Genomic DNA, 55,711 nt, shown 5'->3' on the forward strand with positions numbered 1-55,711 from the left:
CCCGCAGCGCCGACGATGGCGGCCATGACGGCGTCGACCTCCGGATGCGCAGCCAGGTCGCACAAGGCCTGCGGACCGACCAGCACTTCGGTGCTGCATCGGGCCTCGCGCAGCCGCGCCTGGAGCACGCTGGCCTGGCTCGCATCGGCCACCGCGGCAAATCGAGGCCGCCAGCGCATGCATTGCGCGAACAGATCGTCGATGCGGCTGTGGGCCGTGAGCGCGAAGACCTCGTAGCGCTCGGGATGCCGCCCCAACACGTCGAGCGTGCTCACGCCGACGGAGCCGGTGGAGCCGAGGATGCACACGCGTTGGATCACGAACGGCCCTTGCAGGAGGAATCAGAGGGAGCTGAGCGCAAGCGCCAGCGGGAATGTGGGCAGCAGCGCGTCGATCCGGTCGAGCACGCCGCCGTGGCCGGGCAGCAGGTTGCTGCTGTCCTTGGCGCCGGCGGCCCGCTTGGCCAGCGACTCGACGAGGTCACCCACCACGCTCATCGCGGAAAGGAAGATGGCGATCAGCACGAGGCCCGCCACGCCGTGCTGTTCATGCAAGCGGGTGTAGAGACTGGCCGAATCGATGGCATTGGTGCGGTCGATGGCCATCCACACGAAGGCCAGCACGATCACGCCGGCCATGCCGGTCCACACGCCTTCCCAGCTCTTGCCGGGACTGATGGCGGGGGCCAGCTTGCGCTTGCCGAAGGTCTTGCCGCCGAAGTAGGCAAAGATGTCGGCCGCCCACACCAGGCAGAAGATGGAGAGGATGAAGTTGATGCCGGTGGACTTGGCGTTCGCCAGCGCGAGCCAGGCGGTCCACAAAGCCAAGAGGCCCAGCGCCAGCCGCAAGGGCCGCGACAGGCTGGGCCAGCCGGCCGGGCCGACCTTCATCGCCCAGGCGCCGCCCAGCACCCAGACCAGCGTGGCGGCCCACCAAACGAACGTGGGGGCAGTGGCCGCCCAGCCGGCCCACAGGGCGCCGGCACAGGCCGCGGCCAGCAGGCCACCGGCTGAGTAGGCGGGCGTGCCCTGCAGGCCATTGAGCCGTGCCCATTCCCAGCCGGCCGCGCCGATCATGGCCAGCGTGAGCACCGCGAAGGGCCACGCCACCGGTGCGAACAAGGCGGGGAGCAACACGGCAAGCAGCAGGACGGCGGTGATGACGCGTTGCTTCAGCATGCTCAGGCGCTTTGCAGTGAGGCCGCGGGCGCGTCCTTGACGCCACCGAAGCGCCTGTCGCGCCGGGCGAAGGACGCGAGCGCCGCGTCGAGTTCCGCCTCGCCGAAGTCCGGCCAGAGGCAGTCGGTGAAGACGAATTCCGAGTAGGCGGCCTGCCACAACAGGAAGTTGCTGACACGCAGTTCGCCGCCGGTGCGTATGAAGAGGTCCGGGTCCGGTGCGTGGGCCAGCGACATGAAGCTCGCCAGCTTGGTCTCGTCCAGCTCCTCGGGCTTGACGCCGGCTTGCATGGCAGCGCGTGCCGCCTGCACGATGTCCCAGCGGCCGCCGTAGTTGAAACACACCGACAGCGTGATGCGGGTGTTGTCCTTGGTCAGCGATTCGGCCTGCTCCCAGGCCTGCCGCAGCTTGTCTGACACCTGGTTGCGGTCACCGACGATCACGATGCGGACGCCCTTGTCGGCCAGCTTGGTGAGGTACTTGGCGACGGCCACGAGCACCAGGCCCATCAGGCCAGTCACCTCCTCGGTCGGGCGCTTCCAGTTCTCGCTGGAGAAAGCGTAGACAGTGAGGTAGTCGATGCCGCGGTCGGCGCAGGCCAGCACCGTCTTGACGAGTGAGTCGACACCGGCCTTGTGGCCGAAGAAGCGCGGCATGAAGCGCTTCTTGGCCCAGCGGCCGTTGCCATCCATCACGATGGCCACGTGTCGCGGAATGTCGGCCCGTGTTTCCACGAGGTTCGGGTTACTGCTCTTCAAGGACAGTGACATGGCCTCAGACGGCCATGATCTCCGCTTCCTTGCCCGCGATCAGGCGATCGATCTCCGCAATGGTGCGGTCGGTGATCTTCTGCACCTCGTCCAGCGAGCGGCGCTCGTCGTCCTCGCCGATTTCCTTGTCCTTGAGCAGCTTCTTGGCATGCTCGTTGGCGTCCCGGCGCACGTTGCGCACGGCCACCTTGGCGTCTTCGCCCTCGTGGCGCACGACCTTGGTGAGCTCCTTGCGGCGCTCCTCGGTCAGCGGCGGCATCGGCACGCGCAGCAGGTCGCCCTGCGCCGACGGGTTCAGGCCCAGGTCCGACTCGCGGATGGCCTTCTCGATCTTGGCGCCCATGCCCTTTTCCCAGGGCTGCACGCTGATCGTGCGGGCATCCAGCAGCGACACGTTGGCCACCTGGCTGATGGGCACCATCGAGCCGTAATACTCGACATGCACCTGGTCGAGGATGCCGGGGTGGGCGCGGCCCGTGCGGACCTTCTGCAACTCACCCTTGAGCGATTCAATGGAGCGGGCCATCTTGGCCTCTGCCGTCTTCTTGATCTCTGCGATGCTCATGATTGGGTCCTTCGCTTCAAACGTGCACCAGCGTGCCTTCGTCTTCGCCCATCACCACGCGCTTGAGCGCGCCGGCCTTGAAGATGCTGAACACCTTGATCGGCAGCTTCTGGTCGCGGCACAGCGCAAAGGCGGTGGCGTCGAGGACTTGCAGGTTCTTCGTGATGGCTTCGTCGAAACTGATCTGCGTGTAGCGGGTGGCCTCGGGGTCCTTCTTCGGGTCGGCGGTGTAGACACCATCGACCTTCGTGGCCTTGAGCACGATCTGCGCGCCGATCTCGGCACCGCGCAGTGCAGCGGCCGTGTCGGTGGTGAAGAAGGGGTTGCCGGTGCCGGCCGCGAAGATGACGACCTTGCCTTCTTCGAGGTACTGCAGCGCCTTGGGCCGCACGTAGGGCTCGACCACCTGCTCGATGCTGATGGCCGACATGACGCGGGCGGTCATGCCTTCCTGGCGCATGGTGTCGGCCAGGGCCAGGGAGTTCATCACCGTGGCCAGCATGCCCATGTAGTCGGCGGTGGCGCGGTCCATGCCGACCGAGCCGCCGGCCACGCCGCGGAAGATGTTCCCGCCGCCGATGACCACCGCCACTTCGCACCCGAGCTGAACCACTTCCTGGATTTCGCGCACCATGCGCACGATGGTCGCGCGGTTGATGCCGTAGGCGTCGTCGCCCATCAGCGCTTCGCCGGAGAGTTTGAGCAGGATGCGCTTGTAGGCGGGCATGCGGTGTGTTCCCTTTTTTGTGTGGCCGGTCTTGGGGTCTTCGGGGATTAGCGGAGTCTAAACGCCCAGGGGGCCCATGGCCCCCCGGAATCTGCCTGAGAGCGTGTTACGCGCCCTTGGCAGCAGCCACTTGCGCGGCCACTTCGGCAGCGAAGTCGTCGACCTTCTTCTCGATGCCTTCGCCCACGACGTAGAGCGTGAAGCCCTTCACCGTGGAGCCGGCAGCCTTGAGCATCTGCTCGACGGTCTGCTTGTCGTTCTTGACGAAGGCCTGGTTGAACAGGCTGACTTCCTTCAGGTACTTCTGCACCGAGCCTTCGATGCGCTTGGTCACGATTTCGGCGGACTGCGCAGGCTTGCCGGCGGCTTCGGCGGCCTTGGCGTCTTCGGCAGCCTTGCCGGCGGCCACGGCGCGTTCCTTCTCGATCAGCTCGGCGGGCACGTCGGCCGACGACAGGGCCACGGGCTTCATGGCGGCGATGTGCATGGCCACGTCCTTGGCCGCGGTGTCGTCACCGTCGAACTCGACGACCACGCCGATGCGCGTGCCGTGCAGGTAGCTGGCGAGCTTGCCGCCGTTGGCATAGCGCTTGAAGCGGCGGAAGGACATGTTCTCGCCGATCTTGCCGATCAGGCCCTTGCGCACGTCTTCCAGCGTCGGGCCGAAGCCGTCTTGGGAGTACGGGAGGGCCGACAGGGCGGCGACGTCAGCGGGGTTGTTCTTGGCGACCAGCTCGGCCGCGGCCTTGGCCAGGGCGAGGAAAGAGTCGTTCTTGGTGACGAAGTCGGTCTCGCAGTTGACTTCGAGCAGCGCGCCGGTCGAGCCTTCGACGAAGGCGGCGACCACGCCTTCGGCGGTCACGCGCGAAGCGGCCTTGCCAGCCTTGCTGCCCAGCTTGACGCGCAGCAGCTCTTCGGCCTTGTCCATGTTGCCCTCAGCCTCGGTGAGGGCCTTCTTGCACTCCATCATCGGCGCATCGGTCTTGGCGCGCAGCTCGGCGACCATGCTTGCGGTGATTGCAGCCATCGTGTTTCTCCGTTCTTTCAGCAAAGCGTCCGAGCGATTGGAGCCTCGGACGCCAATTCAGTTCGCGTTGAAAAAAAGGGGCTGATCTCAGCCCCTTTCTTGTCTCACATCAGGTGTGAGCGAGGGGCGCGGGTCAGGCGTTTTCGCTGACTTCCACGAACTCGTCGCCTTCACCGGCAGCGGCTTGCACGACCTCGTTGGTCGCGTTGGCCTTGCCTTCGAGGATGGCGTCGGCCACGGCGCGGGCGTACAGCGCCACGGCCTTGGACGAGTCGTCGTTGCCCGGGATGACGTAGTCGATGCCGTCGGGTGAGTGGTTGGAGTCGACCACGCCGACCACCGGGATGCCCAGCTTGTTGGCTTCGGCGATGGCGATCTTGTGGTAGCCCACGTCGATCACGAACAGCGCATCAGGCAGCGCGTTCATGTCTTGAATGCCGCCGATGTCCTTCTCGAGCTTGTCGAGCTCGCGCTGGAACATGAGGGCTTCCTTCTTGATGCGGATTTCGGTGCCGGACTCGACCTGGGCCTTCATGTCCTTCAGGCGCTTGATGGAGCCCTTGACGGTCTTGAAGTTGGTGAGCATGCCGCCCAGCCAGCGCTGGTCGACGAAGGGCATGCCGGCGCGCAGGGCTTCCTGCGTGATGACCTCGCGCGCCTGGCGCTTGGTGCCGATCATGAGGATGGTGCCGCGCTTGGAAGCAAGCTGGCGCAGGAACTTCATCGCGTCGTTGAAGAGCGGCTGCGTCTTCTCGAGGTTGATGATGTGGATCTTGTTGCGATGGCCGTAGATGTACGGGGCCATCTTGGGATTCCAGAAGCGCGTTTGGTGGCCGAAATGCACACCGGCTTCCAGCATTTCACGCATGCTGACAGTCATGAGAACTCCAAAGGTTGTGTCTAGAATCCGGCTCGAATCGCTTGCGCCTTGATTCACTCCTTACGGTTGAATCTCAGCACCGCAACACCTTGAGATAGCCGGGTTCGCGATTTGTCTACCCTGACGCAAGCGGCCTTGAAGTTGATTTCAGGCGCCCTATCCGGATAAACCCGACGAGTATAGCACGCCCATGACCCCTGACCTCATTGCCGCCCGCGGAGAAATCGCAGCTCACCGCACGACGGCATCGCGTCTGGTCGACACTTGCCTCGAAGCCGCCTCGGGCGAAGCCTGCCGACACGCCTTCATCGGCCGATTCGACGCCATGGCCCGTGCCGCGGCAACGGCGGTCGATGCCCAGCATGCCGCCGGCGCCCCGCTCCCGCCCCTGGCCGGACTGGCCGTCAGCGTGAAGGCCTTGTTCGACGTGCAGGGGCAGGTCACGACCGCCGCCTCCATCGCCTTGGCCGACCGCCACGCGGCAACTTGCGACAGCCCGGCCGTGGCCCGCCTGCGAGCGGCCGGCGCCGCGCTCGTGGGCCACACCAACATGACCGAGTTCGCCTTCTCCGGCGTGGGCATCAACCCCCACCACGGCACGCCGGCCAATCCGGCCACCCACGCCCTCGACGGCCTGGCCCGCATCCCCGGCGGGTCCACCTCGGGCGGGGCAGTGTCGGTCGCCACGGGCGCAGCCTGGGCGGCCCTGGGTTCGGACACCGGCGGGTCGATCCGCATTCCTGCCGCCTTGCAGGGGCTGGTGGGCTTCAAGAACACGGCGCGTCTGGTGCCCACCGAGGGCGCGATCCCGCTGTCGACCACGCTGGACACGGCCTGCGCCATCACCCGCACGGTGCGCGACGCCATCGCCTTGCACGAGGTGCTGGCCCAGCGCGTGGTGCAGCGCTCCGGTCATGCCCTGGGCGCCATGCGCTTCGGGTTGCCGACCACGCTGATGCTCGACTCGCTGGAGCCGCAGGTTGCCGCCGCCTTCGAGCGCGCCACCGCCACCTTGCGCCATGCCGGCGCCCACATCGAGGACATCGCCCTGCCCGAGCTGGGCGACCTCGCCGCCATCAACGCCACCGGCGGCTTCTCGGCGGCCGAGAGCTGGACCTGGCACCGCTCGCTGCTGGCCACGCACGAGGCGCAGTACGACCATCGCGTCGCCCAGCGCATCCGCCGCGGCGAACGCATGAGCGCCGCCGACTACATCGACCTCCTCCACGCCCGACGCGACTGGATCGAACAAATGCAGATTGCCATGCGCGGCTTCGACGCACTGCTGAGCCCCACGGTGCCCCTGGTGGCCCCGCTCATCGCCGACCTGCAAGCCAGCGACGACGCCTTCTTCGACGCGAACGGCAAGCTGCTGCGCAACCCGTCGGTGGTGAACATGCTCGACGGCTGCGCGCTGTCGCTGCCCTGCCACCGTGCCGGCGAAATGCCCGTGGGCCTCATGGTGTGGGGTCCGGCACTGTCCGACGACACCGTGCTGGACGCGTCGCTGGCCATCGAATCGGCCCTGGCCGCCATGCGGAGCTGACCGCCAGAATGCGCATCGCCGTCATCGGCGCCGGCATCGTCGGCGTCACCACTGCATTCGAACTGGCCAGCGATGGCCACGAGGTCGTCGTCTACGAGCGCCAGGGCAGCGTGGCTGGCGCCACGAGCTTTGCCATCACCGGGTTGATGTCGCCCGGCATCGTCGCGCCCTGGGCCGCGCCGGGCATGCCGATGCGCCTGTTCCGCTCGCTGGTGGGCAAGCACTCGGGCGTTCGGCTGAGTCCGAGCGTCAATCCGGCGGTCTGGTCCTGGCTGTCCCAGTGGCGAAGGGCCAGCAGCCGCGAGGTGCACTTCGCACGCCGGGCCGCCATGCAGCGGCTGGCACTGGTCAGCCAGCATCGGTTCCACGACATCGGCAGCAAGCTCAAGCTCGACTACGAGCACACCCGCGGCGCCATGACCTTGCTGCGCACGGCGCAGGACGTGGACCGGATGCAGCCGGCCATCGCGCTGATGGCCGAGCTGGGCGTCAGGCATGAAGTGATCGACCGCGAGACCTGCATGGCCGTCGAGCCCGGGCTCAACCCCGAGGCGCCACTGGCGGGTGCCATCTACTTCCGCGACGACCAGGTGGCCAACTGCCGGCAGTATGCGCACTTGCTGCGCACGGCAGCACAGCAGCTGGGCGCGAAGTTCCGCTTCCACACCGAGGTGGAACGCATCGTGCCCGGCGCGCAGCCGCAACTCGTGCTGCGCACCAAGGCCTCGCCCGATTCCGAGCCGCCCAGCATCCTGGTGGATGGCAGTCGCCATGGCTTCGCCGTCACCCAGCCCTTGCAGGTGCAGGCCGACCACGACAGCGCCGACGCGGTGGTGGTGTGCGCGGCGATGGGTGCGTCATCGCTGCTCGCGCCGCATGGGCTGAAATTGCCGGTGCTGCCGGTGCATGGCTACTCGGTCACCGCACCGATGCGCAACTTCGAGGCACATCCGCGCCATGGGCCGCAGTCGGGCATCTTCGATGCGAAGCACCAGGTGGCGATCACGCGGCTGGGCTCGCGCATCCGCGTGGCGGGCTGCCATGAGATCGCCGGGCACCGCACGCGCCACGACAAGGCGGCCATCGTCACGCTCTACCGGGTCCTGGAGGACTGGTTCCCGGGCGTCGCCCGCATCTCCCACGCGCAAGCCTGGCGCGGTGCGCGGCCCATGCTGCCCGATGGGCCACCGGTGCTGGGTGCCAGCGGCATCCCCGGGGTGTGGCTGAACCTGGGCCACGGCGACCATGGCTGGGCGCTGGCCTGTGGCAGCGCCAGGGTCGTGTCGGATTTGCTGGCGTCGCGCAAGCCGGACGTGGACACTGCGGACTTCGGCGTTCACCGCCTCCACCAGTAGCCCACTGCTTCCATGCAACGCGTCCTGCCACCGACACACGATCTGCCGCTGTTCGGACCGCAGGCGACGCGCCGGATCGAGCAGGCTGCGATGGCCGCCCTGCCGCCGCACGCCCTGATGCGCCGCGCCGGCCTGGCGGTGGCGCGATGGGCCCTCGCCATTGCGCCGCATGCCGGTCGCATCTGGGTCGCCGCGGGCCCAGGAAACAACGGCGGCGACGGGTTCGAGGCCGCGCTGCATCTGGCGGGTTGGGGCAAGCACGTCAGCGTGACTTTCCATGGCGACGAGGCCCGCCTTCCCGATGACGCGAAAGATGCGTTTGCAAGGGCCAAGGACAACGGGATCGACATTCGGCCGTCGGGCGATGTTCCAGCGGACGCCGAGCTCATCATCGATGCCTTGCTCGGCATCGGGGCCAACCGGCCGCCGTCCGAAGCCATTGCCCGCTGCATCGCGACCATCAACGAGGCGGCTTGCCCGGTGCTGGCCGTGGATGCCCCCTCCGGACTCGACGTCGCCACCGGCCAGCCCCTGGGCGCCAGCGCCGTGCGTGCGAGCCACACGATCAGCCTCCTGACACTCAAGCCCGGCTTGTTCACGGCGCATGGGCGTGACCATGTCGGCGAGGTGTGGTTCGATGATCTGGCGGTGGCTGCGGGCAACGAGGCACCCGATGCATGGCTCACGGGCAGCGACATCACGCACGCGCAGCCCCGTGACCACGCCGCCCACAAAGGCAGCTTCGGCGACGTGGCCGTGATTGGCGGAGCACCCTCGATGTCGGGTGCGGCACTGCTGGCGGGCCGTTCAGCGCTGGCTGCAGGCGCAGGCCGCGTCTACGTCAGCCTGCTGGATGACGCAGCGCCAGGCATGGACCCGGTGCGGCCCGAACTCATGTTCCGCCAGCACTGGTGGCAAAGCCCGGACGCCACGCTCGCGCAAACCACCGTGGTCTGCGGATGCGGCGGCGGCGATGCCGTGCGCGCCGCATTGCCGCGCGTGCTGAGCGCCAGTGCACGGCTGGTGCTCGACGCCGATGCGCTCAACGCCATCGCGCAGGACGCCTCCTTGCAGGCACTGCTCGCCGCCCGCGCCGCACGCGCGCATCCCACCGTTCTGACGCCGCATCCGCTCGAAGCGGCACGGCTGCTGGGCATCAGCACCACTGAAGTCCAGGCTGACCGGCTGGGCGTGGCGCGCCGGCTGGCCGAGCGCTTCCACTGCGTTGCACTGCTCAAGGGCTCGGGCACGGTCATCGCATCAGCCATCGGGCCGGCGCGCATCAATCCCACGGGGAATGCCTCGCTCGCCACCGCGGGCACGGGCGACGTGCTGGCAGGATGGCTTGGCGGCCTGTGGTCGCAGGACGCGCAAGGCGATCCATCGCAGGTCGCCGCCGTCGCGGCATGGCAGCATGGCCAGGCCGCCGATCTTCACCGCAGCGGGCCGCTGCTGGCGAGCGACCTGATCCACGCACTTGCAAAGGCCCGCTAGAGCAGCGGGCCGACAAGCCTCAGCGGCGACGCACTGGCTTGGCTGACGACTTCCTCGCTGCAGCCTTGGCTGCCTTCACCGGATTCGCAGCCCCACCCTTGCCTTTGGACTTGCCTTTCGCAACGGCCTTCACCGCGCGATCGGCCTCCTTCACGGCCGCGAGCTCTTCCACGGCCGACTGCTGGCGCCCGATCATCCGGTCACGCCGCGCGCGGATGAGCGCTGCGTCCTCTTCGTTGTCGCGCACCATGCGGAAGTCGATCTTGCGGCCGTCCAGGTCCACACGGCTGACCTGCACGCGCACACGTGCCCCCACCGTGTAGCGAACGCCGGTGCGCTCGCCGCGAAGCTCCTGCTTCACCTCGTCGAAGCGGTAGTACTCGCCACCCAGCTCGGTGATGTGCACGAGGCCCTCGACGTACAGCGCATCGAGCGTGACGAAGAGGCCGAAGCTCGTCACCGCAGTGACGGTGCCGGCGTACTCCTCGCCCAGGTGCTCGCGCATGAACTTGCACTTGAGCCAGGCCTCGACATCGCGCGAAGCTTCGTCGGCACGACGCTCGTTCGCACTGCAATGCGCGCCCGCGGCTTCCCACACTTCACCCTCGCTCAACTCGGACCTGGCCGGCTTCGCGCCCTTGCGCACCTTGGGCACGTCGAGGATCTCGCCGGTGCTCAGGTGATAGCGCTTGCTGTGCAGCAAGGCCTTGATGACCCGGTGTACCAAGAGGTCCGGGTAGCGCCGGATGGGGCTCGTGAAGTGTGTGTAGGCCTCGTAGGCCAGGCCGAAGTGGCCGCTGTTGATCGCGGTGTAGATCGCCTGCTGCATCGAGCGAAGCAGCATCGTGTGGATCTGCATCGCATCGGGACGCTCCTTGGTCGCGGCCGCTATCGACTGGAACTCGCCCGGGGTCGGGTCGTCGCTCACCGACAGGCCGATGCCCAGCGACTTCAGGTAGTTCTGCAGCAGCGACTTCTTCTCGGGCGTCGGCCCTTCGTGCACGCGGTACAGCGCCGGATGCTTGTGCAAGGCGATGAAGTCCGCCGAGCACACGTTGGCCGCGAGCATGCATTCCTCGATCAGCTTGTGCGCTTCGGTGCGCACGCGTGGCACGATCTTCTCGATGCGCCCGTTCTCGTCGCAGACGATCTGCGTCTCGGTGGTCTCGAAGTCGATGGCGCCGCGCTTGACGCGCGACTTGAGCAGCGCGCGGTAGACCTCGTTGAGGTTGAGCAGGTCGGGCACGAGGTCCTTGCGGCGCGCCGCCTCGGGTCCGCGCGTGTTCGCGAGGATGGCCGCCACCTCGGTGTAGGTGAAGCGTGCATGCGAGCAGATCACCGCCGGGTAGAACTGGTAGGCGTGCAGGTCGCCGGTGGCGGTGATGAGCATGTCGCACACCATCGCCAGGCGATCTTCGTTCGGGTTGAGCGAACACAGCCCGTTGGAGAGCTTCTCGGGCAGCATCGGAATGACGCGGCGCGGGAAGTACACCGACGTGGCGCGTTCGTACGCGTCTTCGTCGATGGGCTCGCCGGGCTTCACATAGTGGCTCACGTCGGCAATCGCCACGATGAGCCGGAAGCCCTTGCCGCGGCCCACCTTCGCGGGCTCGCAATACACCGCATCGTCGAAGTCGCGTGCGTCTTCGCCGTCGATGGTGACCAGCGCCACGTCGGTAAGGTCGATGCGCTGCTTGCGGTCCGCGGGGCGGATCTTGTCGGGCAGCGCTGCAGACTGCGCGAGTGTCTCCGGCGTGAAGCGATGCGGCACTTCGTACTTGCGCACCGCGATCTCGATCTCCATGCCGGGGTCGTCGATCTCGCCGAGCACTTCGGTCACGCGGCCCATGGGCTGCGAATACAACGACGGCGCCTCGGTGAGCTCGATGGCCACCACCTGCCCCGCCGTCGCGTTCGCGATGGCGTTCTTCGGCACCATGATGTCCTGCCCGTAGCGCTTGTCTTCAGGCGCGACGAGCCAGATGCCGCTCTCATGCAGCAGCCGCCCGATGATGGGCGCCTTGCGTCGTTCGAGGATCTCGAGGATGCGTCCCTCGGGCCGGCCCTTGCGGTCGTAGCGGATGATCCGCGCCTTCACGCGATCGCGATGAAGCACGGCGCGCATCTCTTGCTGCGACAGGTACAGATCGGGTTGACGGTCGTCACGGATGAGGAATCCATGACCATCACGGTGGCCTTGCACCGTGCCTTCCACTTCACTCATCAGCTCGGCGCCGACGGAATTTGCGGGATTGGGGTTTACGTTTGTTTTTTTGATGATAGAATCTCAGACTTTCCTGAAATGCCCAGGTGGCGGAATTGGTAGACGCACTAGTTTCAGGTACTAGCGGGTAACACCGTGGGGGTTCGAGTCCCTTCCTGGGCACCAATAACAAGAAGATGAAGAAGGCCGCAGTATGCGGCCTTTTTTGTTGGCCTTGCTAATTCGCAGCACGAGCAGCCACGATCGCGTTTGGGGCAAACCACGTCGCCCCACCGTGTCGAAGTCTTCTTCAGATCTCGTACTTCTTCGCAAGACCTTCGGGACGCAGCGCGTCGTACTCCTCGAAGGGCTGATGAATCCACGGACTCGTGGGCAGCAGCTCGACGAAGTAGTCCGGCGTGTAGCTGGACACACCCTTGGTCCAGATCACCGCGGAGCGCAGTTCGCTGATGGAGGGCATGCCGCGCAGGCGGTCCACCACCGCACGCAGGGTCACGCCTGAATCGGCCAGGTCATCCACCAGCAGCACGCGGCCCGCAAGTTCGCCCTTGGGCAGCGTGATGTACTTGGCCATGTCCAACCGGCCCTGGATGGTGCCAGCCTCGGCGCGGTACGAGCTCGTGGACATGATGCCCAGCGGCTTGTCGAACACGCGCGAGAGGATGTCGCCCGGGCGCATGCCACCGCGCGCCAGGCACAGGATCTGGTCGAACTCCCAGCCTGATGCATGCACCTTCAGCGCCAGGCGCTCGGTGAGCATGTGGTATTCGTCCCAAGAGACGTACAGGTGCTTGCCGTCGTCGGTCAGCATCGAAACAACTCCTTCAATTCATTGGCATCTTCGCCGCGATGCGGCAATGGCGCGCTCAGGCCTTGTACGGATGGCGCAACAGGATGGTGTGGTCGCGATCGGGACCGGTGGACACCATGTCGATCGGTGCGCCGATGTACTCCTGCACCCGCTCCAGGTACTTGCGTGCATTCAGCGGCAGCTTGTCCCACTCGGTGATGCCCGCCGTGCTGTCCGTCCAGCCCGGGAAAGTGTCGTAGATCGGTTGGCACGCCACGATGTCGTCGGCATCCAGCGGGAGGATGTCCACGCGCTTGCCGTTGAGCTCGTAGCCCACGCAGACCTTGATTTCCTTCAGGCCGTCGAGCACGTCCAGCTTGGTGATGCACAGGCCCGAGATGCCGTTGATGATGATTGAGCGCTTGAGCGCCGCGGCATCCAGCCAGCCGCATCGGCGGGCACGGCCGGTCACGGTGCCGCGCTCCTGGCCCACCGTCGACAGGTGGTGGCCCACGGTACCGGTTGCGTTGATGTCCAGCTCCGTCGGGAAGGGACCGCTGCCCACGCGTGTGGTGTAGGCCTTGGTGATGCCGAGGATGTAGTGCAGCAGGTCCGGCCCCACGCCGGCACCGGCGGCCGCATTGCCGGCCACGCAGTTGCTGGAGGTGACGTACGGATAAGTGCCGTGGTCGATGTCCAGCAGCGTGCCCTGCGCGCCTTCGAACAGGATGTTGGCACCCGCACGATTCGCCTCGTGGATGATGTAGCCCACGTCGGCCATCATCGGCTTGAGCTGCTCGGCCACCTTCATCGCGTGGTCGAAGATGGGCTGGAATTCCAGCGCCTTCGAATGCAGGTAGCCGGAAAGCGCGAAGTTGTGCAGCTCCAGCAGTTCATGCAGCTTCTTGGCGAAGCGGTCGGGGTGCTTGAGGTCCTGCACGCGCAGTGCGCGGCGTGCCACCTTGTCTTCATACGCCGGGCCGATGCCCTTGCCCGTGGTGCCGATCTTGCCCGCGCCGCTGGTCTCGCGCAGCGCCTCGCGTGCCTTGTCCACCTCCACGTGGAAAGGCAGGATCAGCGGGCAGGACTCGCTGATGAACAGGCGCGAACGAACCTCCAGGCCGATGCCCTCCAGCCGCTCGATCTCCGACAGCAGGTGCGTCGGGTCCACCACCACGCCGTTGCCGATGTAGCAGGCCACGCCGTCGCGCATGATGCCCGAGGGGATGAGCTGCAAGGCTGTCTTCACGCCCTTGATGACCAGCGTATGGCCGGCGTTGTGGCCGCCCTGGAAGCGCACCACGCCCTGGGCGTGGTCGGTCAGCCAGTCGACGACCTTGCCCTTGCCTTCATCGCCCCACTGGGTGCCGACGACGACCACGTTGTGGCCGGCGTTCTTCGCCTTCGTTGCTTGCATGTCTTGAACGTCCGAGTCTGAATTGGATTCGAAAGGCGTGGCCGCGTCAGAGCGCGCGCACCACCCATTGGTCGCCCGAGCCGACGAGTTCGCGGTCGCAGTCGAACTCCTGGCCCTCGTGCTCGTGGCCGGGCAGGATGCAGACGACCGTCTCGCCTTGTTCGCGCAGCTGGCGCACTGCCGATCGCAGCGCGTCCGATTCGCCCCAGGGCGCGCGGATGGCGGCCGCCAGGCGTCGAGCCGGCACCAATGCTGCCAGCTCCTTGAGGTCGAGGCTGAAGCCCACGGCCGGGCGGTTGCGGCCAAAGGCAGCACCGACCTCGTCATAGCGGCCGCCGCGGGCAATCGCATCGCTGTAGCCATCGGTGTAGATGGCAAACCGCGCGCCCGTGTAGTAGGCATAGCCGCCGAGATCGGCCAGGTCGAAGCCCACGCGCACCTCAGGGTGGGCTTGCTTCACACGGGCAGCCAGCGAGCGCAGGTCGGCCAGGGCTTCGCGCACGAGAGGCAAGCCAGGCAGATCACGCTCGGCGATGTCCAGCACCTCCATGCCACCGTACAGGCGCAGCAAGGCAGCCAGGCCCTTGCGAGCGGGTTCGGGCAGGTCTGCCGTCAACTCTGCCAGACCAGGTGCATCCTTGCCCGCCAGCGCGGCCAGGATGGCCACTCTGCGGGTTTCGTCCACCTGCAGCCCATCGAGCAGGCCGCGCAGGATGCGTGCGTCGCCCAGGTCCAGCGTCACCTTGGTGATGCCGGCGCTGCGCAGGCAGTCGAGTGCCATGTCCTGGATTTCGAGATCGGCTTCCAGGCCGGTATGGCCATAGGTCTCGGCGCCGAACTGCAGCGGCTCGCGCGTCGCATACAGGCCCGCAGGCCGCGTGAGCAGCACCGGCCCGCAATAGCAAAGCCGCGTCAGCCCTTCGCGATTGAGCAGGTGCGCATCGATGCGCGCCACCTGCGAGGTGGTGTCAGCCCGCACGCCCAGGGTGCGGCCGCTCAGTTGATCGACCAGCTTGAATGTCTTGAGATCCAGTTCGCGCCCGGTACCCGACAGCAGCGACTCCAGGTGCTCCAGGAGCGGCGGCATCACCAGTTCGAAACCGTAGCCGCGTGCCACGTCGAGAAGGCCTCGGCGCAATTCTTCGATGTGTCTGGCCTGCGCGGGCAGGACATCGGCAATGTGCTCGGGCAGGAGCCAAGCAGACGACATGGGAAATACCGGGCGGTTAAAACCGGCATTGTACCGGGGTCGAGCCCGGGTTCAATTCCAGAAAACGTAGAGTGTTGCCAGGCCCGCTAGCATGCTTGACAGGCCGATGAACCTCAACTGCGAGTCGCTCAGCCGCGTGGCGCGCTCGAACAAGGCGCGCCACAGGCGAGGACTGAAGAACGGCAGCAATCCTTCGATGACCAGCATCAGCGCGAAGGCACCGATGAGCAGGTCGAAGGCCGAATTCACTTCTTGGTCGCGGCAGCAGGTGATGCAGCCGGCGCGGCACCACCGCTTGCGGAGCCTCGCATGGCCTTGAAGAAGTCGGAGTTCGGATCGATCACCATCACGTCGCCCTTGCTGCGGAAGGTGGCACGGTAGGCACCCAGGCTGCGGTAGAAGGCGGCGAACTGCGGGTCCTTGCCGAAGGATTCGGCGAACAGCGCCGATGCCTTGGCATCGCCCTCGCCCTGCACCTTCTGCGCGTCGCGGTAGGCCTCGGCCACGATCACCTCGCGCTGGCGATCGGCGTCGGCGCGGATCTTTTCCTTCTCCGCTTCACCGGTGGAACGCATCTCGTTGGCCACGCGCTTGCGCTCGGACTCCATGCGGCGATAGATGGCATCGGTGATGTTGGCGGAGAAGTCCACGCGCTTGATGCGCACGTCGACGATCTCGATGCCGAAGTCCGCCACGTCGCCGGTGAGGCGGTTGCGCACGTCCTGCATCACCTTGTCGCGCTCGGTGGCCAGCATGGCGCGCACCGTGCGCTTGGTGACTTCCTCGTTGAAGGCCGCCTGCACGATGGGGCTCAGGCGGTTCTCCAGGTTGCGGATGTCGGCCGTGTTGTTGCGAATGAACTTCTTCGGGTCGGTGATGCGCCACTTGATGAGCCAGTCGATCACCAGGCTCTTCTTCTCGGCGGTGAAGATGGGGCGCGTCTCGGTGGGGCTGTCCAGCGTCTGCACGCGGCGGTCGAGCATGACCACGTTCTGCAGCGGCGGCGGCAGCTTGGCCTTCAGCCCCGGCTGGGTGATGACTTCCTTGATCTCACCCAGCGAGTAGATGACCGCGTAGTGCTTCTGGTCGACGATGAACAGCGTCGAGAACAGGATCATCAGCACGACCAGCGTGCCGGCGACGTAGAAACCAATTCGATTCATTGTGTATTCCCCCTCTGCCCTGCTCAGCGGCCTTCGCGGTCGCGGCCGCGCTGGTTGTCGCGTGAACGAACGTCCACCGTGCTCGACTGGGTCGATGCGTTCTCGGCTGGCTGGGGTGCTGGCACCACGTTGACAGACGCGCTGGACTGCTGCAGCAGCTTGTCCAGCGGCAGGTACAGCAGGTTCGAGTTGTTGCGGCTGTCCACCATCACCTTGGTGACGTTGGAGTAGACCTGCTGCATGGTGTCGATGTACATGCGGTCTCGCGTCACGACAGGCGCCTTGCGGTATTCCTCCAGCACCTTGCTGAAGCGCTCGGCATCGCCTTCGGCCTGTGCGACCACGCGGGCCTTGTAGGCCTCGGCTTCCTGGCGCAGCCGTGCAGCCGTGCCCTGGGCCTTGGGGATCACGTCATTGGCGTAGGCCTGGCCTTCGTTCTTCAGGCGCTCGCGGTCTGCGCCGGCCTTGAAGGCGTCGTCGAAGGCCGCCTGCACCTGCTCGGGTGCCTGCACGTTCTGCACGTTCACGTTGGCGATGACGATCCCGGTGTTCAGGCGGTCGAGCTGCTGCTGGATGGACTTCACCAGCGCCGCGGCGATGGCATCACGCTGCTCGTACAGCACCTGGTCCATGGCGTTCTTGCCGACGATCTCGCGGATCGCCGACTCGGCAGCCAGGGTCACCGCGTCTTCCGGATCCTTGTTCTCGAACAGGAAGGCGCGCGCGTCCTTGAGGCGGTACTGCACCGTGAAGCGGATGTCCACGATGTTCTCGTCCTGGGTCAGCATGGACGAATCACGCAGCCCGGTGGCCGCCACCAGGGTGTTGCGGCCGATGTCCTTGGAACGCAGCTGCGTCACCGGCACCGTTTCGTGCGCCTGGATGGGGTACGGCATGCGCCACTGCCAGCCGGCGTTCACGGTGTTGCTGTAGCGGCCGAAGGTGGTGATCACCGCCTGTTGGCCTTCCTGCACGATGAACAGTCCACTGCCCAGCCAGATCATCGCGACGATGCCGCCGATCAGGCCCACGCCGATGCCGGCGCTCTTCATGTCGGGCTGGAAGTTGTTGTTGTCGCCACCGCCACCGGAGCCATTGCCGCGTTGGCTGCCCTTGCCGCCGAACAGGTTGCCCAGTTTGCGGTTGAAGTCACGCCACAGCTCGTCGAGGTCCGGCGGGCCGTCGCCGCGGCCACCATTGGACAGGTCGACATCGGCATTTCGGCGGCCGGTGAGGCGTGCGAAGGCGGCGCTCGCGAATGAACGTCTCATGGTCATGGGTGAGAGTGTTGTGTTCCGGTCGGAAGCAGGCCGTCATCGCCTGCATCGTCATCAGTAGAGGGCGTCGAAGACGGATTCAAGTCCAGGCGCTCGGCCAATGTACCGTCGACGGCCTGGGAGATCACTTGCTTGAGCGAATCCAGGCCCTGGCCCTGGAGCGCACTCACGAACACGCGCGGGACGCGGACGCCACCGTCGAGTTCGAGCACATCGACGGTCGCGCGCGGGCGCTGGTTGTCTTCGAGCTTGTCGTACTTGTTGTAGACCAGCACCTGCTGGATGCCGGCCGCGCCGATGTCGCCCAGCACGCGCTGCACCTCGGCCATCTGCTCGGCGAGCAGCGGCGATGCGGCATCCACCACGTGCAGCAGCAGGTCGGCATCGGCGGCCTCCTGCAGCGTGGCTTCAAAGGCCTCGACCAGCTTGTGAGGCAGGTCGCGGATGAAGCCCACGGTGTCGGACAGCGATACCGAACGGCCCACGTCTTCGAGGTAGAACTGCCGCGTGGTCGTGTCCAGCGTCGCGAAGAGCTGGTCGGCCGCGTAGGTGCGGGCCTTCACCAGGGCATTGAACAGCGTGGACTTGCCCGCGTTCGTGTAGCCCACCAGCGAGACACGGAAGGTCTGGTTGCGCTCGCGCGAGCGGCGTTGCGTGCTGCGCTGACGCTTGACCTTCACCAGCCGTTCCTTCACGGCCTTGATGCGCTCGCCGATCATGCGGCGGTCGAGCTCAATCTGGGCTTCGCCCGGACCGCCTCGGTTGCCAATGCCGCCGCGCTGGCGCTCCAGGTGGCTCCAGCGACGCACGAGGCGCGTGGAGAGGTACTGCAACTGCGCCAGCTCGACCTGCAGCTTGCCCTCGTGGCTTTGAGCACGGGCAGCGAAGATTTCGAGGATGAGCATGGTGCGGTCGGCGACCGCCACGCCCAGGTGCCGCTCGAGGTTGCGCTGCTGCGCAGGCGACAAGGCCTGGTCGAACAGCACCGCCTCGGCCTGGTGGCCGAGCACCAGGGCCTTGATTTCATCCGCCTTGCCCGAGCCCACAAAAAGCGCGGGATCAGGCGCCTTGCGCTTGGCGATCACGCGGGCAACCGGCAGGTCTCCCGCGGATTCGCACAGCAAGGCGAGCTCGTCCAGCGTCGGGTCGAAGTGGCCGGACCCGGCCACGTCCACGCCGACGAGGATGGCACGCGGAGGACCCGCACCCTGAGTGGTCGTTGCAGCGCTCAAGGTCGAGGATGCCCGCAACCCGCAGGGATCACGGGGTTCAGGCCTGTTCCTGGTTGTCGGCCGCGTGGAAGTTCACCGCCCGGCCTGGAACCACGGTGGAGATGGCATGCTTGTAGACCATCTGTGTGACCGTGTTTCGAAGGAGCACCACATACTGATCAAAAGACTCGATGTGGCCCTGCAGCTTGATGCCGTTCACGAGGTAGATCGAGACCGGCACATGCTCTTTGCGCAGCAGGTTCAGAAAGGGGTCTTGTAGAAGTTGGCCCTTATTGCTCACGATATTGCTCCGTGTTCAAAAGTTATAAGAGTGATCACGTTAACACAGGGTTCCTCGCGGCCGAACCCCATGGCCGAAAAAGTCTCAACCGCTCTTTTCGTCGAAGGGATTCTTGCCCGACCTCATTTCGATGCGCAAGGGCGTACCTACCAGCTTGAAATGCTCGCGGAAACGGCCTTCGAGGAATCGTTTGTAAGAGTCGGTCACGTGTTCCAGCGAATTTCCATGCACGACGATGACGGGCGGGTTCATCCCACCTTGGTGCGCGTAACGCAGCTTGGGGCGGAACATCCCGGCGCGCTTGGGCGCCTGGTGCTCCACCGCCTCGTGCAGCAGACGGGTCAGAACAGGTGTCGACATCTTCTTGGTGGCCGAGGCATGGGCATCGGCGATCGCCTTCCACACCGGGCCCAGGCCCTGGCGCTTGATGGCTGAGATGTTGAGGATGGGGGCGAACTTCAGGAACGCAAGGCGCTGCTCGATGGAGCGCTGCAGCTGCTGCTTCTGGTAGTCGTCCACCGCATCCCACTTGTTCACGGCGATCACCACGGCCCGGCCGCTGTCCAGGATGTAGCCGGCGATGTGCGCATCCTGGTCGCTCACGCCCTGGGTGGCATCCAGCAGCAGCAGCACCACGTTGGCGTCGGCAATGGCCTGCAAGGTCTTGACCACCGAGAACTTCTCGATGGCCTGGAAAACCCGGCCCTTGCGGCGCAGGCCGGCCGTGTCGATGAGCTGGAATTTCTGCCCGTTGCGCTCGAAGGGCACGCTGATGGCGTCGCGGGTGGTGCCCGGCATGTCAAAGGCGACCAGCCGCTCTTCACCCAGCCAGGTGTTGATGAGCGTGCTCTTGCCCACGTTCGGCCGCCCGGCCACCGCCAGGCGGATGGGCGCGCCCTCCTCCGGGACCTCCTCTTCCTCGCCGAAGTCGAAGTCCTCCAGCGCGGCCTCGGTCAGGCTGCGGATGCCCTGGCCATGCGCCGACGAGATGGGATGCGGTTCGCCCATGCCCAGCTCGTAGAACTCGGCCAGGTGCGGGGATTCCTGCATGCCCTCGGCCTTGTTGATGGCCAGGAGCACCTTCTTGCCCACCGTGCGCAGGTAGTTGGCGATGTCGTGGTCCTGCGCCGACAGGCCGGCGCGCACGTCCACGACGAAGATGACCACGTCCGCCTCGGCCACGGCCTGGCGGGTCTGCTTGGCCATCTCCTTGACGATGCCGGTGGAGCTGTCGGGCTCGAAGCCACCGGTGTCGATCACGATGAACTCGCGGTCGCCCAGGTGGCCGTCGCCGTAGTGGCGGTCGCGCGTGAGGCCGGCGAAGTCGGCCACGATGGCGTCGCGGCTCTTGGTGAGGCGGTTGAAGAGCGTCGACTTGCCGACGTTGGGACGCCCGACGATGGCGATGACAGGTTTCATCGTGAGCGTTTCAGATTCAAGACTTATTCCGGACGGATGGCCCACAGGCCACCGTTGCGGGTCACCACGAGCACCGTGCCGGACACCATGACGGGTGCGGTCACGATGGCGCTGCCGTCGGTATTCACGCGCAGCAGCGTCTCGCCCTTGTCGCGCGACAGGAAATGCACCACGCCCTCGCTGTCGCCGAACACGACCGCCTTGGGCGTCACCAGCGGCGCGCCCAGGCCGCGGTACAGCAGCTTCTCGGACTGCCAGGCCACTTCGCCACTGGGCGCCTTCCACACGGTGATGCGGTCCGAGGCATCCGCGGCGTAGACGAACTGGTCATCGATGGCCACGCCATCGGTGCCGCCGACCGGCTTGGTCCACACGAGCGAGCCGCGCTCGGCGTTCACGCAGCCCACGGCCGCCTGGAACGAGCGCACGCAGACCACGTCGCCCTGGCGGGCCAGCGGTGCGACGAGGTCGGCCAAGCGCTCGACCTCATTGGTACCGCGAGGCGCGCCGACCACCACTTCCCAGCGCACGTCGCCGTTGCGCGGATCGAAGCCGGCGAGCTTGGGACCCTGCCCGGCCAGCAGCGTGTCCTTGAAGGCTGCGATCACGCCACCTTGCGCAAGGGTGAGCGGATCGCTCGGGCGCTGCACCGACCACAGCTTGGTGCCGTCCTGGGCGTCGAAGGCGTGCACGGTGCGGTCGCCGCCGAGCACGAAGACACGCTCGCCGGCCACCAGCGGCGCGGTGGTCACGCGCATGTTCAGCGTCGCGCGCCACAGCACGCGACCGGCTTCCAGGGTGACGAGTTCGCCGTCGCGCGTGACGACCGCGGCATAACGGCCATCGCTGCCCACGCCGGCACCCAGCTTGGCGCCGACGCTGCCTTTCCAGAGTTCGCGGCCGGTGTCAGCCTCCAGCGCCAGCACCGTGCCGTCATTGCCGGCCACGGTGAACACGCCCGGACTCACCGCCACGGACAGCGGGAACTGGACGCCATCGATCTTCGAATTCCAGGCCACGCGGCCACCCAGCGTCGGCGTGAACGACTCCAGCGGCGTGGGCTTGGGTTTCTCCGGGCCGCTGGCACAGCCAGCGGCGAGCACCAGCACCGTGGCGCCGAATGCGGCAAGCAACAGGCGACGGGCGGCCATCACTTGCTGCCCTCCGCGGCGGACGCCGCCTTCTCGGGTTCGGGCGCGGCACCCAGTGCCGTCAGCTTGGCTTCGACGAGGCCGCGGTATTGCACCTTCGGGTCCATGTCCTTCCAGGCCTTCTGGTAGGCGGCCTTGGCGTCGTCCTTCTTGCCCTGGGCCATCAGGATGTCGCCGCGGCGGTCGTTGACGATGGGCTCGAAGTCCTTGCCTGTGGCGCCGTCGAGCTGCTTGAGCGCATCGTCGAACTTCTTCTGGTCCAGCAGGATGCCGGCCAGGCGCACGCGTGCGAGGGTCTTGTATTCATCCTCAGGCGCATGGTCGATCACCCAGGTCAGCGTCGCGCGGGCGTTGTCGAACTGGCCCTTGTCGAACTGAACCTTGGCCAGGGCCATGCCGGCCTGCTCGGCGAAGGCGGTGCCGGGGTAGCGGTCCTTGAGGGTGGCGAAGACCGTGGCGGCACGATCGGCGTCGCCGGCCTGCGCGGCCTTGTCCAGCTCGTCGAACATCGCCCCGGCCTTGCCGGCCTGGCCCGCCTGGTAGTTGTTCCAGTAGGTCCAGCCTGAGAAGGCACCGAGCACGATGATCAGCGTCCAGGTGATCAGGTTGCCGTATTGCTTCCAGAAATTCTTGAGCTGGTCGAGCTGCTCTTGTTCTTCGAGGTCGAGATGGCTGGCCATGACTGAGGCTTTCTTGTGGAAGGCGCGATTATGCGTTGAGGAGATCGGCGGCCCAGCCGGCGGCACCGGACAGCGGCAGGCTGCGCTGCGGCGCATCGGCATTGCGCAGGTCTTTCAGCGAGACCTCGCCGCGGGCCACTTCGTCTTCGCCGAAGATGAGCGCGAAGCGGGCGCCGCTGTCGTCGGCGCGCTTGAACTGGGTCTTCATCTTGCCGCCGCCGGCGTGCATGAGCACTGAGACGCCGGCCGCGCGCAGCTTTTCGAGCACCACCATGGCCTGCGGCGCGGCAGCGGCGGAGGTGACGATCGCATAGGCCACGGGCGCAGCGCTGGGCACCGGCAGGCCGATTTCCTGGATCAGCAGCAGCAGCCGCTCGATGCCCAGGCCGAAGCCCACCGCAGGCGCCGACTTGCCGCCCAGTTGTTCGATGAGCCCGTCATAGCGCCCGCCGCCGCAGACGGTGCCTTGCGAGCCGAGCTGGTCGGTCACCCACTCGAACACCGTGAGGTTGTAGTAGTCCATGCCGCGCACCAGGCGCGTGTTGATGCGGTATTCGAGGCCGGCCGCATCGAGGATGGCGCGCACGCCGTTGAAGTGCGCGAGCGACGCTTCGCCGAGGAAGTCCATCAGCTTGGGCGCGGCCTCCACCAGTGCCTGCATGGTCGGGTTCTTGGTATCCAGGATGCGCAGCGGGTTGCTGTGCAGGCGGCGCCGGGAGTCTTCGTCCAGCGCGTCCTGGTGCTGCTCGAAATACGCCACCAGCGCGTCGCGGTGCGCACGGCGCTCGCCGGGCTGCCCCAGGCTGTTGAGTTCGAGGCGGACGTGCTTGCCTTCGACCAGGCCCAGCTCGCGCAGGAGGGATCGAACAAGAAGAATGATCTCGCCGTCCACGTCAGGCCCGGCAAAACCGAGAGCTTCGACATCCAACTGGTGGAACTGGCGGTAGCGCCCCTTTTGCTGCTTCTCATGCCGGAACATCGGGCCCATGGTCCAAAGGCGCAGCGGGCCGTTGTAGAGCGCGTTGTACTCGACCATTGCTCGCACGATGCCAGCCGTGGCCTCAGGGCGCAGCGTGAGCTTGTCGCCGTTCATCGAGTCGACGAAGGAATACATCTCCTTCTCGACGATGTCCGTCACCTCGCCCAGGCCCCGCACGAACAGCGCCGTGGGCTCCACGATGGGCGTCAGCATGTTCTTGTAGCCGTAGCGCGTCAGCACGGAGCGCACGACGTTCTCGAACCATTGCCAGATCGTCGAATCGGGCAGCTTCTCCCCTCGAGGGACGTCGATACCCGGCGGAAGAATGTCGTTCATGCCTTTGACGGCACGCAGGATGTCAGCCATGTTCAGTTCTGATGTCTCGCGGCCACGAGGCCGCGATGGGTGGAAGGTCGGGGAAGAATGCGGGAGCGTCCGACCTTCAATGCGCAGCGGTTGCCGAACCGAAGCGCTTTTCGATGTAGTCCTCGACCAGCGTCTGGAACTCGCGCGCGATGCCTTCGCCGCGCAGCGTGAGCGCCTTCTCGCCGTCGATGAAGACGGGAGCCGCCGGCGCCTCGCCCGTGCCCGGCAGGCTGATGCCGATGTCGGCATGCTTGCTCTCGCCGGGGCCGTTGACGATGCAACCCATGACGGCCACCTTCATGTTCTCCACGCCGGGGTAGCGCGCCTTCCACACCGGCATCTGGGCGCGCAGGTAGTCGTCGATCTGCTTGGCCAGCTCCTGGAAGGTGGTGCTGGTCGTGCGTCCGCAGCCGGGGCAGGCGGTGACGCTGGGATTGAAGGCCCGCAGGCCCAGCGATTGCAGGATCTCCATGGCCACGACCACTTCCTGCGTGCGGGCCTCGCCGGGCTGCGGCGTGAGCGACACGCGGATGGTGTCGCCGATGCCTTGCTGCAGCAGAAGCGCCAGCGCGGCGGTAGACGCCACCGTGCCCTTGGTGCCCATGCCCGCCTCGGTCAGGCCCAGGTGCAGCGCGTAATCGCTGCGCTTGGACAAGGCCTGGTACACGCTCACCAGATCCTGCACGCCAGACATCTTGCACGACAGGATGATCTGGTCCGCGCGCAGGCCCAGCTCCTCCGCCTTGCGCGCCGACTGCAGGGCCGACGCGATGATGGCGCGGTACATGATCTGTTGCGGCTCGAAGGGCTCGGCGCGGCGGCCGTTCTCGTCCATCATCTGCGCGAGCAGTTCCTGGTCGAGGCTGCCCCAGTTCACGCCGATGCGCACCGGCTTGTCGTACTTGGCAGCCACTTCCACCATCTGCGCAAACTGCTTGTCGTGCTTCTCGCCCTTGCCCACGTTGCCGGGGTTGATGCGGTACTTGCTCAGCGTTTCGGCGCAGGCTGGATGCTCGGTCAGCAGGCGGTGGCCGTTGTAGTGGAAGTCGCCCACCAGCGGCACGTCGATGCCCATGCGGTCGAGCTGCTCGCGGATGTGCGGAACAGCCGCGGCAGCCTCGGGCGTGTTGACGGTGATTCGCACCATCTCCGAGCCGGCGATGGCCAGTTCCTTCACCTGGATGGCGGTCTCGATCACGTCCACCGTGTCGGTATTCGTCATGGACTGCACGCGGACCGGCGCATCGCCACCCACGGTGACAACTCGTGAACCCCAGCGCACCGCCACTTGCCTGGTGTGGTGCTTGGCGGGCGCGGCATGCACGACGAAGTCCTCGTCCAGCGACGGGTCGTCAACAGCGCTCAAGGGGGATCGGACGTCGTTCATCTTGCCAACCTACTTCAATTCAAGACGGGCCACGTTGTTGGACGTGCTGGTGCTCAGGTCCAGCGCCTGGCCGCGGAAGCTCACCTCGGTCTCGCGGGCATTGCCGATCTTCACCCGAAGCGGCGGCGCGCCGTCCAGCAGCAGCACCTCGCCGGGGGCCACGGTGCGGCCGATGAGCACGCGCAGCTTGGCATCACGCACCTCGACCCAGCTGGCAGCGTGGGCACGGATCTGCAAGGCGCCGGCCGCTGCCGTCGAAGCCGAGAGCGTGCCGGAGGCCAAGGCATTGGAGGGTGGCGCGGCCGATGCGACGGGCATCGGCGCAGCCGCCGTGGTCGCCGAAGGTACGCTGGCAGCCGCGCCAGGGGCAGAGGCTGCGGGTGCCGAAGGCATGGGCGCGATGTCGGCCACGGGCGGTGCCATCAGCACGGCGGATGCACTGCCGGGTGCCGTGTCCACGGGGGTCGAAGTGGTTGTGGTCGTGGTCGTCGCTGCGGGCGCACTGGCCGGCTGAGGCGACGGCAATTGCGGCAGCGACGGCAGCCAGCCGCTGGGCAGCAGGTACACGGCCACCGCTGCGATCAACAGCAGCAGCGGCGCCCAGATCGCCGGACGGACCACGGCCGACCAGTCGCTGGGTTCACGGCGTCCGGGGCGGTCGCGGAATGGTGCATTGATGCCCTCGCCGACCTGCTCCAGGCGGTGCCCCGTGGGCGCCGGCAGCAGCGCCAGCACCGGCGCCGGATCGATCTTCAGCGCGCGGCACACCGTCTGTGCCAGGGCACGGGTGAAGGTGGCGTCGTGCAGTTCATCCAGCCGGTCGGCCTCCAGGGCCTCCAGCTTCTTCTGCGCGACCTTGATGGACGCAGCCAGCGCCGCAATGTGCAGCCCCTGCGCCTGGCGCGCCTCGCGCAGGATGGCGCCAGCGGTGCGCGGTGTCTGTGCCTGCGCGGGTGCCGGATTGTCGGTGCCGGAATCTCCGCCCGAGCCGCCCACGATGCCGTCACTCATCGAACTTCCCCTGCTCGAAGACGACGGCCTCGCGCGACTGCGGGAAACGGCTCTTGATCTGCGAGCCCAGGTCCTGCACGCCCTGGGCATTGCCCAGGCGCTTCTCGATGCGCGCAGCCAGCCACAGGGTCTGGGCGTTGCTCACCGTGGCGTTGCTGTTCACGCGGCGGATGTAAAAGCGCGCGCGTTCGTATTCGCCGCGGTGAAAGAGCACTTCCGACAGGTTGACCGCCGTCACCGGATTGCCGGGATCGTTCTCATAGGACTTGGTCAGCGTGCCCTCGGCCTGCGCCCACTCGCCGGCACGTGCCTGGCAGATGCCCTGCGTGAGCAAGGTGCGCGGTGAATCGCGGTACTGCGGCACGGCCAGGGCCTGGCGGAACAGGGTGTCGGCCTCGCCGAAGCGCTTTTGCTGGCACAGATACCAGCCGAAGTTCTGCATGGCGTCCGCGTCGCGCGCGTCGATGCGCAGCGCGTGTCGGAAACTTTCCTCAGCCAGGCGGTCATCGCCGAGGTTGGCGTAGATGAGGCCGCGCAGGTTGTAGGCCGCCCCGAGGTTCGGGTCCGCGGTGATCGCCTGCTTCACCTCATCGAGGGCGGTGGTCATCTGGCCGCGGCTGAAATAGGCGGTGGCCAGCTCCATGCGCACACGGGCGCGCTTGGCGGAATCGGGTTCATCGGAGGCGGTGACGCGGTCGCGCGTCTCGCCAGTGCTCGTCGTGGTCGCCCCCGAGACGGATGAACCCGTGGGCACGCCGCCGACGGACGTGGTCGACGTGGTCTGGCACGCCGAAAGCACGACCGCCGCCACGATGGCCACGGCCCACACACCGATGCGCCTGTCGGCGCCGAAGTCCCAACTCATGCCTTCGTCTCCTGCTTGTTCTGCGTGTCGCTCCAGCCATGCTGGCCTTCGCGATGAATGCGGATCGGCGAGCGCGTCGAGATGCGTTCCTTGACGCGGGTCCTGTCTTGCACTTCTCCGGCCAGTTGGCCGCAGGCGGCGTCGATGTCGTCGCCGCGGGTCTTGCGGATGGTGGTCACCACGCCCGCATCCTGCAAGATGCGTGCAAAGGCCGTGACGCGCTCGCGCGGCGAACGCTTGAGGCCGGATTCCGGAAACGGGTTGAAGGGGATCAGGTTGAACTTGCACGACACCTTGTCGCGCACCAGCTTCACCAGTTGCTGCGCGTGTTCGGGCGTGTCGTTCACGCCATCGAGCATGCAGTACTCGAAGGTGATGAAGTCACGCGGCGCCGCTTCGAGGTAGCGATTGCAGGCGTCCAGCAGCTCGGCGATCGGGTACTTGCGGTTCAGCGGCACGAGGTCGTCGCGCAGCGTGTCGTTCGGGGCATGCAAAGACACGGCCATCGCCACCGGGCAATCGTCGCGCAGGCGGTCGATCATGGGCACCACGCCGGAGGTGGACACCGTCACGCGACGGCGCGACAGGCCGTAGCCGTGGTCGTCCAGCATCATGCGCAGCGCGGGCACCAGGGCGGCGTAGTTCTGCAGCGGCTCGCCCATGCCCATCATCACCACGTTGGTGATGGCCCGTTCGCCCTCGGCGAGGTTCAGGCGCTTGCGAAGGTGGTGCTCGGCGAACCACAGCTGGGCGATGATCTCGCCGGTGCTGAGGTTGCGGCTGAAGCCCTGGTGGCCGGTGGAGCAGAAGCGGCAGCCCACGGCACAGCCGGCCTGCGAGGACACGCACAGCGTGCCGCGATCGTCTTCGGGAATGAACACCGACTCGACGGCATTGCCGCCACCGACGTCGAACAGCCACTTGATGGTGCCGTCCGCCGAGGCCTGCTCGGTCGCGACGGTGAGCGGACGGATCTCCGCCCGCTTGGCGAGCTTCTCGCGAAGGGACTTCGCGAGGTCGGACATCTGGGAGAAGTCCGACGCGCCCTTGTGATGAATCCAGCGGAACAGCTGGGTGGCGCGGAAGCGCTTCTCACCCAGTTGCTCGCAGAACGCCGCCAAGCCCTCGTGATCGAACTCGAGCAGGTTGACGAGCGAGCCCTCGGCGCCCTGTGCAGGCGCCAGCGCCCCGAGGGGGCTGTCACCCGCCTTGGGGCGGTTCGGCGGCGGGCTCATGTCATTCATCGGGATGCCTCAAACTTCGAGGCCACGGCCGCGATCAGCGGCTGTAGACATTCATGCCGGGGAAGAAGAACGCCACTTCGACAGCGGCGGTTTCCGGAGCGTCGGAACCGTGCACGGCGTTGGCGTCGATGCTGTCGGCGAAGTCGGCACGGATGGTGCCCTTCTCGGCCTTCTTCGGATCGGTCGCGCCCATCAGCTCGCGGTTCTTGGCGATGGCGCCTTCACCTTCGAGCGCCTGGATCATCACCGGGCCGGAGATCATGAAGTTGACGAGGTCGTTGAAGAAGGGACGGGCCTTGTGCACCGCGTAGAAGGCCTCGGCCTCGCCGCGCGACAGGTGCGCCATCTTGGCTGCCACGACCTTCAGGCCGGCGGCTTCGAAGCGCGCATAGATCTGGCCGATCACGTTCTTGGCCACGGCATCGGGCTTGATGATCGAAAGGGTACGTTCGAGCGCCATGTTTTTCTCTCCTGGAATCAAAGTCTTGGCAAAGCCTTGCATTGTATCGCTTGAACCCCTGTGGGCTTGTGTCAAAGGGGTCGCGACGGGCCGTTGAAACGGCCCTGAAACTGTCCTTGGGCCGACGCTCAGCGGCCGCGGCGGTTGCCGCCGAATCCACCGCCGCCGCCGCCGCCCCCGCCACCGCCTCGGCCGCCCCGGCCGCCACCGCGGTTGCCCTTGCGGTGGAAGGCATCGGCGCCGATGTAGCCCACCGAGGTCTGCAGCGGATCAGGCTCGCGCGGGCCGCCCTTCTTGCCGCCCTGCGGGTTGTTCTGGTTGCTGCTGCCGCCTGCGCCGAAACCACCGCCACCGCTGCGGAAGCCTCGTCCACCGACCGCCGTGCGCGGGTTCTGGACGAAGCGCTTGTCGAAGGTCTGCTCCAGCGGATTCGGGATGCGGGAGTGGTCGATCTCCTCGTCGCCGTCGAAGTCCCGGTCGTCGCGGTCGCGGCCCGGGTCGGCGCGCACGTTGTCCTGCGGGCGGTTCACGCGCTGCGGGTTGTTGCGATCGTTGCGATCGTTACGCGGACCACGGTCGTTGCGATCATTGCGGTCATTGCGCGGGTTCCGCTTGTTGCGGTTGTTGCGCCCACAGCGGTCGTCGCGAGCCTGGCCCTGCCCCTGGCCGCCACCGGCCAGCTGGCGGATGGCGCGCACGTCGTCCTGGCCCAGGTCCACCCACACGCCGCGCTTGAGACCGCGCGGCAGCACCACGGTGCCATAGCGGATGCGGATGAGCCGGCTCACGGTCAGGCCCACCTCGTCGAAGAGCTTGCGCACCTCGCGGTTGCGCCCTTCGGTGATGACCACGCGGTACCAGTGGTTGGCGCCTTCGCCGCCGCCGTCCTCGATGGACTTGAAGCTGGCGGCCTGGCCGTCCACGGTCACGCCTTCGAGCAGCTCGGCCTTGCTGTCCTCGTCGAGCTTGCCCAGCACGCGCACGGCGTACTCGCGCTCCACGCCGAAGCGCGGGTGCATGAGCTGGTTGGCGAGTTCGCCGGAATTCGTGAAGAGCAGCAGCCCTTCGGTGTTCAGGTCCAGCCGGCCGACGGACTGCCACTTGCCCTGTTGCAGGCGCGGCAGGCGGCGGAAGACGGTAGGACGGTGCTGCGGATCGTCGTTGGTGACGACCTCGCCCACCGGCTTGTGATACGCAATGATGCGCGGCGGCGGCGGCAGGATGCGCACCCTCACCGGCTTGCCTTCGATGGCCACGCGGTCGCCAAAGGAAATGCGCTGGCCGACGTGCGCCGTCTGGCCGTTGACCGACACCTTGCCGTCGATGATGGCCTGCTCCATGTCGCGGCGCGAGCCGATGCCCGACTGGGCCAGCACCTTGTGCAGCTTGGGCGCATCCGGCTCGGGCAGCAGCACGCGCTTGGGCGGCACCGGCTCCTCGGAGGTCTCGCCGTCCACGTCGTAGGCGCCGGACATCACCTCCTGGAACACCTCGCCGACGTCGGCCGGAGGCAGGTTGGGGGTGGGTTCCGCGGCCGGTGCGTCTTCGTCGTCGTCGCCCTCTTCGGCGGCCTCGGCACGGGGCGGTTCAGCGCCTGCGTCCTGGAAGTCGCCATCGCCGCGGCCGCGCTTGCGGTCGCGGCGGTTGCGGCGGCGGTTGGAGCGGTCGGCGCCGCGCTCGCCTTCACCGTCCTCGGCCTGCGGTGCGCCTTCGCCCTCTTCACCCTGCTCGCCAGAGGATTCGGCAGGCTGCACGCCGGCCACGACAGCCGGCGTCGATTCCTGCACCGCAGGTGCGGGCTGCTCCACCGCGGGCAGCGGAAGTTCGGCCTGGACCGGCAGGCCCATGTCCGCCGCGGCTGCCACCAGTTCCGGCGGCGCCTGCACCTTGACCTTGGTCGCGCGCTTGCGAGGCGCCTTGGCCGGAGGCTCCTCAGCAGCCGCCTCTGGCGTTGCATCGGCAACGGGCTCGGCGCCAGGGGCCGCAGGCTCCGCATCCGCAGCCTTGGCTGTGCGGCGCTTGCGCGCGGGCTTCGGGGCTTCCTCGGCTGCAACTTCCTCAGGCGCCTCGCTGGGCGCGGCTTCGGCCGCTGCCTTCACCGTTCTCTTGCGGCGCACCGTCTTGGCCGGTGCGGCCTCACCCTCGTCGCCCGAAGGCACCGCCGCGGAAGCGTCGGTGTCCGGAGTGGTCGCATCATCTGCGTTGGCGTTCATGCTTCAGGTTCCATCGGGGCGGCGTTGGCCGCGTGCTCGGTTGACGGGGAATTGGGTTCGGTGTGGGGGTTGTCGGCAGGCTGCGCGGAAGCGGCCTGCGCCGGCTCGTCGGCATCGGTGGTTTCGGCACTGATGTCGCCCGGTTCGTCGGCCTCGGCGCTCGACGTTTCGGGAAGCCTGTCCTCCTCCGCGGAGGACTCGTTGGAGGTGGTCGCCACGGCGTTGTCGGCCACGGCTTGCGCCTGCGGCTGTGCGCCAGCCTCGGGCAGTTCTGCCGATTCGGCAGCGGCGTCCACAGCCACCGTCTCGGCACTTTCGCTCGCTGCCAATGCCACCAACGCCGGTTGGCCGGCATCGTCCAGCGCGAGCGCACCTTGCGGATCGATCAGCGAGCCCTGCTGCTCGGCCAATCCTTCGGCCATCTTGTCGACGACCTCGCCGGGCGCGCCGATCATCGGCAGTTGCTCCAGGCTGGACAGGCCCAGGTCATCGAGGAACTGCCTGGTGGTCGCGAACAGCGCGGGACGCCCCGGGGCTTCGCGGTAGCCGATGGCCTCCACCCAGCCGCGGTCCTCCAGCTGCTTGATGATCTGGCTGGCCACGGTGACGCCGCGGATGTCCTCGATGTCGCCACGGGTGACGGGCTGCTTGTACGCGATGATCGCCAGCGTTTCCATCACCGCCCGCGAGTACTTCGGCGGCTTCTCGGGATTCAGGCGGTCCAGGTACTCGCGCATCTCCGGACGGCTCTGGAAGCGCCAGCCGGTGGACAGCGGCACCAGCTCGACGCCGCGGCCTTCCCAGTCGCGCACCAGCTCATCGAGCATGGACCGCAGCGTGTCGGGGCCGATCTCGTCGGCGAAGAGAGTGCGCATGTCCCGCAGCGGCATGGGCTGCTGCGCACAGATGAGCGCCGTCTCAAGGACGCGTTTTGCATCCTGCGTGTTCATGCAACTTCGTTCACATTCCTGGGCCGGGTGCGCCGGCAACTTGGGTCAGTGGTTCAGTGGGTCTCGCGGGTCGGCCAAACAGCCTTCACGGCGCTGGCGCTTGCCTGTGGACTCGTCGCGCAACTCGCGGGGAGTCCGTCGTCGCGCCCTTGGGGCGCGGCTCGCTTCGTGGCCTCTCGCTTTGTCATCAATACCGCGGCAAGGCACGAAGGATGACGCATTGTATCCAAGGTCAGGGCGATTCAGTGCCCCGGCGTGATCTGTTTCCACGCCGCGACGAAATCGGCGGGCGGCTCGGCGATGAATTCCAGCGGCGTTCCGAGGATGGGATGCTCGAACGCCAGGCGTTGCGCGTGCAAGGCCTGGCGCTGCATGCCCAGCACGTTCGACCCGCCGTAGACCGCATCGCCCACCAGCGGATGCCCCCTGGAGGCCAGGTGCACGCGGATCTGGTGCGTGCGACCCGTGTGCAGGGTGCAGCGCAGGCCGCTGAACGTGTCGGAGTGCACCAGCACCTGCACGTCGGTCATCGCGGGTTTGCCCGAAGCCACGACGGCCATGCGCACCCGCGACTGCGGATCGCGGCCGATGGGCGCCTCGATGCGTAGGGTGTCGCTGCGCGGAACGCCGTGCGCGATGGCCAGGTACTGCCGGTGCACGTTGCGCGCCGCGATCTCGCGCACCAGCGCCGTGACCGCCTGCAGGCTTTTGCCCACCACCATGAGGCCGGAGGTGTCCTTGTCCAGCCGATGCACGATGCCGGCCCGAGGCAGGGTGGCTGCCGCCTTGTGATGGGCCAGCAAGCCGTTCAGGATGGTGCCCGACCAGTTGCCCGCTGCCGGATGCACGACGACGCCCGCGGCCTTGTCGATGACCAGCAGGTGGTCGTCCTCGAACAGCACCGACAGCGGCACGTCCTCCGGCCGGAAGGCCTGGCTCTCGGGCGTGGGGACCAGTTCGACCGCGATGCGCTGGCCGGCCAGCACCTTGCGCGAGGCGGTCGTGATGGCGCGGCCGTCGACGGTGACGTGCCCGCCGTCGACGAGCGTCTGCAGGTGGCTGCGCGAGAATTCCGGCACGAAGCTCACCAGCGCCTTGTCCAGCCGACTGCCGTGCAGCGTGTCGCCGACCACGCACTCGCGGGTCTCGGCGTCGTCGCTGCCCGGGCTGTCGGGCTCGTCGGAACCCTCAACCCTATAATCCGGGCTCATTTTTCGACGGGACGGCGCTGCGCGCGGCAGCCCATCAGTACATGAATCTGAAGCATTCTGCAGTTCGGGCCTCGGGCCTCGTGATGTCGGTTCTGATGGCCTCGTGGCTGGTGGCCGGTTGCGGCACCACGACCAAGGATGAAACCTCCGGCTGGTCGACCGACAAATTGTATTCAGAGGCCAAGGAAGAAGCGGCCAACGGCAACTACGAGCGTGCCGGCAAGCTGTTCGAGCGCCTTGAAGGCCGTGCCGCCGGCACGCTGCTGGCCCAGCAGGCCGAGATCGAACATGCCTACGTGCTCTACAAGACCGGCGAGAAGGCCCAGGCACTGCAGACCCTCGAGCGCTTTCTCAAGCTGCATCCCACCAGTCCGGCGGCCGACTATGCGCTGTACCTGCAGGGCCTGGTGAACTTCAACGACAACCTGGGCATCCTGGGCAGCATTGCCAAGCAGGATCTGTCCGAGCGCGACCAGCAGGCGTCGCGCGACGCGTTCCAGTCCTTCAAGCAACTGGTCGACCAGTACCCGCAGTCCCGCTACGCCGAGGACGCGCAGGTGCGCATGAACTACATCACCAACTCGCTGGCGCAGTACGAAGTGCACGTGGCACGCTACTACTACCGGCGCGGGGCCTACGTGGCCGCCGCCAACCGCGCCCAGCAGGCGGTGCAGGAGTTCCAGCAGTCGCCCTCCAGCGAAGAGGCGCTGTTCATCATGATGCGCAGCTACGAGAAGCTGGGCTTGGTGCAGCTGCACGACGACGCCCAGCGGGTGCTGCGCCAGAACTTCCCGACCAGCCCCTACCTCACCGCCGAAGGCCTGCGCTCGAAGGAGCGCTCGTGGTGGCAGTTCTGGTGATGTGACCCGGCCGTTCAGATGAACGGCAGGCTCATCCCCGACAACTCTCCAAGCCACGCCAGCGCATCGGCCTGGCTGGCCACAGGGGCCATGGGCGGCAAGGCCTCGCGCAGGCGCTTGCCGTAGTTCATGCCCGCCATGCGCGGGTCGCACACCACCAGCAGGCCACGGTCCGTCTCGCTGCGAATCAGCCGTCCCGCGCCCTGCTTGAGCGACACCGCCGCTTCGGCCACGAAGTAGTCGGCGAAGGGATTGCGGCCCTCCTGCTCGAGCCGCTTCACGCGGGCTTCGACCAGCGGATCATTCGGCGGCGGAAACGGCAGCTTGTCGATGAGCACGCACTGCAAGGCATCGCCCGGCACGTCGATGCCTTCCCAGAAGCTTTGCGAGCCCACCAGCACAGACCGCGGCTGATTGAGGAACTGCTGCATCAGCTGCCGCTTGGGCACGCTGCCTTGCAGCAGCACCTGGATGTCATCGCCCTGCCCGTCGAAGTTCTCGCGCAGCGCCTCGCCGATGGTCTGCAGCGCCCGCAGCGTGGTGGTCAGCACGAAGGTGCGGCCACCAAGGGCACGCGCGCAGTCGGCGGCCAGTTGGGCCACGCAGCGGGAATGGTCCGGCTCGTTGGGCTTCGGAAAGCCTCGCGGCACGTACAGCCGCGCATGGTTCGGATAGTCGAAGGGACTGCCGGCGCGCAGCGTCTTCGCATCGGTGAGGCCCGCCGACTCGGTGAACCACGACAGCTTGTCGTCATCGCCCAGCGTGGCGGAAGTGAAGACCCAGGCCTTGGGGGCACGCTCCATCTGCTCGCGCAGGGCATCGCGGATGTCCAGCGGTGATTCGACCAGCCTGCACTGGTGCGGCGTGAGGTCGATCCATCGCACGTTGCCGGCTTCGGCCTCCTTGGTGAAGCGCAGTGCCAGCGATGCCAGCGATGCGGCCCGTTCGGACAGCTTGTCGAAATCAGGCCCCAGCTCATCCACCGTTTCCAGCGCCTGCCTGGCGGCCTCGCAGGCCGCACCCAGTGCATTCAACGACTCGGCGAACTCCGGCTTGCCCGCACGCTCTTCCCATCGAAGCTTCAGGCTGCCGCGCACCTCGCGCAGGTGGCCGGCACAGACCATGCGCAGGTCCCGCGCGGCCCGGTCGCAGGCCGAAGACAGGTCTGCCCACGGCGCGAGGCCGCGGGCCTGCTGCAAGCCGATGCCCAGCATGTCGCGTGCGAAGTCGATCACCTGCCCGCTGCCCATGGTCGTGCCCAGGAACTGCACGCCGGCCTCGCCCAGCTGGTGGGCCTCGTCGAACACGGCCACCTCCACGCTGGGCAGCAACTCGGCCACGCCACTGTCGCGCAAGGCCATGTCGGCGAAGAAGAGATGGTGGTTCACCACCACGACGTCGGCGGCCATGGCGTCGCGCCTGGCCTTCATGACGTGGCACTGGCGGTACTCGGGGCATTCGCTGCCCAGGCAGTTCTCGCGCGTGGAAGTGACCAGCGGAATGACGCTGCTGCGTTCATCCAGGCCTTCCATCTCGGCGAGGTCGCCGCTGACGGTCTTCTGCGCCCACTGCTCCACCTTGGCCAGCGTGCGCACGGCCCACCGGTCGGGCAGCGATGCCGACTGGCGCGCCTGGTTCAGCCGATGCGTGCACAGGTAGCTCGACCTCCCCTTCAGCAGCGCGATCGTCACCGGCACCTGCAAGGCATCACGCAGGCGCGGCAGGTCGCGCAGGAAGAGCTGGTCCTGCAGGCTCTTGGTCGCGGTGCTGATGAGCGCGCGCTGGCCCGACAGCAACGTGGGCACGAGATAAGCGAAGGTCTTTCCCACACCGGTACCGGCTTCAGCGACCAGGGCCTTCTTCTCGTCGATGGACCCTGCCACCTCCAGGGCCATGTGCAATTGCACCTCGCGCTCGCGGTAGCGCGGGTCCGCCTGCGACAGCGCGCCGCCCTGGGCAAATGCGTGCACCACCGCCTCCTGCAGAGGCGACCGGGCCTTGGGTTCTTCGGTCATGCAGGCTCGGGCGGATCCAGCTCGGCTTCCAGCCGCGAGATCTGGTCACGCAGGGCCAGGCGCCGCTTCTTGAGCCGGCGCAGGACGAGCTCGTCGTCCGGCTGCTCGACGAGTGCCTTGTCGATCAGGTTGTCCAGATCGGCGTGTTCCATGCGCAGCTCGATGAGACGGCGCGAGAGCGAGTGGAGGTTGTCGTTCATGGGCTGCGTCAAGGCACTCGGGATTGGCCCTCATGCGTTGCGCGGGTGTGCATTTAGTGGGATCAAGCCTCGAATTCGCAAGATTACTGCGATGGCATTGAATGCAAAACGATTATAGTTTTCGACCATGAGCACCACGACGCTGGGTTATCGCCTGTCGGCCGCCACCGGAATCCACCGCGGCGATCGAGCCTACCAGCAAGACCAGGTGCAGATCATCCCCCATGCCCGTGTTCCGGGCTGTGCCCTGTCAGTACTCGCCGACGGCATGGGCGGCAAGAGCGGTGGCCGCAAGGCGGCCGACCAGGTCATCCTCACCGCGCAGCAGTTGTTCGAACGCTACGTTCCGTCGCGCGACGACCCGGCCGAGGCGCTCAAGCAACTGGTGCTCGAAGCCCACCTCATGATCAAGTTGACGGCCATCACCTCCGAAGAGGAGCCGCACAGCACGGTCGCGTCCTTCATCATCAGCCCCAATCGCGAATGCGACGTGATCCACGCCGGCGATTCGCGGGTCTATCACTTCCGCGGGCCCGACATGATGACCCGCACGATCGACCATTCCTTCGTGCAACGCCTGGTCGACGAGGGCCAGCTTACCGAAGAAGAAGCCAACAACCACCCGCAGTCCAACCTGCTCACCGGCTGCCTGGGCACCACGCAGGATCCGCCGCTGACCGCCGGGCACATCAACCGGCTGGAAGTCGGCGACAGCATGCTCGCCTGCAGCGATGGCCTGTGGCACTACTTCACGCCCAAGGAACTGGGCGCCATCGTCCACGCCCTGCCCCCGCGCGAGGCCAGCGAGATGCTGGTGAGCAAGGCGAGGCAGCGTGCACGCGGGGGCGGCGACAACCTCTCGCTGGCGCTGATCCGCGTCGATCCGCTGGGCTGAGCGCTCGGCTTGCTTGAATCAATTCCTGGACGCCGCTGATGCAGGCGTCGGCAACGGCTTGGCTGGCGGCTTCCCATTGGCCGCGCGCTGGGCGTTGCGCGCTTCCACCTCGGCCCGGTGCTCGGCGGCTTCCTTCTGCCGCTTCTCGTAGGCCTGAGCCTTTTGCTCGTGCACTTCCATCGCCGATGCATTCGCCGAGGCCGGCGTGGCCACGGCCGCTGGCGGCTCCTGCTTGAGCACCGCGGCCGGCGATGACGCCGCCGCTTCAGGCTGGCTGACCGCAGGCTCCACCCGTTGGCGACGGCGCTTCTGCGCAGCCGCTTCGCGCTGCTTGGCCTCGTCTCCGCTCACCTTGGAGCGGATCTCGTCCATGCGCTGCGCCGCACGCTGCTTGCGCTGCGCCTCGTCCAGCACTTCCTGTTGCTGGCGCAAGCGGTCCAGGGCTTCACGTCGGTCGCGGCGTGCCTGGTCGAGGCAGGGTGTGACGACGAAGCGCTGCCGGCACTCGATCTCGCGAGCCTTGTAGGTCGCATCCGCCTGGTCGCGCTCGCGCTTGATGCGGTCGCGCTCGGCACTCTCTTGCACAGGGTCCATCGCCTGCACGGCGGTGGATGCAAAGCAGATGGCGAGCAGGACGGCGCAAGTGGCGTACTTCATGTCAGCGAAGTATCCACATCCCGCCGGGCGAGCGCGAGGAATTCCGCAGACTGCATCTCGGACAAGCGCGAGACCGTGCGCGGAAACTCATGGGCCAGGGGCCCTTCGGCGTACAGCTCCTCCGCCGGCACGGCGGCCGACATGATGAGCTTCACGCGGCGGTCGTACATCACGTCCACCAGCCAAGTGAAGCGGCGTGCCTCGGAGGCGTGGCGCGGTGTCATCTGCGGCACGTTGGACACCATCACCGTGTGGAACTGCGTGGCCAGCTCCAGGTAGTCGTTCTGCGAACGCGGGCCGCCGCACAGCTCCTTGAAGTCGAACCACACCACGCCGCCAGCGCGCCGCTTGGCACGCAGCTCGCGGTGCTCGATGTACAGGACCTTGCTTTCATCCTTCGCTTCGGCCAGCCGCTCGAAGGCGTTCGCCATCTCGACGTCCGCGATCGGCCCGAGTGGCGTGTGATACAGCTTCACCTGCTCCAGCGTGCGGCGCCGGTAGTCGGTGCCGTTGTCCACGCTGATCACCTCCAGCTTGGCCTTCAGGAGCTCGATGGCCGGCAGGATGCGGTCGCGGTGCAGGCCGTTGGGATACAGCTCGTCGGGATGGAAGTTCGAGGTGGTGACGATGCTCACGCGGTTCTCGAACATCGACTCCAGCAGCCGGTGCAGGATCATCGCGTCCGTCACGTCGGCCACGTGGAACTCATCGAAGCAGATGAGCCGGTAGCGCCGCGAGATGCGCAGGCCCAGCTCCTGCAGCGGGTTCACCGTGCCCTTGAGTTCCTGCAGCTCGCGGTGCACCTCGCGCATGAACTCGTGGAAGTGCAGCCGCGTCTTGCGGGTGAGGGGCACGGCATTGAAGAAGCAGTCCATCAGGAAGCTCTTGCCGCGCCCCACCCCACCGTACATGTACACCCCTCGCGGGATGGGTGGCCGGCTGATGAGCTTAGTCAGCGCATTGCTGCGCCGGGCCTTGTAGTCGGCCCATTCGTTCTCGCAGCGCTCCAGTGCGTCGATGGCGCGAAGCTGCGCCGGGTCGGCCTTGTAGCCGCGCTCGGCGAGCGTCGCCTCATAGAGTTCGCGGACCGCCACGAACGGATCAGAAGTTCAGCGTGCGCTTGTCCACCGCCAGCGCCGCTTCCTTCGTCGCCTCGCTCAGGCTCGGGTGAGCGTGGCAGATGCGCGCGATGTCTTCTGCACTGGCCTTGAACTCCATCGCCACCACGGCTTCGGAGATCAGCTCCGAGGCCATCGGCCCGACGATGTGCACGCCCAGGATTTCGTCCGTCTTCGCATCGGCCAGGAACTTCACCATGCCCGTGGTGTCGCCCAGCGCCCGCGCCCGGCCATTGGCCAGGAACGGGAAGGTGCCGGCCTTGTAGGCACGGCCCGCGGCCTTGAGCTGCTGCTCGGTCTGGCCCACCCAGGCGATTTCCGGCGAGGTGTAGATCACCCACGGAATGGTGTTGAAGTTCACGTGCCCATGCTGGCCGGCGATGCGCTCGGCCACGGCCACGCCTTCTTCCTCGGCCTTGTGCGCGAGCATCGGGCCACGCACGACGTCGCCCACCGCCCAGACGTTGGGCAGGTTGGTCTTGCACTCGTCGTCCACGACGATGGCGCCGCGCTCGTCGAGCTTCAGGCCGACAGCCTCAGGGTTCAGGCCGATGGTGTTGGGCACGCGGCCGATGGACACGATGAGCTTGTCCACCTCGAGGGTCTGCGCCTCGCCCTTGGCCGTGGTGTAGGACACCGCCACGCCCTTCTTGCCGGACTTGACCTCGCCCACCTTCACGCCCAGCTCGATCTTCAGGCCCTGCTTGGTGAAGGCCTTGTGCGCTTCCTTGGCGATCTGCTCGTCGACGGCGCCGAGGAAAGTCGGCAGCGCTTCGAGCACGGTCACCTCGGCACCCAGGCGGCGCCACACCGAGCCCATCTCCAGGCCGATCACGCCCGAGCCGATGAGGCCCAGCTTCTTCGGCACGGATGCGACGCGCAGCGCACCGTCGTTGGAGAGGATGTTCTCCTCGTCGAACGGTGCGCCGGGCAGTGCGCGGGCGTTGGAGCCCGTGGCCAGGATGACGTGCTTGCCGGTGATGCTCTCTTCAGCCGCACCCGCCACCTTGATCTCATAGCCGCCATCGGCAGCCTTCACGAACGAACCACGGCCATGGAAGAACGTGACCTTGTTCTTCTTGAACAGGTACAGGATGCCGTCGTTGTTCTGCTTCACGACCTGGTCCTTGCGGGCCAGCATCTTCGAGACGTCGATGCTCAGGTCCTTCAGGCCGATGCCGTGGTCGGCGAAGTGGTGGCCGGCATGCTCGAAGTGCTCGCTGGACTGCAGCAGCGCCTTGGAGGGAATGCAGCCCACGTTCGTGCAGGTGCCGCCCGGTGCGGGGCCGCCCTTGCCGTTCTTCCATTCGTCGATGCAGGCGGTGTTGAAGCCCAGCTGCGCTGCGCGGATGGCCGCGATGTAGCCGCCCGGGCCGCCGCCGATGACGACCACGTCGAATTGCTTGCTCATGGTCTCGCTCCTCAGATGTCGAACAGCAGGCGAGCGGGATCTTCGAGCGCCTCCTTCATGGCCACCAGGCCCAGCACCGCTTCGCGGCCGTCGATGATGCGGTGGTCATAGCTCATCGCGAGGTAGTTGATCGGACGCACCACGACCTGGCCGTTCTCCACCACCGCGCGGTCCTTCGTGGCGTGCACGCCCAGGATGGCCGATTGCGGCGGGTTGATGATGGGGGTGGACAGCATCGAGCCGAACACGCCGCCGTTGGAGATGGAGAAGGTGCCGCCGCTCAGCTCGTCGAGCGAGAGCTTGCCGTCCTTGGCCTTCTGGCCGAACTCGGCGATCTTCTTCTCGATGTCGGCGAAGCTCATCTGGTCGGCATTGCGCAGGATGGGCACCACCAGGCCGCGCGGCGAACCCACCGCGATGCCGATGTCGAAGTAGCCGTGGTAGACGATGTCGTTGCCATCCACCGAGGCGTTGAGCACCGGGTACTTCTTGAGCGCTGCCACCGCGGCCTTCACGAAGAAGCTCATGAAGCCGATCTTGACGCCGTGCTCCTTCTCGAACTTCTCCTGGAAACGCTTGCGCATTTCCATCACCGGCGCCATGTTCACCTCGTTGAAGGTGGTGAGGATGGCGTTGGTGGACTGCGATTGCAGCAGGCGCTCGGCGACGCGGGCGCGCAGGCGGCTCATCGGCACGCGCTGCTCGGGGCGGTCACCCAGGTTCTGCATGACGGGCGCGGCCACCGGGGGCAGCGGCTTGGCAACGGCCGGTGCGGCGGGCGTCTTGACAGCCGGCGCAGCAGCGGCTGCGGGCTTGGCGCCGCCTTCGAGCGCGCCGAGCACGTCGCCCTTGGTCACGCGGCCGTCCTTGCCCGTGCCGGCCACGGAGCCGGCGGCGAGGTTGTTGTCGGCCATGAGCTTGGCAGCGGCGGGCATGGCCACGTCGCTCTTGGAGCCACCGGCAGCGGCGGCGGGTGCAGCAGCGGCCACGGGAGCAGCGGCAGCAGCCGGAGCCGGAGCAGCGGCGGCAGCGCCCGGCTTGGCAGCGGCTTCGGTGTCGATGCGCGCGATGACTTCATCGCTCACGCAGCTCGAGCCGTCGGCCTTCACGACCTCGGCCAGCACGCCAGCGGCCGGCGCGGGCACTTCCAGCACGACCTTGTCGGTCTCGATCTCGATGAGGATTTCGTCCATCGCCACGGCTTCGCCGGGCTTCTTCTTCCACTGCAACAGGGTGGCTTCGGCCACCGACTCGGACAGTTGCGGGACCTTGACTTCTACGATTGCCATTTCTTGTCTTTCGGTATTCACATCGCCGCGCGAGCCGGCCGCCTCCAGGCGGCCGCACTCAGGCGGTCAAGGCGGCGCGCAGCGTCCGCCATGACCGCGGCATGATCACTTGGTGAGCACGAAGCCCTTGAGCTTGCCGAAGGCCTGGTCGAGCAGCGCCTTCTGCTGTTCCTGGTGCAGGTGGGCGTAGCCGACCGCAGGCGACGCCGAGGCCGGACGGCCGGCATAGCCGAGCTTCTGGCCTTCGGTCATGTTCTCGTGCACGTAGTGCTGCACGAAGAACCATGCGCCCTGGTTCTGCGGCTCGTCCTGGCACCACACGATCTCGGTGGCGTTCGGGTACTTCTTCAGCTCGGCGGCGAAGGCCTTGTGCGGGAACGGGTACAGCTGTTCCACGCGCACGACGACCGTGTCGAAGGACTTCTTCTCGTCGCGGCGCTTGATCAGGTCGTAGGCCACCTTGCCCGAGCAGGCAATGATGCGCTTGACCTTGTCGGCCACCACGTCGGGATGGCTCTCGCCGATCACGGTACGGAACTCGCCCTTGGTGAACTCGGCCAGCGGCGACGACGCATCCTTGTTCCGAAGCAGCGACTTCGGCGTCATGATGATCAGCGGCTTGCGGAACATGCGCACCATCTGGCGGCGCAGCAGGTGGAAGATCTGGCTGGCCGAGGTCGGCTGCACCACCTGCATGTTGTTGTCCGCGGCGAGCTGCATGAAACGTTCCAGGCGGGCCGAGGAGTGCTCGGGGCCCTGGCCTTCGTAGCCGTGCGGCAGCATCAGCGTGAGGCCATTGGCGCGGCCCCACTTCACCTCGCCCGAGGCGATGAACTGGTCGATCACCACCTGCGCGCCGTTGGCGAAGTCGCCGAACTGCGCTTCCCAGATCACCAGCGTGTTCGGATCAGCCGACGCATAGCCGTATTCGAAGCCGAGCACGGCCTCTTCGGACAGCAGCGAGTCGATGACGACGAATGGAGCCTGGTTCTCGGCGATGTGCTGCAGCGGGGTGTAGGTGCCTTCGTCCCACTTCTCGCGCTTCTGGTCGTGCAGCACGGCATGGCGGTGCGTGAACGTGCCGCGGCCGCAGTCTTCGCCCGACAGGCGCACGGCGTAGCCGCTGGCCACCAGCGAGGCGTAGGCCAGGTGCTCACCCATGCCCCAGTCGACGTTGATCTCGCCACGGCCCATGGCCGCGCGGTCGGCGATGACCTTCTCGACCAGCGGGTGGGCCTTGAAGTTGGCGGGCAGCGTGGTGCAGCGCTCGGCCAGGCGCTTCACCTCGGCCAGCGGCAGCGCGGTGTCGGCCGCGTCCGTCCACTTCTTGCCGAGGAAGGGCGACCAGTCCACCGCGTACTTGCTCTTGTAGTTGGTGAGCACCGGGTCGTTGGTGTGCTTGCCGGCGTCCATGGCGGCGCGGAAGGCCTTGACCATGTCGTCCGGACCCTCGGCGGGCAGCACCTTCTGAGCGACGAGCTTGTCGGCGTACAGCTTGCGCGTGCCGGGGTGCTGGCCGATCTTCTTGTACATCAGCGGCTGCGTGAGGGCGGGCGTGTCCTGCTCGTTGTGGCCGAGCTTGCGGAAGCACACGATGTCGACCACCACGTCCTTGTTGAACTCCTGGCGGTAGTCCAGCGCGAGCTGCGTGCACAGCACCACGGCTTCCGGGTCGTCGCCATTCACGTGCAGCACGGGGGCTTCGATCATCTTGACCACGTCCGTGCAGTACAGCGTGGAGCGGGTGTCGCGCGGGTCGGAGGTGGTGAAGCCGATCTGGTTGTTGATGACCAGGTGCACCGTGCCGCCGGTGTAGTAGTAGCGGGTCTGGGCCAGCGCCAGCGTTTCCATCACCACGCCCTGGCCGGCGAAGGCCGCGTCGCCGTGCACGAGGATGGGCAGCACGGAGTCGCCTTCCTTGTCGGAACGGCGATCCAGGCGGGCCTTCACGGAGCCTTCGACCACCGGGTTCACGATTTCCAGGTGCGAGGGATTGAAGGCCAGGCTCAGGTGGACGGGGCCGCCAGGCGTGCTCATGTCGCTGGAGAAGCCCTGGTGGTACTTCACGTCACCAGAGGGCAGGTTCTCGGGGGCGGTGTGCTCGAACTCGCTGAAGAGTTCGGCAGGCGCCTTGCCCAGGGTGTTCACCAGCACGTTCAGGCGGCCGCGGTGGGCCATGCCGATCACGATCTCCTGCACGCCCTTGGCGCCGCCGCGCTGCACCAGTTCGTCCATCGAGGCGATGAAGCTCTCGCCGCCTTCCAGCGAGAAGCGCTTCTGGCCGACGTACTTGGTGTGCAGGTAGCGCTCCAGGCCTTCAGCGGCCGTGAGGCGGTCGAGGATGTGGATCTTCTGCTCGGCCGTGAACGTGGGCTTGGAGCGGATGGCTTCGAGCTTTTGCTGCCACCAGCGCTTTTCAGTCGGCTCGGTGATGTGCATGTACTCGGCGCCGATGCTGCCGCAGTAGGTGTCGCGCAGCGCCTGCACGATCTCGCGCAGGGTCATGTTCTCGGCGGTGGTGAAGTAGGTGTTCGTCGCGCTGAACGAGATGTCCATGTCGGACTCGCTCAGGTCGTAGAACGCCGGCTCCAGCTCGGGAATCTTGGGGCGTTCCTGGCGCTTGAGCGGATCGAGGTCGGCCCAGCGGGAACCCAGGAAGCGGTAGGCGGCGATCAGCGACTGGACGTGGACCTGCTTGCGCGCGATGGCGAGGTCGGTGCTGCTGGCCTTGTTGCCGAAGGCGTTGGCCTTGGCGCGCTGCGCGAAGGACTCGATGACCGGCGCGTGCGGGACGTCGCGGGACTCGGAGCCGTCAACAGCGGGAACGTTTTGCAGCGCGTCGAAGTACGCGCGCCAGTTGTCGGGCACGGAGCCCGGGTTGTCGAGGTACTGTTCGTACATCTCCTCGACATAGGGCGCATTGCCCCCGAACAGGTACGAATTCGACCTGTATTCCTGCATCATCTCGCTCACCTCTTGCGCCGGTTTCCGGCACGACAGTGGGTTGAAAAACCTTCCGCGACACGGCTTGACCGGTTGGCGGATTGCGACCCGCCTTTACTGTTGCCAGAAAAGGGGACGGGAAGGACCTTGGTGGTACGGGGCGCACTGTAACACCGTTGTACCCGCCCCGATGTTGCGTATGACGCAATCCCGCGACGCGCAAGTGCTGGTACGCATATGCCCATAAGACCGGCCGGTCTCGGCGATATGCACCGCTTCCATATGCAAGCTCGAACGAATTCCTTCGTGTGCACGAAGGCCAGCACTACCGTGACGGCATCGCAACACAGCACGCCCCACGCCCATGCAGGTCGTCAGTCTGTCAGGAAGCCCATCGCCACGCTCGCGCTCCGCGTGGCTGCTGGAATGGGCCCACAAGCACCTCGCCCCGCGCGCGAAGACCGCACGCCAGCTGAACCTTCGCGGACTGCCGGCGTTTTCCCTGCTGACCGCTGACTTCCGCGACCCGGACTTGTGCTCGGCCATCGACGCCGTGCTGGATGCCGACGTGGTGCTCGTCGGCACGCCCGTCTACAAGGCGGCCTACAGCGGCTTGCTCAAGACCTTCCTGGACCTGCTGCCCCAGGACGCCCTGGCCGGCAAGGTGGTGCTGCCCCTGGCCACCGGCGGATCGCCCGTGCACCTGCTGGCCATCGACTACGCGCTCAAGCCCGTGCTGGGCGCCCTGGGCGCGCGCCACCTGCTGGACGGCGTGTTCGTGGCCGATTCGCAGATGCCCCCTCACGACACCCTGGGCTACCTGCCCGACGACGCCGTGCTGGCTCGCCTGGAGCGCGCGCTGGCGCCGCTGGCCGCGCAGTGGCCGGCCCTGCCCCATTCCACCCCGTCTCGACTCCCGATCACTGAATCCGCATGAACACCTCGCTCATCCGCCGAAGCCTTGTCCATGGCCTGCTGGGCGCCGCCCTTTTGCTGACCGGCCATGCCTTTGCGCAGACCGCCAAACAGACGCTGCGCATCGGCTACCAGAAGTACGGCACCCTCACCTTGCTGAAAGCACGCGGCGATCTCGAAAAACGGCTCGCACCGCAAGGCATCGAGGTGAAGTGGACCGAATTCCCTGCCGGCCCGGTGCTGCTGGAGGCACTCAACGTCGGCTCCATCGACTTCGGTACCGTGGGCGAAGCGCCGCCCATCTTTGCCCAGGCAGCGGGCGCGGACCTCCTGTATGTCGCGAACCAGCCGCCAGCGCCGACGGCCGAGGCCATCGTCGTGCCCAAGGGCTCCACGCTGAAGTCGGTGGCCGAACTCAAGGGCAGGCGCGTCGCGCTCAACAAGGGTTCGAACGTGCACTACCTGCTGGTGCGCGCGCTCGAGCAGGCCGGCCTGAAGTACACCGACATCCAACCCGTGTTCCTGCCGCCGGCCGATGCCCGGGCCGCCTTCGAGCGCGGTGCCGTGGACGCCTGGGTGATCTGGGATCCCTTCCTCGCCGCTGCCCAGCAGCAGCTGGGCGCACGGGTGCTGGCCGACGGCAGCAAGCTCGTGGCCAACCACCAGTTCTACCTGGCCTCGCGCGGCTATGCCGAGAAGCAGCCACGCGTCATCCAGGCCATCGTCGAGGAACTGGCCAGGCTCGACCAGTGGGCCGACAAGAACCCGAAGGACGTCGCCCAGTTCCTCGCGCCGCAGATCGGCCTGGACGTGAACATCGCCGAGACGGCCGCGCGCCGCTTCGGCTACGGCATCCAGCCGATCACACCGGCGGTCGCCGCCGAGCAGCAGCGCATCGCCGACGCCTTCTTCGCGCTCAAGCTGATTCCGAAGGCCATCCGCATCGCGGATGCCTTGCCCGCAAAGGGGCAGGCCACGGCACAGGCTGATCGCTGAAACGGGGCCGCCGCATGAGCCAAGACGCCGCCATCACCCGCCGAGCCACCCTCATCGTCGCCGCCACGGCCGCATGGTGGTCGCCGCTTCGCCGTGCGCAGGCGGCCGACGCGCCCAAGGAGCTGCGCATCGGCTTCCAGAAAGGGTCCGTCAACCTGGTCTTTCTCAAGCTGCGCGGCACGCTGGAGAAGCGCCTGCCTTCCACACGGGTGAGCTGGGTGGAATTCCCGGCCGGCCCCCAACTGCTCGAGGCCTTGGCCGTGGGCAGCGTGGACTTCGGCGCCACCGGCGATTCGCCACCGGTGTTCGCGCAGGCCGCAGGCAAGGACCTTGTCTACGTCGGCGCTGAACCACCCAAGCCCGATGCATCGGCCATCCTCGTCAAGCCGGACTCGCCCATCCGAACGCTGACCGACCTCAAGGGCCGCAAGCTCGCGTTCCAACGCGGCTCCAGCGCGCACTTCCTGACCGTTCGCGCCCTGGAGAAAGCCGGCATCGCCTGGAGCGACTTCACGCCGGTGGCCCTCGCACCGGCCGAGGCCCGCGCCGCCTTCGAGCGCGGGTCGGTCGATGCCTGGGCCATCTGGGATCCGTACTTCGCCGCGGCGGAGATCGCAGGCAACACGCGCATCCTCGTCACGAGCCGCGGACTGACGAACAACAACACCGTCTACCTCGCTTCGCCCGCATTCGCCTCGCAGCCTGCAGTGTTGAAGGCCTTGTTCGAGACGATTACCGAAGCCGAGGCGTGGTCGCGCACCAACCGCAAGGAAGCCGCGCAGCAGGTGGCCGATTTCACCGGCCTGAACCTGAGCACCGTGCACCGCTTCCTGGAGCGCAGGCCTGCCGCGCCCGTCGGTCCCATCACCGCGCAGATCGTGGCCGAGCAGCAGCGCGTGGCCGATGCCTTCCACAAGCTGCAGCTCATTCCCAAGCCCATCCGCGTTTCCGACATCGTCTTGAAGAGCCCCGCATGAAGATCTTCTGGTTCATTCCCACCCACGGCGATTCGCGCTACCTCGGCACCACGCAGGGCGCGCGCGTGGCCGACTTCAACTACTTCAAGCAGATCGCCATCGCCGCCGACACGCTGGGCTACGAGGGCGTGCTGATTCCCACCGGCCGCTCCTGCGAGGACTCGTGGATCGTCGCAGCCAGTCTCATCGACGCGACGCGCCGCCTGAAATTCCTCGTCGCCCTGCGGCCCGGATTGGTACAGCCCGCCGTGTCTGCGCGCATGGCCGCCACGCTGGATCGCCTGTCGGGCGGGCGCGTGCTGGTCAACCTGGTCACCGGCGGCGATGCGGAGGAACTCGAAGGCGACGGCCTGTTCCTCGACCATGAGAAGCGCTACGAGCTGTCGGCCGAGTTCATGACCATCTGGCGCGAACTGCTGGCCCGCAGCCATGAGGGATCGAGCGTCGATTTCGAGGGCGAGCACCTGCAGGTCCGCGGCGGCAAGCTGCTCTATCCGCCGGTGCAAAAACCCTACCCCCGCGCCTTCTTCGGCGGTTCATCGGAGGCAGCGCATGAACTGGCCGCGCAGCAGCTGGACACCTACCTCACCTGGGGCGAGCCTCCGGCTGCCGTCGCGAAGAAGGTCGCCGACATCCGCGAGCGAGCTGCCCGGCATGGACGCACGCTGGACTTCGGCATTCGCCTGCACGTCATCGTCCGCGAGACGGAAGACGAAGCCTGGGCCGCGGCGCAGTCGCTGGTGTCGCACCTGGACGAAGCCACGGTCGCCGCGGCGCAGAAGAAGTTCTCGCAGATGGACTCCGTGGGACAGCGCCGCATGGCCGAGCTGCATGGCGGGCGATTCAACCCGAAGAACGTGCGCGAAGGCCTGGAGATCGCGCCCAACCTGTGGGCTGGCGTGGGCCTGGTGCGCGGCGGCGCGGGCACGGCGCTGGTGGGCAATCCGCAGCAGGTGGCCGCGCGCATCCAGGAATACGCGGCGCTGGGGCTGGAACATTTCATCCTCTCGGGCTACCCGCACCTGGAAGAAGCCCACCGCTTCGCCGAGCTGGTCTTCCCGCTGCTGCCGCTGGACACGCAGCGCAAGCTCAGCGCACCCACGCTGACCGGCCCCTTCGGCGAGCTGGTCGCCAACGGCGGCGTCACGCTGGCGCGCGCGGCGAGCTGAGATGGCGTCGAACTGGCAACGGCGCATCGCGCCCTGGCTCGTGCCGATCGGCCTCGTGGCCGCCTGGGAGCTGTCGGCACGTGCGGGCTGGTTGTCCACCCGCGTGCTGCCCGAGCCCTGGGCCGTGCTCACCGCGCTGTGGACGCTGCTCAGGTCGGGCGAGTTGTGGCAACACGTGAGCGTGAGCGCGGCGCGGGCCTTCAGCGGCCTGGCCATCGGCGGCGGACTGGGCCTCTTGCTGGGGCTGCTGACCGGCACGTTCCGCAGCGCCGAAACCCTGCTCGACTCGACCCTGCAGATGGTGCGCAACATCCCGCCGCTGGCGCTCATCCCGCTGGTGATCCTGTGGTTCGGCATCGACGAATCGGCCAAGCTCTTCCTCGTCGCGGTGGGCGTGTTCTTTCCCATCTACCTCAACACCTTCCACGGCATCCGCAGCGTCGACCGGGGGCTGATCGAGATGGCGCGCAGCTACGGCCTGTCGGGCTTCGCGCTGTACCGGCAGGTCATCCTGCCGGGCGCGCTGCCTTCCATCCTCGTGGGCCTGCGCTTCTCGCTGGGCCTGATGTGGGTGCTGCTCATCGTGGCCGAGACCGTGTCGGCGCAGGCGGGCATCGGCTACATGACGATGAATGCCCGCGAGTTCCTGCATACCGACATCGTGGTCGTGGGCATCCTGCTCTACGCCTTGCTGGGCAAGCTGGCCGACGTGGCGGCCAAGGGTCTGGAGCGGGTATGGCTGCGCTGGCACCCCGGCTACCAGGCTCAGCCCACATGAGGCGACGAATGAACACCGTGACCGAACTCGATTTCGAACCCTGGGCCGCGCGGCTGATGCGTGAGCCGCTGGGCACGTTTCGCGAGCCCATTCCATTCCCGAGAGAGCGTTCGGGCAACGGGTTGCCCATCAGCGTGGACGGCCTGGGCAAGTCCTTCGGCGATCGCCATGTGCTTCGAGATGTCCATCTGCAAGTGCGCCCTGGTGAGTTCATTGCGCTCGTGGGCCGCAGCGGCTGCGGCAAGAGCACCTTGCTCAGGCTGATCGCCGGGCTGGACGCGCCAAGCCATGGGTCCGTGCGCTTCGGTGCCGAACCCGCGGTGGACGGCATCAACCCGGACCTGCGCATCATGTTCCAGGACGCCCGGCTGCTGCCCTGGAAACGCGTGCTGGACAACGTGGCCATCGGGCTGAAGGGTCCGCACGTGCGGCGGCAAGCCCTTGAAGCGCTGGATGACGTGGGCCTGGCCGATCGCGCGCACGATTGGCCGGCGACGCTGTCAGGCGGCCAGCGTCAACGGGTGGCGTTGGCTCGTGCGCTGGTGCACCGCCCTCGCCTGCTGCTGCTGGATGAGCCCCTGGGTGCGCTGGATGCGCTGACCCGCATCGAGATGCATGCGCTGATCGAGCGACTGTGGCGCGAGCAAGGCTTCACCGCCTTGCTGGTGACGCACGACGTGGGTGAAGCCGTCGCGTTGGCCGACCGCGTGCTGTTGATCGAGGATCAGCGCCTGGCCTTCGACCAGCGCGTGCCGCTCGCGCGTCCGCGCTCACGCGGCGATGCGGCCTTCGCCGCGTTCGAGGACCGGGTGCTGCAACGTGTGCTGCAGCAGCCGGACGGCGGCGTGGCGTCGCAAGCACCGCCCGTGGCGCACTGGCGCTGGGCGATCTGAGCCTGAACTGGCCTAGGCCAGCTTCAGCGCCTGCCGCGCCTCTTCGTATTCACGCTTGAGCCGCTCCACCAGCGCGCCCGCCGGCACGACTTCCTTGATCGCGCCGATGCCCTGGCCGCAGCCCCAGATGTCCTTCCAGGCCTTCTTGGCGTCGCCGCCGAAGTTCATCGCGCTGGGGTCGCTCTCGGGCAAGGCGTCCGGGTCCAGGCCCGCGGCGCGGATGGAGCCCTTCAGGTAGTTGCCGTGCACGCCGGTGAAGAGGTTGGAGTAGACGATGTCGTCGCTGGTGCTCTCGACAATCATCTGCTTGTAGCCTTCCACCGCCCGCGCCTCCTCGGTGGCGATGAAGGCCGAGCCGATGTAGGCGAAGTCCGCCCCCATCGCACGCGCGGCCAGCACCGCCCCGCCGGTGGCGATGGAGCCGCTGAGCGCGACCGGGCCGTCAAACCAGGTTCGGATCTCCTGGATCAGCGCGAACGGGCTCTTGACGCCCGCATGGCCGCCGGCACCCGCTGCCACGGCGATGAGGCCATCCGCGCCCTTCTCGATCGCCTTCTTCGCGAAGGTGTTGTTGATGATGTCGTGCAGCACCACGCCGCCCCAGGCGTGCACCGCGTCGTTCACGTCCGTGCGCGCACCCAGCGAAGTGATGATGATGGGCACCTTGTACTTCGCGCACAGTTCCATGTCGTGCTGCAGCCGGTCATTGCTCTTGTGCACGATCTGGTTGATGGCGAACGGCGCCGCGGGCTTGTCCGGGTTCGCGCGGTTGTAGCCTGCCAGCGTCTCGGTGATCTCGGCGAGCCACTCATCGAGTTGCGATGCGGGACGCGCATTGAGCGCCGGCATCGAACCGACCACGCCTGCCTTGCACTGCTCGATCACGAGCTTGGGGTTGCTGATGATGAACAGCGGCGAGCCGATGATGGGCAGCGGCAGGTTCGCGAGGACGGGCGGCATGGGCACGGGGTGTCTCCAGGAATTCATTCGCGCACCCAGTGTGCTCGGCACACCGGATGCGGTTCAGTCACGGGCGTGACAGATCAGAACGCGTCGAGCGCCAAGGCGGTCACGCTGTCGGCGCCTTCCACGATGGCGTCCCGCGTGGCGGGAGCCTTGCTCAGCAGGTGGTCGGCGTAGAAGCGTGCGGTGGTCACCTTGGCCTTGAGGAAGGCGTTGTCGCCCTTGCCGTCGGCGAGCTGTTCTTCGGCCACGAGCAGGGCTCGCGCCATCTGCCAGCCGGCCATCACGTTGCCAGCCAGCATGAGGTACGGCACCGAGCCAGCGAAGGCGGCGTTCGGGTTCGACTTCGTGTTGGCAGCGATGAAGTCCACCACTTGCACGAAGGCCTCGCGCGCGGCCTTCAGGCGCTTGGCCATGGCGCGGGCGTCGGCGCTCTCGCGCTTTGCCAGAGCAGCTTCAGTCACTTCGATCTGCTTGGCGATGGCCTTGGCCGTCGTGCCGCCATCACGCGCCGTCTTGCGGCCCACGAGGTCGTTGGCCTGGATGGCCGTCGTGCCTTCGTAGATGGTGAGGATCTTCGCGTCGCGGTAGTACTGCGCCGCGCCGGTCTCCTCGATGAACCCCATGCCGCCGTGCACCTGCACACCCAGGCTCGTGACCTCCAGGCTCATCTCGGTGCTGTAGCCCTTCACCAGCGGCACCATGAATTCGTAGAAGGCCTGGTTCTGCTTGCGCACCTCGGCATCGGGGTGGTTGTGCGCCGCGTCGTACGCCGCGCCCGACACGATGGCCAGCGCGCGGCAGCCTTCGGTGTAGGCACGCATGGTCATCAGCATGCGCTTCACGTCGGGGTGATGGATGATGGCCGCACTGCCCGGCTGCGAGCCGTCCACCGGGCGCGACTGGATGCGCTCGCGCGCGTACTCCACCGCCTTCTGGTAGGCGCGCTCGGCCACGCCGATGCCCTGGATGCCCACCGCGTAGCGTGCGGCATTCATCATGATGAACATGTATTCGAGGCCGCGGTTCTCCTGGCCCACCAGCGTGCCGATGGCGCCCCCGTGGTCACCGAACTGCAGAACGGCCGTCGGGCTGGCCTTGATGCCCAGCTTGTGTTCGATGCTCACGCAGTGCGCGTCGTTGCGCGCGCCCAGCGAACCATCGGCATTCACCAGGAACTTGGGCACCACGAACAGGCTGATGCCCTTCACGCCCTCGGGCGCACCGGCCACGCGGGCCAGCACCAGGTGGACGATGTTGTCCGCCATGTCGTGCTCGCCGTAGGTGATGAAGATCTTGGTGCCGAAGATCTTGTAGGTGCCGTCAGGCTGAGGCTCGGCGCGCGTGCGCACCAGCGCGAGGTCGGAGCCGGCTTGCGGCTCGGTGAGGTTCATCGTGCCGGTCCACTCACCCGAGATCATCTTGGGCAGGTAGGTGGCCTTCTGCTCGTCGCTGCCGGCCGTGAGCAACGCCTCGATGGCGCCGTCGGTCAGCAGCGGACACAGCGCGAAGCTCAGGTTGGCGCTGTTGAGCATTTCGATGCAGGCCGCGGCGATCGTCTTGGGCAAGCCTTGGCCGCCGAAGTCAGTCGGGTGCTGCAGACCTTGCCAGCCGCCTTCGCCGAACTGCTTGAAGGCTTCCTTGAAGCCGGCGGTGGTGAACACCTTGCCGTCCTTCCAATACGAAGGCTGGCGGTCGCCTTCCACGTTCAGCGGGGCCACCACTTCCTCATTGAGCTTGGCCGACTCTTCCAGCACGGCCTGCGCGGTCTCGATGCCGGCATCTTCAAAGCCGGGGATCTTCGCGACTTGCTCCAGCCCTGCCAGCTCCTGCATGCAGAACAGCATGTCCTTCACGGGGGCACGGTACGTCATGTTCGGGGTCTCCAGATGCAAAAAGGGGCGCGGCCACGTGTGACGCGCCCCTTGGGGTCTCTCATCGGCAGTGACGCCGTGGGAATCAGCCGAGCGCTTGCACCAGCTCGGGCACGGCGGTGAAGAGGTCGGCTTCGAGGCCGTAGTCCGCCACGCTGAAGATCGGCGCTTCCGGATCCTTGTTGATCGCGACGATCACCTTGGAGTCCTTCATGCCGGCCAGGTGCTGGATGGCGCCCGAGATGCCCGCGGCGATGTACAGCTGAGGCGCGACGATCTTGCCCGTCTGGCCCACCTGCCAGTCGTTGGGGGCATAGCCTGCATCGACGGCAGCGCGGCTGGCACCGAGCGCGGCACCCAGCTTGTCGGCCAGGGGCGTGAGCACTTCGGTGAACTTGTCGCTGGAGCCCAGCGCGCGGCCACCGGAGACGATGATCTTCGCGGCGGTGAGTTCGGGGCGGTCGTTCTTGGCGATCTCGGAGCCCACGAAGCTGGTGCTGGTGCTGTCCGCGGTGGCGGTAACGTTCTCGACACCAGCGCTGCCGCCGGTGGAAGCCGCGGCATCGAAGCCGGTGGTGCGCACCGTCAGCACCTTCACCTTGTCCGTGCTCTGCACGGTGGCGATGGCATTGCCGGCGTAGATCGGGCGCTCGAAGGTGTCAGGGCTGACGACCTTGGTGACGTCCGACACCTGGGCCACGTCCAGCAACGCTGCGACGCGCGGCGCGACGTTCTTGCCCGCAGCGGTGGCCGGGAAGACGATGTGGCTGTAGCTGCCGGCCAGTGCCAGTACCTGCGCGGCGACGTTCTCGGCCAGGCCGTGCTCGAGACCGGCGGATTCGGCCAGCAGCACCTTGCTCACGCCGGCGATCTTGGCCGCGGCTTCGGCCGCGCCGCCAGCGTTGTGACCGGCGATCAGCACGTGCACGTCGCCGCCCAGGGCGACGGCGGCGGTGACGGTGTTCAGCGTCGCGCCCTTGATGGACGCGTTGTCGTGTTCAGCGATAACGAGGGAAGTCATGTGCGTCTCCGTGCGGCCTTGTTCAGATCACCTTGGCGTCGTTCTTGAGCTTGGACACCAGGGTCGCCACGTCGGGCACCTTGATGCCGGCGCTGCGCTTGGGCGGCTCGCTGACCTTCAGGGTCTTGATGCGCGGGGTCACGTCCACGCCGAGGTCGGCGGGCTTGACGGTGTCCAGCGGCTTCTTCTTGGCCTTCATGATGTTGGGCAGCGTGACATAGCGCGGCTCGTTCAGCCGCAGGTCGGTGGTGACCACGGCGGGCAGCTTGACCTTCACGGTCTCCAGGCCGCCGTCCACTTCACGCGTGACGTTGGCGCTGTCGCCGCTGACCTCGACCTTCGAGGCGAAGGTGGCTTGCGGCAGGTTGGCCAGCGCGGCCAGCATCTGGCCGGTCTGGTTGCAGTCGTCGTCGATGGCCTGCTTGCCCAGGATCACGAGGCCCGGCTGCTCCTTGTCGACCAGCGCCTTGAGGATCTTGGCCACGGCCAGCGGCTGCAGCTCTTCAGTGGTCTCGACCAGGATGGCGCGATCCGCACCGATGGCCATCGCAGTGCGCAGCGTTTCCTGGCACTGCGTGACGCCGCAGGAGACAGCGATCACCTCGGTGACCACGCCCTTCTCCTTCAGGCGGACCGCTTCTTCCACGGCAATCTCGTCGAACGGATTCATGCTCATCTTCACGTTCGCGATGTCCACACCGGTGCCATCGGACTTCACGCGAACCTTCACGTTGAAATCGACGACGCGCTTGACTGGTACCAGCACCTTCATTCGACGGTCTCCTGAAACGAATTGACGTTTACGTAACTTGCGAAATTCTACCGGCGGGGTCGCGCGCAACCCTGTCCGCCGGATGACAGTTTTCTTGAAAAATCGAACGATCGTACTATTTTATCCACGGCTCGCGGATAGACTTGCCTCGCAATGGACTCATCTCTCCATTTCCGCGGACCGAATGCACACATGCGCCAGCCTTGCGTAGGCGTCTTCGACTCCGGCGTGGGCGGCCTGTCGGTGCTGCGCTCGCTGAGGTCGCAGCTGGCGCAGGCGCCTTTGCTGTACGTGGCGGACTCCGCGCACGCGCCCTACGGCGAACGCTCGGATGCCTACGTACTCGATCGCTCGATGCGGATCATGGAACATTTGATGTCGCAAGGGGCGATTGGCCTTGTGATCGCGTGCAATACGGCGACGGCGGTGGCGGTCAAAGCCTTGCGCGCCCGGTGGCCGGAATTTCCGATCATCGGCGTGGAGCCGGGCATCAAGCCCGCAGTGGCCGCCAGCCGCAACGGGCGGGTGGGAGTGATGGCCACACCCAAGACGATCGCCAGCGAAAAATTCCGGAGCTTGATGAAGGCCCAGAGTGCAGGCGCCCAGATCATTGCCCAACCCTGCCCCGGCTTGGCGAGGCTCATCGAGGAAGGTGACTTGACCTCAGCGCAGATGCGACAGGCGGTGGCCCAGCACACGGCGCCGCTGCGGCAAGCCGGCGTGGACACCGTGGTGCTGGGGTGCACGCACTATCCTTTCGTGCGGCACCTGATCGAGGAAGCGATGGGGCCGGACGTGCAGATCATCGACACCGCCGATGCCGTGGCGCGCCATGCAGGGAACACGCTGCTGGGCCTCCTGCCTCGTGAAGCCCAGCCGTCGGCCGTACTTCAG

General features: G+C 66.9%; 51 protein-coding genes and 1 tRNA gene (2 of these 52 cut by a window edge). 13 read left to right on the top strand and 39 right to left on the bottom strand.

The features are described 5' to 3' along the window. The 7 genes from ispC to rpsB all read right to left on the bottom strand — a co-directional run. Positions 1-320, bottom strand: the 5' end (the start) of a protein-coding gene (gene ispC / locus DZC73_RS15640; RefSeq protein WP_124541289.1) for a 1-deoxy-D-xylulose-5-phosphate reductoisomerase. 865 nt of this gene lie to the left of the window's left edge; the window shows 320 of its 1,185 coding nt (coding positions 1-320); it begins with the start codon at positions 318-320; its stop codon lies off the left edge, out of view. Between the two features lie 21 nt (positions 321-341). Further along, positions 342-1,178 (bottom strand): phosphatidate cytidylyltransferase, encoded by an 837-nt coding sequence (locus DZC73_RS15645; RefSeq protein WP_124541290.1) that lies wholly within the window; start codon positions 1,176-1,178, stop codon positions 342-344. A 2-nt stretch (positions 1,179-1,180) separates the two neighbouring features. Then, positions 1,181-1,948: a polyprenyl diphosphate synthase gene (uppS, locus tag DZC73_RS15650; protein ID WP_124541291.1), complete on the bottom strand. Its 768-nt coding sequence runs from the start codon at positions 1,946-1,948 to the stop codon at positions 1,181-1,183. Between the two features lie 4 nt (positions 1,949-1,952). Then, positions 1,953-2,513 carry a ribosome recycling factor gene (frr, locus tag DZC73_RS15655; RefSeq protein ID WP_124541292.1) on the bottom strand — a complete coding sequence of 187 codons (561 nt, stop codon included), beginning with the start codon at positions 2,511-2,513 and terminating at the stop codon, positions 1,953-1,955. A gap of 16 nt (positions 2,514-2,529) precedes the next feature. Then, on the bottom strand, positions 2,530-3,240 hold the full coding sequence (gene pyrH / locus DZC73_RS15660; RefSeq protein WP_124541293.1) for a UMP kinase: 711 nt from the start codon (positions 3,238-3,240) through the stop codon (positions 2,530-2,532). Between the two features lie 106 nt (positions 3,241-3,346). Further along, positions 3,347-4,267 (bottom strand): translation elongation factor Ts, encoded by a 921-nt coding sequence (gene tsf, locus DZC73_RS15665; RefSeq protein WP_124541294.1) that lies wholly within the window; start codon positions 4,265-4,267, stop codon positions 3,347-3,349. Positions 4,268-4,400: 133 nt separating this feature from the next. Next, entirely contained in the window at positions 4,401-5,147 is a 747-nt protein-coding gene (gene rpsB, locus DZC73_RS15670; RefSeq protein WP_124541295.1) for a 30S ribosomal protein S2, read from the bottom strand. A gap of 190 nt (positions 5,148-5,337) precedes the next feature. Here rpsB and DZC73_RS15675 point away from each other — a divergent pair, with 190 nt between their 5' ends. From DZC73_RS15675 to DZC73_RS15685, 3 genes are read left to right on the top strand one after another with little or no spacing between them, the layout of a single operon-like run. Further along, positions 5,338-6,693 (top strand): amidase, encoded by a 1,356-nt coding sequence (locus DZC73_RS15675; protein ID WP_124541296.1) that lies wholly within the window; start codon positions 5,338-5,340, stop codon positions 6,691-6,693. An 8-nt stretch (positions 6,694-6,701) separates the two neighbouring features. Continuing rightward, on the top strand, positions 6,702-8,048 hold the full coding sequence (locus tag DZC73_RS15680) for an FAD-dependent oxidoreductase (RefSeq protein WP_124541297.1): 1,347 nt from the start codon (positions 6,702-6,704) through the stop codon (positions 8,046-8,048). Between the two features lie 12 nt (positions 8,049-8,060). Beyond that, positions 8,061-9,542, top strand: a complete 1,482-nt coding sequence (locus tag DZC73_RS15685; RefSeq protein WP_124541298.1) for an NAD(P)H-hydrate dehydratase — start codon at positions 8,061-8,063, stop codon at positions 9,540-9,542. Between the two features lie 19 nt (positions 9,543-9,561). On the opposite strand, the gene rnr is transcribed toward DZC73_RS15685, so the two are convergent. Further along, positions 9,562-11,766 carry a ribonuclease R gene (rnr, locus tag DZC73_RS15690; RefSeq protein WP_124541299.1) on the bottom strand — a complete coding sequence of 735 codons (2,205 nt, stop codon included), beginning with the start codon at positions 11,764-11,766 and terminating at the stop codon, positions 9,562-9,564. Positions 11,767-11,846: 80 nt separating this feature from the next. On the opposite strand from rnr, the gene DZC73_RS15695 reads away from it, so the two are divergent. Next, a tRNA-Leu gene (locus DZC73_RS15695) sits at positions 11,847-11,931 on the top strand. 124 nt (positions 11,932-12,055) lie between these two features. Here the strand turns inward: DZC73_RS15695 and DZC73_RS15700 are convergent. The 20 genes from DZC73_RS15700 to DZC73_RS15795 all read right to left on the bottom strand — a co-directional run bounded on the left by DZC73_RS15700 (position 12,056) and on the right by DZC73_RS15795 (position 33,071). Then, complete coding sequence (locus tag DZC73_RS15700) at positions 12,056-12,577, bottom strand: phosphoribosyltransferase (protein ID WP_124541300.1); 522 nt, start codon at positions 12,575-12,577, stop codon at positions 12,056-12,058. A 55-nt stretch (positions 12,578-12,632) separates the two neighbouring features. Next, positions 12,633-13,973 carry an adenylosuccinate synthase gene (locus tag DZC73_RS15705; protein ID WP_124541301.1) on the bottom strand — a complete coding sequence of 447 codons (1,341 nt, stop codon included), beginning with the start codon at positions 13,971-13,973 and terminating at the stop codon, positions 12,633-12,635. Positions 13,974-14,019: 46 nt separating this feature from the next. Next, positions 14,020-15,183: an ATP phosphoribosyltransferase regulatory subunit gene (locus tag DZC73_RS15710; protein ID WP_124541302.1), complete on the bottom strand. Its 1,164-nt coding sequence runs from the start codon at positions 15,181-15,183 to the stop codon at positions 14,020-14,022. A gap of 51 nt (positions 15,184-15,234) precedes the next feature. Next, entirely contained in the window at positions 15,235-15,432 is a 198-nt protein-coding gene (locus tag DZC73_RS15715; protein WP_268879044.1) for a DUF2065 domain-containing protein, read from the bottom strand. After that, complete coding sequence (gene hflC, locus DZC73_RS15720; RefSeq protein ID WP_124541303.1) at positions 15,429-16,346, bottom strand: protease modulator HflC; 918 nt, start codon at positions 16,344-16,346, stop codon at positions 15,429-15,431. The genes DZC73_RS15715 and hflC overlap by 4 nt, the downstream gene beginning before the upstream one ends. A 23-nt stretch (positions 16,347-16,369) precedes the next feature. After that, positions 16,370-17,617: an FtsH protease activity modulator HflK gene (hflK, locus tag DZC73_RS15725; RefSeq protein ID WP_235835150.1), complete on the bottom strand. Its 1,248-nt coding sequence runs from the start codon at positions 17,615-17,617 to the stop codon at positions 16,370-16,372. Between the two features lie 2 nt (positions 17,618-17,619). Beyond that, positions 17,620-18,855 carry a GTPase HflX gene (hflX, locus tag DZC73_RS15730; protein WP_235835151.1) on the bottom strand — a complete coding sequence of 412 codons (1,236 nt, stop codon included), beginning with the start codon at positions 18,853-18,855 and terminating at the stop codon, positions 17,620-17,622. A 37-nt stretch (positions 18,856-18,892) separates the two neighbouring features. Beyond that, complete coding sequence (hfq, locus tag DZC73_RS15735; RefSeq protein WP_124541305.1) at positions 18,893-19,135, bottom strand: RNA chaperone Hfq; 243 nt, start codon at positions 19,133-19,135, stop codon at positions 18,893-18,895. Between the two features lie 84 nt (positions 19,136-19,219). Then, positions 19,220-20,554, bottom strand: coding sequence for a ribosome biogenesis GTPase Der (der, locus tag DZC73_RS15740; RefSeq protein WP_124541306.1), 1,335 nt, complete (start codon positions 20,552-20,554; stop codon positions 19,220-19,222). Positions 20,555-20,577: 23 nt separating this feature from the next. Then, entirely contained in the window at positions 20,578-21,705 is a 1,128-nt protein-coding gene (bamB, locus tag DZC73_RS15745; protein ID WP_124541307.1) for an outer membrane protein assembly factor BamB, read from the bottom strand. Next, positions 21,705-22,385: a YfgM family protein gene (locus DZC73_RS15750; RefSeq protein WP_124541308.1), complete on the bottom strand. Its 681-nt coding sequence runs from the start codon at positions 22,383-22,385 to the stop codon at positions 21,705-21,707. The genes bamB and DZC73_RS15750 overlap by 1 nt, the downstream gene beginning before the upstream one ends. A 28-nt stretch (positions 22,386-22,413) precedes the next feature. After that, entirely contained in the window at positions 22,414-23,730 is a 1,317-nt protein-coding gene (hisS, locus tag DZC73_RS15755; RefSeq protein ID WP_124541309.1) for a histidine--tRNA ligase, read from the bottom strand. 76 nt (positions 23,731-23,806) lie between these two features. Then, positions 23,807-25,117 (bottom strand): flavodoxin-dependent (E)-4-hydroxy-3-methylbut-2-enyl-diphosphate synthase, encoded by a 1,311-nt coding sequence (gene ispG, locus DZC73_RS15760; protein WP_124541310.1) that lies wholly within the window; start codon positions 25,115-25,117, stop codon positions 23,807-23,809. 9 nt (positions 25,118-25,126) lie between these two features. Beyond that, positions 25,127-26,128, bottom strand: coding sequence for a helix-turn-helix domain-containing protein (locus DZC73_RS15765; protein WP_124541311.1), 1,002 nt, complete (start codon positions 26,126-26,128; stop codon positions 25,127-25,129). Further along, positions 26,121-26,993, bottom strand: coding sequence for a type IV pilus biogenesis/stability protein PilW (gene pilW / locus DZC73_RS15770; RefSeq protein WP_124541312.1), 873 nt, complete (start codon positions 26,991-26,993; stop codon positions 26,121-26,123). Before pilW ends, DZC73_RS15765 begins: the two co-directional genes overlap by 8 nt. Next, positions 26,990-28,237, bottom strand: a complete 1,248-nt coding sequence (gene rlmN, locus DZC73_RS15775) for a 23S rRNA (adenine(2503)-C(2))-methyltransferase RlmN (RefSeq protein WP_235835152.1) — start codon at positions 28,235-28,237, stop codon at positions 26,990-26,992. The genes pilW and rlmN overlap by 4 nt, the downstream gene beginning before the upstream one ends. Positions 28,238-28,271: 34 nt before the next feature. Then, positions 28,272-28,697 (bottom strand): nucleoside-diphosphate kinase, encoded by a 426-nt coding sequence (gene ndk, locus DZC73_RS15780; protein ID WP_124541313.1) that lies wholly within the window; start codon positions 28,695-28,697, stop codon positions 28,272-28,274. A 128-nt stretch (positions 28,698-28,825) separates the two neighbouring features. Continuing rightward, on the bottom strand, positions 28,826-30,910 hold the full coding sequence (locus tag DZC73_RS15785) for a pseudouridine synthase (protein ID WP_124541314.1): 2,085 nt from the start codon (positions 30,908-30,910) through the stop codon (positions 28,826-28,828). Next, complete coding sequence (scpB, locus tag DZC73_RS15790; RefSeq protein WP_124541315.1) at positions 30,907-31,860, bottom strand: SMC-Scp complex subunit ScpB; 954 nt, start codon at positions 31,858-31,860, stop codon at positions 30,907-30,909. Before scpB ends, DZC73_RS15785 begins: the two co-directional genes overlap by 4 nt. A 242-nt stretch (positions 31,861-32,102) precedes the next feature. Next, positions 32,103-33,071 (bottom strand): RluA family pseudouridine synthase, encoded by a 969-nt coding sequence (locus tag DZC73_RS15795; RefSeq protein ID WP_124541316.1) that lies wholly within the window; start codon positions 33,069-33,071, stop codon positions 32,103-32,105. 41 nt (positions 33,072-33,112) lie between these two features. Between DZC73_RS15795 and DZC73_RS15800 the strand changes: the two genes are divergently transcribed. Then, complete coding sequence (locus DZC73_RS15800) at positions 33,113-33,931, top strand: outer membrane protein assembly factor BamD (RefSeq protein WP_235835153.1); 819 nt, start codon at positions 33,113-33,115, stop codon at positions 33,929-33,931. A gap of 14 nt (positions 33,932-33,945) precedes the next feature. Here DZC73_RS15800 and DZC73_RS15805 read toward each other — a convergent pair whose 3' ends face one another. After that, positions 33,946-35,946: an ATP-dependent DNA helicase gene (locus DZC73_RS15805; RefSeq protein WP_124541317.1), complete on the bottom strand. Its 2,001-nt coding sequence runs from the start codon at positions 35,944-35,946 to the stop codon at positions 33,946-33,948. Further along, positions 35,943-36,146 carry a YdcH family protein gene (locus tag DZC73_RS15810; protein WP_124541318.1) on the bottom strand — a complete coding sequence of 68 codons (204 nt, stop codon included), beginning with the start codon at positions 36,144-36,146 and terminating at the stop codon, positions 35,943-35,945. The genes DZC73_RS15805 and DZC73_RS15810 overlap by 4 nt, the downstream gene beginning before the upstream one ends. 127 nt (positions 36,147-36,273) lie before the next feature. Here DZC73_RS15810 and DZC73_RS15815 point away from each other — a divergent pair, with 127 nt between their 5' ends. Then, positions 36,274-37,041, top strand: coding sequence for a PP2C family protein-serine/threonine phosphatase (locus tag DZC73_RS15815; RefSeq protein WP_124541319.1), 768 nt, complete (start codon positions 36,274-36,276; stop codon positions 37,039-37,041). An 18-nt stretch (positions 37,042-37,059) separates the two neighbouring features. Here the strand turns inward: DZC73_RS15815 and DZC73_RS15820 are convergent, their stop codons facing one another. The 5 genes from DZC73_RS15820 to DZC73_RS15840 all read right to left on the bottom strand — a co-directional run bounded on the left by DZC73_RS15820 (position 37,060) and on the right by DZC73_RS15840 (position 44,480). After that, positions 37,060-37,698 (bottom strand): hypothetical protein, encoded by a 639-nt coding sequence (locus DZC73_RS15820; protein WP_124541320.1) that lies wholly within the window; start codon positions 37,696-37,698, stop codon positions 37,060-37,062. After that, positions 37,695-38,792, bottom strand: a complete 1,098-nt coding sequence (zapE, locus tag DZC73_RS15825) for a cell division protein ZapE (protein ID WP_124541321.1) — start codon at positions 38,790-38,792, stop codon at positions 37,695-37,697. Before zapE ends, DZC73_RS15820 begins: the two co-directional genes overlap by 4 nt. A gap of 7 nt (positions 38,793-38,799) precedes the next feature. Next, positions 38,800-40,227, bottom strand: coding sequence for a dihydrolipoyl dehydrogenase (lpdA, locus tag DZC73_RS15830; protein ID WP_124541322.1), 1,428 nt, complete (start codon positions 40,225-40,227; stop codon positions 38,800-38,802). Positions 40,228-40,238: 11 nt separating this feature from the next. Further along, positions 40,239-41,516, bottom strand: coding sequence for a 2-oxoglutarate dehydrogenase complex dihydrolipoyllysine-residue succinyltransferase (odhB, locus tag DZC73_RS15835; protein ID WP_124541323.1), 1,278 nt, complete (start codon positions 41,514-41,516; stop codon positions 40,239-40,241). Between the two features lie 105 nt (positions 41,517-41,621). Further along, positions 41,622-44,480 (bottom strand): 2-oxoglutarate dehydrogenase E1 component, encoded by a 2,859-nt coding sequence (locus DZC73_RS15840; protein ID WP_124541661.1) that lies wholly within the window; start codon positions 44,478-44,480, stop codon positions 41,622-41,624. 343 nt (positions 44,481-44,823) lie between these two features. Here DZC73_RS15840 and ssuE point away from each other — a divergent pair, with 343 nt between their 5' ends. Genes ssuE through DZC73_RS15870 form a run of 6 tightly spaced genes read left to right on the top strand, consistent with a single transcriptional unit; the run spans position 44,824 to position 50,187 of the window. Beyond that, complete coding sequence (gene ssuE / locus DZC73_RS15845) at positions 44,824-45,396, top strand: NADPH-dependent FMN reductase (RefSeq protein ID WP_124541324.1); 573 nt, start codon at positions 44,824-44,826, stop codon at positions 45,394-45,396. Then, positions 45,393-46,370 carry a sulfonate ABC transporter substrate-binding protein gene (locus DZC73_RS15850; protein WP_124541325.1) on the top strand — a complete coding sequence of 326 codons (978 nt, stop codon included), beginning with the start codon at positions 45,393-45,395 and terminating at the stop codon, positions 46,368-46,370. Before ssuE ends, DZC73_RS15850 begins: the two co-directional genes overlap by 4 nt. Positions 46,371-46,384: 14 nt before the next feature. After that, the gene (locus tag DZC73_RS15855; RefSeq protein ID WP_124541326.1) at positions 46,385-47,347 is read left to right on the top strand and encodes an aliphatic sulfonate ABC transporter substrate-binding protein; all 963 of its coding nucleotides are present in this window, start codon (positions 46,385-46,387) and stop codon (positions 47,345-47,347) included. Beyond that, positions 47,344-48,516, top strand: coding sequence for an FMNH2-dependent alkanesulfonate monooxygenase (gene ssuD / locus DZC73_RS15860; RefSeq protein WP_124541327.1), 1,173 nt, complete (start codon positions 47,344-47,346; stop codon positions 48,514-48,516). Before DZC73_RS15855 ends, ssuD begins: the two co-directional genes overlap by 4 nt. Before the next feature lies 1 nt (position 48,517). After that, positions 48,518-49,294, top strand: coding sequence for an aliphatic sulfonate ABC transporter permease SsuC (ssuC, locus tag DZC73_RS15865; RefSeq protein ID WP_124541328.1), 777 nt, complete (start codon positions 48,518-48,520; stop codon positions 49,292-49,294). Positions 49,295-49,302: 8 nt separating this feature from the next. Further along, positions 49,303-50,187, top strand: coding sequence for an ATP-binding cassette domain-containing protein (locus tag DZC73_RS15870; protein ID WP_407924107.1), 885 nt, complete (start codon positions 49,303-49,305; stop codon positions 50,185-50,187). Positions 50,188-50,199: 12 nt separating this feature from the next. Here DZC73_RS15870 and DZC73_RS15875 read toward each other — a convergent pair whose 3' ends face one another. The 4 genes from DZC73_RS15875 to DZC73_RS15890 all read right to left on the bottom strand — a co-directional run bounded on the left by DZC73_RS15875 (position 50,200) and on the right by DZC73_RS15890 (position 54,817). Then, entirely contained in the window at positions 50,200-51,147 is a 948-nt protein-coding gene (locus tag DZC73_RS15875) for an NAD(P)H-dependent flavin oxidoreductase (RefSeq protein WP_124541329.1), read from the bottom strand. An 83-nt stretch (positions 51,148-51,230) separates the two neighbouring features. Further along, complete coding sequence (locus tag DZC73_RS15880; protein ID WP_124541330.1) at positions 51,231-53,024, bottom strand: acyl-CoA dehydrogenase; 1,794 nt, start codon at positions 53,022-53,024, stop codon at positions 51,231-51,233. 85 nt (positions 53,025-53,109) lie between these two features. Further along, a complete protein-coding gene (locus DZC73_RS15885) occupies positions 53,110-54,045 on the bottom strand; it encodes an electron transfer flavoprotein subunit alpha/FixB family protein (RefSeq protein ID WP_124541331.1) in 936 nt (311 codons plus the stop codon). 22 nt (positions 54,046-54,067) lie between these two features. Continuing rightward, positions 54,068-54,817, bottom strand: a complete 750-nt coding sequence (locus DZC73_RS15890) for an electron transfer flavoprotein subunit beta/FixA family protein (RefSeq protein WP_124541332.1) — start codon at positions 54,815-54,817, stop codon at positions 54,068-54,070. Positions 54,818-55,009: 192 nt separating this feature from the next. Here DZC73_RS15890 and murI point away from each other — a divergent pair, with 192 nt between their 5' ends. Then, on the top strand, positions 55,010-55,711 hold the 5' portion of the coding sequence (gene murI / locus DZC73_RS15895; RefSeq protein ID WP_124541333.1) for a glutamate racemase. Its footprint extends 138 nt past the window's final position; 702 of the gene's 840 nt are visible here — the first part of the coding sequence; the start codon lies at positions 55,010-55,012; its stop codon lies off the right edge, out of view.

Origin of the sequence: Rhizobacter terrae, from assembly GCF_003852895.1 — a bacterium.
Lineage (GTDB): Bacteria > Pseudomonadota > Gammaproteobacteria > Burkholderiales > Burkholderiaceae_C > Albitalea > Albitalea terrae.

Bases quoted from the DNA above. Each gene is read 5' to 3' on its own strand.
- DZC73_RS15645 (WP_124541290.1), bottom strand. From the start codon at position 1,178: ATGCTGAAGCAACGCGTCATCACCGCCGTCCTGCTGCTTGCCGTGTTG.
- uppS (WP_124541291.1), bottom strand. From the start codon at position 1,948: ATGTCACTGTCCTTGAAGAGCAGTAACCCGAACCTCGTGGAAACACGG.
- frr (WP_124541292.1), bottom strand. From the start codon at position 2,513: ATGAGCATCGCAGAGATCAAGAAGACGGCAGAGGCCAAGATGGCCCGC.
- pyrH (WP_124541293.1), bottom strand. From the start codon at position 3,240: ATGCCCGCCTACAAGCGCATCCTGCTCAAACTCTCCGGCGAAGCGCTG.
- tsf (WP_124541294.1), bottom strand. From the start codon at position 4,267: ATGGCTGCAATCACCGCAAGCATGGTCGCCGAGCTGCGCGCCAAGACC.
- rpsB (WP_124541295.1), bottom strand. From the start codon at position 5,147: ATGACTGTCAGCATGCGTGAAATGCTGGAAGCCGGTGTGCATTTCGGC.
- DZC73_RS15675 (WP_124541296.1), top strand. From the start codon at position 5,338: ATGACCCCTGACCTCATTGCCGCCCGCGGAGAAATCGCAGCTCACCGC.
- DZC73_RS15680 (WP_124541297.1), top strand. From the start codon at position 6,702: ATGCGCATCGCCGTCATCGGCGCCGGCATCGTCGGCGTCACCACTGCA.
- DZC73_RS15685 (WP_124541298.1), top strand. From the start codon at position 8,061: ATGCAACGCGTCCTGCCACCGACACACGATCTGCCGCTGTTCGGACCG.
- rnr (WP_124541299.1), bottom strand. From the start codon at position 11,766: ATGAGTGAAGTGGAAGGCACGGTGCAAGGCCACCGTGATGGTCATGGA.
- DZC73_RS15700 (WP_124541300.1), bottom strand. From the start codon at position 12,577: ATGCTGACCGACGACGGCAAGCACCTGTACGTCTCTTGGGACGAATAC.
- DZC73_RS15705 (WP_124541301.1), bottom strand. From the start codon at position 13,973: ATGCAAGCAACGAAGGCGAAGAACGCCGGCCACAACGTGGTCGTCGTC.
- DZC73_RS15710 (WP_124541302.1), bottom strand. From the start codon at position 15,183: ATGTCGTCTGCTTGGCTCCTGCCCGAGCACATTGCCGATGTCCTGCCC.
- hflC (WP_124541303.1), bottom strand. From the start codon at position 16,346: ATGAATCGAATTGGTTTCTACGTCGCCGGCACGCTGGTCGTGCTGATG.
- hflK (WP_235835150.1), bottom strand. From the start codon at position 17,617: ATGAGACGTTCATTCGCGAGCGCCGCCTTCGCACGCCTCACCGGCCGC.
- der (WP_124541306.1), bottom strand. From the start codon at position 20,554: ATGAAACCTGTCATCGCCATCGTCGGGCGTCCCAACGTCGGCAAGTCG.
- bamB (WP_124541307.1), bottom strand. From the start codon at position 21,705: ATGGCCGCCCGTCGCCTGTTGCTTGCCGCATTCGGCGCCACGGTGCTG.
- DZC73_RS15750 (WP_124541308.1), bottom strand. From the start codon at position 22,385: ATGGCCAGCCATCTCGACCTCGAAGAACAAGAGCAGCTCGACCAGCTC.
- hisS (WP_124541309.1), bottom strand. From the start codon at position 23,730: ATGGCTGACATCCTGCGTGCCGTCAAAGGCATGAACGACATTCTTCCG.
- ispG (WP_124541310.1), bottom strand. From the start codon at position 25,117: ATGAACGACGTCCGATCCCCCTTGAGCGCTGTTGACGACCCGTCGCTG.
- DZC73_RS15765 (WP_124541311.1), bottom strand. From the start codon at position 26,128: ATGAGTGACGGCATCGTGGGCGGCTCGGGCGGAGATTCCGGCACCGAC.
- pilW (WP_124541312.1), bottom strand. From the start codon at position 26,993: ATGAGTTGGGACTTCGGCGCCGACAGGCGCATCGGTGTGTGGGCCGTG.
- rlmN (WP_235835152.1), bottom strand. From the start codon at position 28,237: ATGAATGACATGAGCCCGCCGCCGAACCGCCCCAAGGCGGGTGACAGC.
- ndk (WP_124541313.1), bottom strand. From the start codon at position 28,697: ATGGCGCTCGAACGTACCCTTTCGATCATCAAGCCCGATGCCGTGGCC.
- DZC73_RS15785 (WP_124541314.1), bottom strand. From the start codon at position 30,910: ATGAACGCCAACGCAGATGATGCGACCACTCCGGACACCGACGCTTCC.
- scpB (WP_124541315.1), bottom strand. From the start codon at position 31,860: ATGAACACGCAGGATGCAAAACGCGTCCTTGAGACGGCGCTCATCTGT.
- DZC73_RS15795 (WP_124541316.1), bottom strand. From the start codon at position 33,071: ATGAGCCCGGATTATAGGGTTGAGGGTTCCGACGAGCCCGACAGCCCG.
- DZC73_RS15800 (WP_235835153.1), top strand. From the start codon at position 33,113: ATGAATCTGAAGCATTCTGCAGTTCGGGCCTCGGGCCTCGTGATGTCG.
- DZC73_RS15805 (WP_124541317.1), bottom strand. From the start codon at position 35,946: ATGACCGAAGAACCCAAGGCCCGGTCGCCTCTGCAGGAGGCGGTGGTG.
- DZC73_RS15810 (WP_124541318.1), bottom strand. From the start codon at position 36,146: ATGAACGACAACCTCCACTCGCTCTCGCGCCGTCTCATCGAGCTGCGC.
- DZC73_RS15815 (WP_124541319.1), top strand. From the start codon at position 36,274: ATGAGCACCACGACGCTGGGTTATCGCCTGTCGGCCGCCACCGGAATC.
- DZC73_RS15820 (WP_124541320.1), bottom strand. From the start codon at position 37,698: ATGAAGTACGCCACTTGCGCCGTCCTGCTCGCCATCTGCTTTGCATCC.
- lpdA (WP_124541322.1), bottom strand. From the start codon at position 40,227: ATGAGCAAGCAATTCGACGTGGTCGTCATCGGCGGCGGCCCGGGCGGC.
- odhB (WP_124541323.1), bottom strand. From the start codon at position 41,516: ATGGCAATCGTAGAAGTCAAGGTCCCGCAACTGTCCGAGTCGGTGGCC.
- DZC73_RS15840 (WP_124541661.1), bottom strand. From the start codon at position 44,480: ATGATGCAGGAATACAGGTCGAATTCGTACCTGTTCGGGGGCAATGCG.
- ssuE (WP_124541324.1), top strand. From the start codon at position 44,824: ATGCAGGTCGTCAGTCTGTCAGGAAGCCCATCGCCACGCTCGCGCTCC.
- DZC73_RS15850 (WP_124541325.1), top strand. From the start codon at position 45,393: ATGAACACCTCGCTCATCCGCCGAAGCCTTGTCCATGGCCTGCTGGGC.
- DZC73_RS15855 (WP_124541326.1), top strand. From the start codon at position 46,385: ATGAGCCAAGACGCCGCCATCACCCGCCGAGCCACCCTCATCGTCGCC.
- ssuD (WP_124541327.1), top strand. From the start codon at position 47,344: ATGAAGATCTTCTGGTTCATTCCCACCCACGGCGATTCGCGCTACCTC.
- ssuC (WP_124541328.1), top strand. From the start codon at position 48,518: ATGGCGTCGAACTGGCAACGGCGCATCGCGCCCTGGCTCGTGCCGATC.
- DZC73_RS15870 (WP_407924107.1), top strand. From the start codon at position 49,303: ATGAACACCGTGACCGAACTCGATTTCGAACCCTGGGCCGCGCGGCTG.
- DZC73_RS15875 (WP_124541329.1), bottom strand. From the start codon at position 51,147: ATGCCGCCCGTCCTCGCGAACCTGCCGCTGCCCATCATCGGCTCGCCG.
- DZC73_RS15880 (WP_124541330.1), bottom strand. From the start codon at position 53,024: ATGACGTACCGTGCCCCCGTGAAGGACATGCTGTTCTGCATGCAGGAG.
- DZC73_RS15885 (WP_124541331.1), bottom strand. From the start codon at position 54,045: ATGACTTCCCTCGTTATCGCTGAACACGACAACGCGTCCATCAAGGGC.
- DZC73_RS15890 (WP_124541332.1), bottom strand. From the start codon at position 54,817: ATGAAGGTGCTGGTACCAGTCAAGCGCGTCGTCGATTTCAACGTGAAG.